Here is a 55,792-nt window from a genome sequence, read left to right on the forward strand (position 1 = left end):
TCCCGGGCCGTGAGGCGGACGGTGCCACGGCCGTGCACGCGCGCGTTGTCCAGCAGGATGCCGAGGATCTCGGCGACCGGGGCACCCGGGACGCGGGCGTCGCCCGGTGTGTCACCCGTCGTGCACAGCAGCCGCCTGCCGTCGCGGGCGAACAGCCCGTGCCAGTGGTCCTCGGTCTCCTCCATCAGCCGTTCGACCGGCACGGAAGGGGCCCGAGTGCCGGGCAGGCCGGGGGAACGGGACAGCCGCAGCACCTCCTCCACCGTGCCGTGCAGGCGGCGGGTGGTGGCCAGCGCCTCCTCCAAGGCGGGGCGCAGCAGGGCGTCGTTGTCCTGGGCGAGGCCCGCCTCCAGGCTGAGCTGCAGTCCGGTCAGCGGGGTGCGCAGCTGGTGGGAGGCGTTGTCGGTGAAGTCCCGTTCGTGGCGAAGGAGTTCGGTGAGGCTGTGCAGCATCTCGTTGTGGGTGCGGGCGACCTGGTCGATCTCGGCGATGCTGCTGGGCGTGGCGCGTGCGCTCAGGTCGCCGGCGGTGACGGCCCGCCTGTGGCGGGAGAGGTCCTCCAACGGGGCGGCCAGCACCCGCGCCTGGCGGCGGGCGACCAGGACCGCCACGGTCAGGGCGAGGGCGCAGGCGCAGGCGAGGGCGGCCCACACGGCGAGGACGCGGGCGCGTACTGCGTCGGTGGGCGAGGAGGCGCGGACGACGCCGATGACCTGCTCGGCGTGCGAGACCGGCACGGTGACGGTGAGGTCACCGCCCGAGTGACCGCGCACCACCGTCGCGCCGAGGGCCCGCCGCACCGCCGCGTCACCGGTCCTGGGGCCGCTGCCCGCCCGCAGCCGCAGGTGGGTGTCGTACAGGCCGAGGTGCCCTCCGGCCGGCGGCGCGGGCAGTTCGACGGGATCGCCGGTCGTGTAGTCCGGGCTGACCCGCACGGCACCCGACAGGGCCGCGCGCTCCAGGGTGTCGCGCTGGTCGGCGTACAGGGACGACCTGATGGCCAGGGCCAGCGGGACGGCGAGGAGGACCACGGCGACCAGGGCGGCGGTGAGGGCGACGCGCACGACACGCTGTCTCATGCCTTCATCCTGCGGGCCGCCGGCCTGCCCGGAGGTGGTGCGCCACGCGCTTTTGCCGTCGTCTAACCGTCGGCGTGCCGGGCGTTAACCGGCCGCCTCCTAGCGTCGGTGCCATGACCGATCCCCGGTCGCAGGCTTTCCGGGAGGGCAGTGGCCATGGCTCCTGTACGCACATCCGCCGCCGTAGGGCTGGTGCTGGTCGCGGCAGTGATCAGCGGGTGTTCGGGCTCCGGCTCGCACTCAGGGTCCGGCTCGCACTCGGGGTCCGCTACGTCCGCCGCCCCGGCCGGCGCGGGCAGCGCCGGGGCGACCCCCGTGCCCACCGAGTCGAATCCGCCCGGCGACATCCCCGACAACCAGGTGTACGTGGCGTACCGGCCCGCCGGCGGTTTCACCGGCTTCCTGGTGAAGGTGCCCGAGGGCTGGGCCCGTACCGGGCAGGGCGCCACGACCGTGTTCACGGACAAGCTGAACACCGTCCGCGTCACCACGGCCACCGCCTCCGCGGCGCCCACGGTCGGGTCCGTCACGAACACCGTCGTGCCCCAACTCAAGGCTCAGGTACCGAAGTTCGCGGGGCCGAAGGTGGCCGAGGTGACCCGGCACGTCGGCCGTGTCGTCCGGCTGACCTACCGGGGCGACTCCGCCAAGGACCCGGTCACCGGCAAGGTGGTGCGGGACGCGTTCGAGCGGTACGCCTTCCACCGGCAGGGCCACGAGGTGGACCTGACGTTGTCCGGTCCGGTCAACGCCGACAACGTCGACCCGTGGCGGATCGTCAGCGACTCCTTCGCGTGGCGGTGACCGTCATGCCCACCCGGTCGCACGACGACGCGCTCACCGCCCGCGAGTTGTACCGCTTCTACCGTGCGGGCGAGGAGGAGACCCTGGCCCTGCGCGGGGTGTCGCTGACGGTGTGGCGCGGCGAGACGGTCGCCGTCGTCGGCCCCTCGGGAGCGGGCAAGTCCACCCTGCTGGCGTGCCTGGCCGGACTCGACGAGCCCTCCGGCGGCGACGTCCATGTGGACGGTGTCCGTATCAGCCACCGGCCGGAGACCGAGCGGGCCCGGCTGCGCGCCCGCCACATCGGCGTCCTGCTCCAGAGCCGCAACCTGCTGCCGCACCTGACCGTGCGGGACAACATCCGCCTGGCCCAGCGGGCCGTGCGCGGCCGTCCCGCTGTCGCGGCCGAGGCGCTGCTGGAGCAGGTGGGGCTCGGCCGGCGGACCCGCGCCCTGCCGCGGCAGCTGTCCGGCGGTGAACTGGCGCGCGCCGGGCTGGCCGTGGCCCTCGCGAACTCCCCCGCCGTGCTGCTGGCCGACGAACCGACCGGTGAACTCGACGGCGGCACCGAGCAGTTGGTGCTGCGGATGGTACGGGAGCGGGCCGCGGACGGCTGCGCGGTACTGATCGTCACGCACAGCGCGGAGGCCGTCCGGATCGCCGACAGGGTGATCACCCTGGAGGACGGGCAGGCCCGGGAAACACGGGAGGCGAGCGATGTCCGGCACTGACGTACTCGTCGCCTGCCACGACGCGGCACTGACCTTCGGACGCGGCACTACAGCGACAGTGGTCATGCACGTGACCGACCGGCTCATCGCCCCGACCTACGGGCAGGCCCGGGAGACACGGGAGGCGAGCGATGTCCGGCACTGACGTACTCGTCGCCTGCCACGACGCGGCACTGACCTTCGGGCGCGGCACGACGGCAGTGGTGGCCGTGCACGGGACCGACCTGAGCATCCGGCCCGGCGACCGGCTGGCGATCGTAGGCCCGTCCGGGTCGGGCAAGTCGTCTCTGCTGCATCTGCTGGCCGGGCTCGAATGCCCCACCAGCGGCGGCGTCTCCTGGCCCGGCCTCGACGGGGGCACCGACATCGGGCTGGTGTTCCAGGCCGACAGCCTCGTCCCCGCCCTCGACGTCGCCGAGAACACCGCTCTCCCGCTCGTCCTCGCTGGCCGGACAGAGACCCAGGCCCGCCTGCCGGTCACCGAGTCCCTCGACCTGGTCGGCGCGGCCGACCTCGCCGACCGGCTGCCCGAGGAGATCTCCGGCGGGCAGGCCCAGCGGGTCGCCGTGGCCCGCGTACTCGCCCAGGAACCACGACTGATCCTCGCCGACGAACCCACCGGCCGCCTCGACCACGCCACCGGCGCCCGCGTCCTGGACGCCCTGCTCACGGCGGCGGACCGCACGGGCGCCGCCCTCGTCGTCACCACCCACGACCCCGCCGTCGCCGCCCGGCTCACCGTCCGGCGGGCCATGCGCGACGGTCGGCTGCTCGCACCGGAGGACACGTCATGATCACCTCGTGGGCCAGGAGTCTGGCGCGCCATCGGGCCGGACGGCTGCTGGCGGCCATGACCGGCATCGCGCTCGCCGTCGCCCTGGTCGCCGCCCTCGGCTCCTTCCTCACCGCCTCGAAGGCGACCATGACCCAGCGCGCCGTCCGCTCGGTCGCCGTGGACTGGCAGGTCGAGGTACAGCCCGGCGCGGACCCCAACTCCGTTCTCCGGCAGGTCCGCACCGACCCCGGTACCCGAGCCGCCCTCCCGGTCGGCTACGCCCGCGCCACCGGCTTCACCGCCCAGGTGCAGGGCAGCACCCAGACCACGGGCCCCGGCATGACCATCGGCCTGCCACCCGGCTACCGCCACCTGTTCCCCGACGCGATCCGAACTCTCTCCGGCTCGCCCGACGGCGTGCTGCTCGCCCAGCAGACCGCCTCCAACCTGCGCGCAGCCCCCGGCGACGCCGTCACGATCCAACTGCCGGGCACCGGACCGCGCCAGGTGCGCGTGGACGGCGTGGTCGACCTGCCCCAGGCCGACTCCCTGTTCCAGAAGGTCGGCGCCCCCACCCAGTCCCAGCCGACCGCACCCCCCGACAACGTCATCCTCCTGCCCGCCGCCCGGTTCACCTCCCTCACCCGCAGCGCCACCGCCCTCACCACCCAAATCCACGTCGCCCGAGACGCCCGCCTGCCCGCCGACCCGGCCGCCGCCTTCAGCACCGTGACCGGCGCCGCCCACCACCTCGAAGGCAAGACCGCCGGCGGCGCCCTGGTCGGCGACAACCTCGGCGCCGCCCTCGACTCCGCCCGCCAGGACGCCCTCTACGCCCAGATCCTCTTCCTCTTCCTCGGCGTGCCCGGAGCAGTCCTGGCCGCCGCACTGACCGCCGCGGTCGCCTCGGCGGGCGGCCAACGGCGCCGCCAGGAACAGGGGTTGCTGCGGCTGCGCGGGCTGCGCCCCCGTCAGATCACCGCGCTCGCGGGCCTGGAAGCCGCACTCGTGGGCGGTGTGGGCGGGTTCGCCGGTCTGGGCATCGCGGCGCTGACCGGGCGCCTCGCCTTCGGCGCCGCCTCCTTCGGCGCGAACGCGGCCAGTTGGGTCATCTGGTACGGCATCGCCTTCGTCCTCGGCGCCGCCGTGGCCGCCTGCGCCGTCCTCGTCCCCGCGCTGCGCGACCTGCGCTCGGTGACCGTCGCGGACACCCGCAAGGAGACCGGCGTCCGCGCCACCCGCTCCCCCTGGTGGCTGCGCTACGGCCTCGACTTCGCGCTGCTCATCGGCTCCTGGCTGATCTTCCGCGCCTCCTCCGGCAACCAGTACGCCCTCGTCCTGGCCCCCGAGGGCGTGCCCACCCTCTCCGTCTCCTACTGGGCCTTCCTCGGCCCGGCCCTGCTGTGGATCGGCGCCGCCCTGCTGCTGTGGCGCATGGTCCTGCTCGCCCTCACCCACGGCCGCCCGGCCCTGGCCCGACTGGCCCGCCCGCTGACCGCCACCCTCGTCGGCACCACGGCCGCCGTACTGTCCCGGCGCCGCCGCCCGCTGGCCCGCTCCGTGGTGCTGCTCGCCCTCGCGCTGTCCTTCGCCCTCTCCACCGCCGTCTTCAACGCCACCTACCACCAGCAGGCCGAGGCCGACGCCCGGCTGACCAACGGCGCCGACGTCACCGTCACCGAACCCCCCGGCGCCCACGTCCCGCCCGGCGCCGCGAGCACGCTGAAGGTCTCCGGCGTACGGCACGTCGAGCCCGTCCAGCACCGCTTCGCCTACGTCGGCTCCGACCTCCAGGACCTCTACGGCGTCCGCCCCGACACCATCGCCCACGCCACCTCGCTCCAGGACGCCTACTTCGCCGGCGGCACCGCCCACCAGCTCATGCGCCGCCTCGCCCAACGCCCCGACAACCTCCTGGTCAGCGTGGAGACCGTCCACGACTTCCAGCTCTCCCCCGGAGACACCGTCAACCTCCGCGTCCAGGACGCCCTCACCAAGGCCCTGCGCACCGTCCCGTTCCACTACGCCGGAATCGTCAAGGAGTTCCCCACCGCCCCCAAGGACAGCTTCTTCGTCGCCAACGCCGCCTACGTGGCGAAGGCGACCGGCAGCGACGCGGTCGGCGCGTTCCTGCTCGACACCGGCGGCACCCACCAGCAGCGGATCGCCGCCCACCTGCGAAAGCAGCTCGGCACCAGCGCCGCTGTCACCGATCTCACCCAGACCCGCGGCACCGTGGGCACCAGCCTCACCTCGGTCGACCTGGCCGGCCTGACCCGCATCGAACTCGCCTTCGCCGTCCTCCTGTCGGCCGGAGCGGGCGGACTCGTCCTCGCCCTCGGCCTGGCCGAACGCCGCCGCACCTTCGCCATTGCCACCGTGCTCGGCGCGAAACCCCGCCAACTGCGCGGCATGGTCCTCACCGAGGCCCTGCTGCTGACCGCCGGCGGACTGGTGGGCGGCGCACTCATCGGCTGGGCGCTGTCCGAGATGCTGGTGAAGGTCCTCACCGGCGTCTTCGACCCACCCCCGGCGAGCCTGTCCGTGCCCTCCGGCTACCTGATCCTGACCACGGGCGCCGCGGTGGCCGCCGTACTGGCCGCCGCCCTCAACGGCATCCGCAGCGCCGGACGCCCGGCCGTCGAGGAACTGCGCGACCTGTGACCGCGCCGTACCGGACCGGCGAGCCGCCTGCTTCTAGGCTGTCGCCCATGCGCATGCCCGCAACCGCCGACCGCGGCCGACCGCGCGTCCTGGTCGTCGAGGACGACGACACCATCGGCCGCCACCTCCACACCGGCCTGCGCGGCAACGGCTACGCCCCCACCTGGAGCCGCACCGGCTCCGCCGCCCTGACCGAGGCGACGCGGTCCTCGTACGACGTCCTGCTCCTCGACCTGGGCCTGCCCGACATGGACGGCCTCGACATCGCCCGCGACCTGCGCGCCCGCCGTCCCGACCTCCTGATCATCGTCCTCACCGCGCGCACCGACGACATCGACGTCATCGCCGGGCTGGACGCCGGAGCCGACGACTACCTCGTCAAACCCTTCAGCCTCTCCGTGCTGCTCGCCCGCCTCCGCGCCCATCTGCGCCGCCGTACCGTCGCCGCGCCACCACCGGAACCCGTCCACCTGGCCGACCTCGTCCTCGACGTCTCCGCCCGCCGCTGCACCCTCCACGACGAGGAAGTCCCGCTCCGCCCCAAGGAGTTCGACCTGCTCGCCGTCCTCGCCCAGCACCCCGGGGAGGCCGTCTCCCGGGAGACCCTGATGGCCGAGGTCTGGGACGAGAACTGGTTCGGCTCCACCAAGACCCTCGACGTCACCATAGCCGCCTTGCGCCGCCACCTCACCGAGGCCGCCGACACCTCGGACCGCCCCAGCGGCCTGCCCCGCATCACCACCCTGCGCGGGCACGGCTACCGGCTCGACCGCTGACCCGCCACGCCACGCCACGCCACGCCACGCCAATAGAAGGCCGCTGGGACCGGGGTGCCGTACTCGTCTAGGTCGAAGTGATGGGCACGAGGAAAACGGCTTGACCAGGTAGCCCACGGCGCCGAGCTTCATGGCGGTCCGTACCGAGGTGATGTCCCGGTCGGCGGTGATCATGATGACGTCGGTGCGGGCGCCGCCCTCGTCCGAGCTGAGCAAGCATGACGCCGCCGAGCCGACGGACAGGTAAGGGCGCACAAGCCCGGGAACGCCTCCCACTCACCGATCGTCTACAGTGCGACGAACGTCTACACCCTTGTAGTCATTCATATCTGCCCGTTCACCTACGTCAGGTGGTCCAAGGGAAAGGGGCGCTGTCAGTGGATGGGCGCTCCTCTTGCGGCACGGCACCACGCTGACTCTGGCGCGCTCCACGCGGAGCGATGCCGCAGCGACTCGTCGCCGGCCGCCTGGCGGCGTGTCTGTCGGCCATGGCTCACTGGCCGCCCGAATCACTCGTCTCGGACACGACCCGCCCGGCGGGAGCACCTAAGGGAGACCATGCGTCACAAGATATTGGTCGTTGAGGACGATCACGTGCTGCTGGACGTGCTGCGCCGTGGGCTGTACGAGGAGGGCTTCGAGCCCGTCCTCGCCGCCGACGGTGCCACCGCCCTGCGGCTGGCCACCGGCGACATCGCGGCGATTGTCCTGGACATCGGGCTGCCCGACGCGGACGGTCGGGACGTGTGCCAGGCGCTGCGCACCAACGGCTTCCTGGCCCCGGTCATCTTCCTGACCGCCCGGCAACAGCTCGCGGACCGGCTGTCGGCGTTCTCGGCAGGCGGTGACGACTACCTGGCCAAGCCCTTCCATCTGGCCGAACTCACCGCCCGGCTGCGTGCGTCCGTGAAGCGGGCTGCGCCGGCCGCGGCGGTCGCGGTCGGGGACCTGATTCTGGACGCGGTCGGCCACCGCGTCACCGTGCACGGCACGGCCGTCGCCCTGTCCCCCACGGAGTTCCGGCTGCTGGCCACACTCGTGGCCGCGGGCGGGAGCGTCGTTCGGCGCCGCGAGCTGGTCGCGGCGGGCTGGCCGGAGGGTGCCCAGGTCAGTGACAACACACTGGACCAGTACCTGACCCGGCTGCGGCGGAAGCTGCGTGAGGCCGGCAGTGCGCTGACCATCGGCACGGCGCGCGGGATCGGACACCGCCTTTCATGAAGCGCCTTGTCCTCGATCAGCTTGGAGGAACAGCGGGCGGCCGAAGCCATTGAGAGGCCGGCTTCGACCGCCCACGTGAGTTCGCGGACATGCCCGGGCTGACACAGGCGGCCACCTGCACTGACCACAGCTCGTCGGCGTGTGCCGAGGCGGCGCGGTTCTCGGCTCGGCCCCGCACACTCACCCCGTCGCCGGGCGCAGGGGGTCTGTCAGCCCATGTCCGTCAGGAGGGCGTTCAGTTCCTTCTCCTGCTGCGCAGGCGGCATCGGCGGATTCGAGTGGTCGATGCCGAAGGTCCCCAGCACCTTGTCCATCTGGGCGTCGATGGAGGTCCAGCCCGTGTTGTCCAGCGGCTGCAGCGATGCCTGGTCGGCATCCCACAGGTCACGCAGCGACTGGGCGGCCGTGTGCGCTCCCTTCGCGTTCCCCGAGCGCGCGTCCTTGAGCGAGGTGGAGGCGAGGTTCTTCAGCGCGGCGACCTTGGCGGGCGGGAACTTCTTCACCGCCTGGCCGGGAGCCATCTGGACGGCGGAGGTGTTGTCGGCCTCCGGCGCCGGGCCGGTGTGCGGCTGGCTGTGGGCCCAGATCAGCAGGCCCATGGTGGCGACGGCGAGCAGTCCGAAGCCGGCCAGACCGACGCGCTCCTTTCGCAGGTCGCCGGTGGCGTGGGCGGCGTGGGCGGCCTCGTAGGTCTCGGTCACGTCCGGGCGTGTCACCGTCAGGTAGGCCACGGTGGCCAGGATCAGGCCGAGGAAGATCAGGCTGGTGGTGAAGGTGCCCAGCGCGAGGCCGGTCGGCTCGCCCGGCTGAGCGACCTTCGGGGAGGCGAGCCAGTCGCCGATGTTCGCGCCCAGCGGGCGGGTCAGGATGTAGGCGAGCCAGAAGGACAGCACCGGGTTCGCGCCGAACTTCCACAGCAGCGTGATCGCCGCGATGAGGCCGAGCGGCAGCATCACCGAGGCGCCCGGGCTCCAGCCGGTGAGTTCCAGGGTCCAGTCCCCGGTCGCGGTGCCGAGCGCGAAGGTGACGAGAACCGCGAGCCAGTAGAACGACTCACGCGGAAGCGTCGTGACCGAGTGGATCGAGAGGGTGCGCTCGCGCAGCCACCACACGCCGAAGACCACAGCGAGCAGAACGGAGAACACGGCGGTGCTGATCCACAGCGGCACATTGAGCTGGTCGGTGAGGATGTCGGTGTACAGGGTGCCCGTGACACTGACAACGACCACGGTCAGCCAGTACGGGAACGGTACGTACCGCTTGAGCCGCATCTGGACGGCCAGGACCACGACGAACACCGCGGTGAAGATCCAGGCCGTGTTCACCAGGCCGACGCCCAGCTTCATGTTGATCCAGTCGGCGAAGCTCTCCCCGACGGTGGTGCACAAGATCTTGATCACCCAGAACCAGATGGTGACCTCGGGGACCTTGTTGAGCATGAGGCGCCCGCTGCGTGGGCGTGCTTCCGTTGTCGTTGTCATGCAGGGAGGTTTACGGAGGGAACCTGCAAGCAACCTGACTACGTGGCCGCCTTCGCGGCCGGGAGTGTCACCTGGACGTGACCGCGGCCGTCCGCGATCGCCCGGACCTCCACACCGGCCGAGGCAGCGATACGCCGGACCACCGGCAGCCCCAGCCCGTACCCGCCGCCGCCGGTCACGCCCGCTTCGAAGACCCGGTCGACCTCAGCGGGATCGAACCCTGGGCCGTCGTCCAGGACATCCACCACGATGGTCTCGCCCTGGCTGCGCGCGGTGATCCACACACGGGACTTCGCATGCCGCAGGCTGTTCTCCAGCAGGGGTGACAGCAGCGACACAGCGACGTCGGGCGCCAAAGCCACCTCGACCTTCGCCGGGAAGGCGACCTCGACCGCGCGGCTGCCGATCGCCTGCCGCGCGGCGGAGCGCAGATCACACCGGGTCCCCTCCTCCGTCCGTGCGCGCGCTGCGCGCAATATCGTCGTGATCGCCGCATTGAGGCGGTCGACCTCGCTCAGCACCACCTCCGGCACCACTGGCTCGCCGGACAGCTGCGCCAGCTGCGCCTCGCCTCGCAGGACCGTGAGCGGTGTCCGCAGCTCGTGGGCGATCTCGTCGGTGAGCCGACGCTCGTCCGCCAGCGCGTTGTCAACCCGCTCCAGGAGGCGATCCAGGGTCTGTCCCAGTTCCCCGAACTCGTCACGGGGGGCTCCGAGGTTGAAACGGCGCCCGGGCTCGTGATGGCCCCAGTCGTCGGCGAGGGCGGCCATCTCGTGCACGACGCGCAGCGCGCGGTGCACCACGAGGTGCGCGACACCGCCGGCGAGGAGGATCGTAAGGCCGCCCAGAATCAGCGACAGGGTCAGGCTGCGCTGCTCGGACGTCTCGTAGGGCGTGAGGTCCACCCGGACGATCACCATGACGTGGTGGCCGCCGGTCGGAACCGGCCGCGCGAACAGGAGGTAGTCGCCGACGGTCGCGGTCTGCGATCGCCCCGAGTCCGCCAGCTCCTCGACGCGCCCGACCACGCTCGGCGGCACGTCCCCGTCGATAAGACGGCCATCGGCATACACCCAGGCGACCTCGTCCAGCGCCTCGCTGCTGTTCTCCGTGAGCACGACACGGCCGCCCTTGGCGCTGACGTTCACCGCGACCGCCTCGGCGCGCGTACGGGCCAGATCGTGCGCGTCGGCATCCGTCACCCTGCTCAGCAGCACGTGCGAAACCACCACCAGGATCGCGACCACTGCGGTGGCGATCAGCACGGTGAGCGCGACGACGCTTCGGCGGAAACCCGTCACTGCCATCGGTAGCCCACGCCGCGGACGGTCGCCAGCCGCTCGGCCACACCCAGCGGACCGAGCTTGGTCCGCAGCCGGCGCACATAGGAGTCGAGGGTGTTGTCGCTGACCTGGGCCCCGTGCGGCCAGCCGGCGGCGACGAGGGCGTGGCGGCGTACCGCGTCGCCCTGCGAGGCGATCAGGCGGCCCAGTAGCCGGAACTCGGTCGGGGTCAGGCTCATGCTCACCGCATCGTAGGTCACCACGTGCTTCGCCGGATCGAGGACGACCTCGTGCGGTGCGGACGCCACGGTGGCCCGGCGCAGCAGCGCCCGGACACGAACCAGCAGTTCCGGGATGTCGAAGGGTTTGGTCATGTAGTCGTCGGCGCCGGCCTCGAAGCCGCCCACCTTGTGATGCAGGCCGTCCAAGGCGGTGAGCATCAACACCGGCACGTCGACGCCGCGAGCCCGCAGGGCCAGGCAGACATCGCGACCGTCGGCGTCCGGCAACCCGAGATCCAGGACGACCAGTTGGGGCGCCGGTGCGAGCTGCCGCAGCAGGCTGTCGGCCGTGGCGGCGACGGAGACGGTGTGGCCGTCGTGCTCCAGGGCGCGCTTGAGGATGCCGCGGACCGCCGCGTCGTCTTCGCACACCATGATGAAAGCCATGTGCTGACCCTAGATACTCGCGTTCCAGTTCTCCATCTGCCCCGATCAGCCACGCGACGCTCAGGCACGACCGGCCGAGCCGCAGCGGGGGCTGCGGGAGGACCACCATGGGACATGGACCTTATGCAGGAGTACATCGACGCGATTCCGCCGGGTCACCGCCCGCTCTTCGCCCGGGTGAGCGGGCTGATCCTCAAGGAATTCCCGCAGGCGAGCGTGGCACTGAGCTTTTCCAACCTCACGCTGATGGGTGGTGAAGGACGAGGACGGCCTTCACTACGTTGGTGATTCGGTTGGTGCTGGAGCGGAGCTTCCGCGGGAGGCGCCAGCCCTTGAGGGTGGCGATGGTCCGCTCGCCGAGGCAGCGGATCTTGGGGTGGGTGGTGTTGTGGCGGCGCTTCCATCGCTTGAGGCGGCTGCCTCGAAACGGTACGCGGACGGGTCCGCCGGCGCCTTGATATGCCTTGTCCGCCCAGCATTTGAGTCCGGCATCGGCGAGGGCTTCGATGATGCCGTGCTGCCGGGCGGCGGTGAGGTCGTGGGTCGCGCCGGGCAGAGCCGGGGAGGTCCAGAGCAGTCGTCCGAACGGATCGGTGAGGACCTGGACGTTCATGCCGTGGCGTTTGTGTTTCCCGGAGTAGTACGGGGTGTCGGCGGCTATGCGGGCGATCGGCAGCAGGGTGCCGTCGAGGATGACGAATGCCTTCGTCCGGATCGTTTTCATGGCCTCGGCCAGGGACGGGGCGAGGGCGGTCAGGGCCTCGACGGCTTCACGTATGTAGCGGTAGACGGTCGCGATCCCGATGCCGAACCCGGCAGCGAGCTGGGCGTAGGTGTCACCGCACCGCAGGTGGGCCAGGGCGAGCAGTGCCTGACGTGCGGCGGGAAGGCGCCGCCACCGCGTTCCGATCTCCTGCCGCCGGGCTGTCAGTTGTCCGGTCAGGAACCGCAGGGTGCGGCTGGACAGGTCGATCGAGGACGGGTAGACGAGCACGCGAAGCTCCTGGCGGACACGGGTGATCTTGGTCGAGAAACCGTCTACCAGGAGCTTCGTCGTTGCGCAGGACAGTCCAACTCGCGGTCAGGCACCGCAGCTTGAAAAGGGCTCACTGCTGGAACTGCCCGCTCCGCAGCCGCCCTCGCCCCCGGCACCGAAACTGCCGGACCATCCGGCCTACCAGCAGATCATGGCGGTGTTCGCCGCCGCTGACCATCCGCTGCGGGCGCGGCAGGTCTGCGGGGCGATGGACCTGACGATCGCGCCGAACAACGTCAACAACATTCGCCTGAAGCTCAAGCGGCTGATCGACCGCGGGGTCCTCGTCGAGATCGAGCAGGGCTTGTTCACCCAGCCCCGGCCATAGCCGTCCGCCACCGCCGCGGCCCGCCCGCTCACCTCAGACGCAACGAAGAATCGAGCATCAATTCTCATACCGCCCTCTGAAGGATCTTGGAGCCTCGCCGTTCGGTTCCTTGTCGCCTTCGAGTGGTCTTGGGTGATTTCTACTGGGCGGCCAGTCGCTTGTTCATCGTGTCGAGTGTCGGCCAGGGAGGTCCGTCGTGCAGTGCGCGCAGGAACGCTTCTCCGTTGAGCCTCCCGTTCGGAAACTCGTCGCCCAGCTCCCAACGCCAGGCTGCGACCATCGCGAGGACGAGCTGGCGGCACTCGTCCAGCAGCCCTTGGTCGAGGTTCGGATAGTGCCCGCAGACCATCTCGGGAGCATGGGCGAGGTCGAACTCGACGGGTCCACGGCAGCACGTCTCAAAGTCGATGAACAACGGGCCGTTTGCCGTGCTGAGCACATTGCCTGGATGCGGCTCGCCGTGGAGCAGTTGCTCCACGGCGCCGCGCTCCTCGATCGTCTTGCGCAGGCTTGCGAGTCTGCCGCTGAGGAAGACGCGCTCTGTGGCGGCGAGCTCCGGCGAACGTTCCGGGTCGGCAACGACGTCTTCTGCCTCCGTGATGCGGCCGGTGAACCGTTGGCTGGGCACCTCGGCCTCGCGCATGCCGGCGTGCAGCCGCTCCAGCGCCTGGGCGTAGTCGACTGGTGAGAGGTGAGGTGTCACGGGCTCGTAGTAGATCCACAGCGTCACGGCGAAGCCATCGCGGGTGTACACGACCGGGTCCGCCCGGGGCTCCAGGGGACACACCGGGCTTCCGACCTCGGTGAGCCGCCGAGCGAGCTCGACTTCGAACTGTGCAACCTCTCGTCCCACAGGGGCGACCCGGGCAAAGACGTCGCATGGCGTCAGCCGCAGGGCCAGCTTGTTCGAGTTGTGGAGCACGACTGCGTCGCTGACGGGCAGGCCGAGCGATACGGCGACCGCAGTCGCAGCCGCCTTCGCACGCGTAACGTGGGACATCTCCATTCCCAGATCCTGGCGTACCGGCCGCCGGTAGTCTCCTCGATTTCTGCGTCAGGCGCGGATCGCCTTGCGCGACGATGCGCGGAGGCCGCACACGTTCCGGTGACACCCACAGTGACATCGCGTCACATACCGCCCTCTGATGCCGCAGAAGGACTCGGACTCGATGCTGACGGTGCCGCCGATCACTGTGACCCAGAATGCCGCCAGCGCGCGGGGGACGTCACAATCCAGGGCCACTGCCCCCAGTCGTCCGACCGGCTCGGTCATACCGACTCCGTTCGGAAGAGTCCCGATGCTGGGTCTTGGTGCCGGGACAAGGCTGCGGATCGTGTTGGGCTGGGAGGCTTCGGCCTCGGGGTGAAGGTCAGGCCGCTTGACCGGTGTTGAGGGCGAGCAGGCTCTCGGCTGTCTCGGTGATGGTGTCTTCGACGGGGCGCGGCTGCCAGCCGAGAACGCGCTGGGCCTTCTCGGAGGTGGCGTCGAGGTTCTTGCCCAGGATCGAGCGGAGCGTGCGGAGTTGGGGGTTGACCAGGGAAATGCCGCGGGTCGCCCAGATGGGCATTTCCCTCGTGGGCACGTTGTGGGCGCGCTCTCCGAGGCGTTCGCGGAGGATGGCGGCGACGTCGCGCACCCACAGGCTGCGGCCCGACGTGGCGATGAATCGTTCGCCCGCGGCTGCCGGGTCGGTCATGGCGCGCAGGTGCAGATCGGCTACGTCCCGTACGTCGACGTAGCCGCTGGCGAACTTCAGGCTTGCCGGCATCGAGCCGTCCAGCATGCGCCGGATCACTCCCAGGGATGGCGAGTAGTCAGGTCCCAGTACCGGGCCGAGGACGCCGGTGGGGTTCACGGTGGACAGCTCCAGCCCCCGGCCCTGCGTCGTGATGAAATCCCAGGCCGCGCGTTCCGCGAGCGTCTTGGACTTCTGGTACGGCTGGATACCGGCGTCGACGTTCGTCCAGTCGTCCTCGGTGAACGGGGTCGTGCGCTCGGGGTGGCCGTATGCGATGGCGCCGATCGCCGAGGTGAGCACCACGCGCCGCACGCCGGTGTCCCGGGCGGCCCGCAGTACCCGCAGTACGCCGTCACGAGCCGGCGTGACCATCTCGTCGTCCGATCGCGGAGCGCTCGTCAGAGTCGGCGATGCGACGTGCAGGACGGCGTCGCATCCCGCCACCGCCTCGGACCAGCCCGCGTCCTGGGTGAGGTCGGCGGCCATGACGCGCAGAGGTGCCTCGGGTGCGGCTCCGCCGCGCTGCAGCATTGCGCGCTTATCTGCACTTCACTCGGACGGGTGCGTAATCGGTGTGGTCATGGGTCGGGGCTTCGGCGTTGTCGCATGACGCCCGGTTCGTGATGGTCCGTCAGGTCAGTGGGGGGTCGGGGACGCGACAGATACGGCTTCCAAGATCATGGAGTCCTCTACGTCCCGTGATCCGAGCGGAAGACCGTGCCTGTCGACGCGTCATCGCTGATCCCGCCTGCCCTTGACCACCTGCGAGAGCAGCCCGAGGTCGTATCCGAGGATGTCCCGGGTCGGACCCGCGTGATCTACGCGGAGTGCGCCACTGCTTGGCCGTCGTCCTCGCACTCGCCGCGTGTGCGCTGGCCGCCGGAGTCGCTTCGCGGCCGGCGGTCGGCGAGTGGATCGCCGACGCTCCGGAGCATGTGCTGGAGGGAGTCGGCGCCCGCCCCGGTGCGCTGCTGCCTGGGCGGGTCCTACTGAACCTCGCGCGGGGGGTCCGGAGGACCTCCACTACGGCTCGGACTCAGGGCGCTCCTCCGGCAGACGACGGCATAGATCTGCACCTTCGGTGTTGTGTCAGGTCTGACGGCCTGTTCAGACAGATTCCTGTAGGCGCAAAAGACCAGTCAGCTGCTCGAAGCTCTCCGCGATCTGCACCCACGTCAAACCTCTCGGGTACAGAACTCGTGGAAATGTGAGTGATTCCCGGTAGTCCAACACGATGGGCATCGAGGGACCGAGATCTGCGATCACTAGCGACATCTCAACTAGTATTCCCAGATTTTCTTCTGTGATTGGCCGGGATGGTCCAGCATTCTCCGGTTCCGCGTGCCATATGCGGTTTTCACCGATGAGCATGCGCTCTCCGTAGAAGCACGGCTGCTCCGGATCCTCCCCGAAGATATCGCGGAGAATGTCATCCCCCGGAGGCGCCCATCTCCCTGCCCTGATCAGCGCGATCAGCTGCGGAGGGACAGGTAGCCCACCAATGACGACCTCGTCCTCCATGGTCACCCCCTCGCTCCAAGCCCTGTGAGGCTCTCCAGCAGGTCAAGAATCGGCTGGCGGTACTCGTTCGGCGCCTCAAGTTCTCCGTGATTCATGGCGTTGACTCCCATGGATTTCCACGTCACCCTCAGCCCGTCCGCTGTGATGATGGCGGTGAAGGCGACAGTGTCGTCGGCGCGCCCGAAGACTTCTTTGTTGATCATGTTGTGTCCACCGTTACGAACCACCAGAGCGGGTGGGACCTCGCCACTCAGCTTAGCCACGAGTTTGCCGGTGGACGGGCTGTAAATGCCACTGAACGCTTCACCCACGTCCCTTGCCCCGACAGAGGCCGCATTCTGTTGGAGCGTCTGTTCCGTGCTGATGATGCGGTTTCCGGCTACGTCGGGCGTCGACCCATCGACCACGGCACGCGGTTCGCCCAGTCCACCGCGGCCAAGTCCGCTGAGGGCGCCGCCGAGTGCTCCGAGGAGCAGGTCGCCGGGTGTGGTGGGTTCGCAGAGGGCGTTGTCGAAGGCCCAGGTGTAGGCCGCGCCTACACCCGCGTTGACGGTGGCCGAGGTCACCGTGGCGGCGGTGCTGCCTTCCTCCAGCCCCAGCAAGTCTACGGCTCCCGCGCCGGCCGCGGGCATGAGGAGCCCGGCGCCGAAGCCGTACAGCGCGCCCTTGCCGGCAGCGGTGCCGAAGCCGCTCCAGCTGAAGTCGTGGGGATGGCTGAGGGAGTAGCTGATGCCGCCGAAGACTCCGCCGACGATGCCGCCGATCGCGGCGCTGACGCATTCGGGGCAGGCGCCGGAGGGATCGGTGAGGGTGGTCGGGTCGTCGTCGGTATAGGCGTATGACGACGTGGAGGGGTCGGCGACGGAGCTCGGTGCGGGGTCGGTGCTGGTGAAGCGGCCGGTGCTCGGGTCGTAGGTGCGGGCGCGGAGTTGGTAGCCGAGGGCGGTGCCGGCGGGGTCCTGGTACTGGCCGGTGTAGGCGAAGGGGTTGGCGGGCGCGCCGGTGACGAGAGCCGTGGCTGTCGTGTTGCCGAAGGCGTCGTAGCTGTACTTGGTCTGGTCGACTCCGGCCGAGCTCGTGAGGTCGGTGATGGAGCCGGACAGGTCGTGGTGGTCGTAGTAGGTGCCGGCGCTGGTACGCAAGGTCTGCGGTTCGCCCAGGGGGTCGTAGCGGTAGTCGCTGATCAGGGTGGCGGAGCCGTTGGTTTCGTCCGCGACCTGGGGCAGCGGGTTGTTCACACGATCGACCCGGCCAAGGAACAACGCCTGCACCGGGCGATGGATCCCCTCTTCGAAGCCGCCGATACCGAACAGGTCGAGTACACCATGCCCTTGACCAGGCAGGAGACCCTCGATCTGGTCGGGATGACACCGAGCGCACGCCACTTGAGCCGTGCGGACCCGAACGACGACGGCCTCTTGCCCGACCACGTCACCGTCTCCGTGCTGGCCACCGCATACCGGCCTCGGTGACCAGGGACCGGCGAAGGCGACCACCTCGTCGAGCTTCTGGCGGGTGGTCAGCCCGGAACTAGGTCACATTGCCGATGCCACCGCAAAAGCGCTCCTCATAGGGTCCATGTCATACACCGATCGAGCCGCCCGTGCGCGGCTGAGCCCGCCGACCGAGACGAACTCCTGACGGCCACCTGTTCAGACGGCGCCCTCCGCCCTCGCGCAGCAGCTCAGCGGCGAGCTCACCTTCAGGCCCACTCCCCCAACCCAAATACGTTAGGACTCCCATGAGTACCGATGTTTCCCGCCGTCATGTCCTGGCCGCCGGAGCGGCGCTGGCCGGGTCGGCTGCGCTGATAGCAGGTTCAGAAGGAACGGCCGGCGCGGCGACGGCCACAGCCGGTACCGGTGAGGAGAAGTCGAGGGTGAAGCCCACGATCGTGTTGGTGCATGGCGGCTACGCGGATTCGTCCTGCTGGAACGCCACCATCGGGGAGTTGCAGGACAAGGGCTACAGCACGGTCTGTGGGTCGAACCCGCTGCGGGGTATTCCGACCGACGCCCCGTATATCGCGAGTCTGCTGGACTCCATCAGCGGACCGGTCGTGCTGGTCGCGCACTCCATGGGTGGAACGGTCATCACGAATGCCGCTGCCGGGAAGGCCAACGTCAAGGCCTTGGTCTACGTCGCAGCGTTCGTGCCCGATGTGGGCGAGACACAGGGGGAGCTCATCACCAAGTTCCCCGGCAGCGAGGTCGGGCCGGTGAGCGTGCCGGTCCCGTACACGAAGGCCGACGGCACGACGGGAACCGATCTGTACCTGAGCAAGGACGGCCAGGCGGCCTTCGCCGCTGACATTCCTGCCGCTGACTTCCGGGTCCTGCAGGCCACGCAGCGGCCGTTCGATGCCGATTCCTTCGTCTTCCCGACCACGGCCGCGGCCTGGAAAACGATCCCGGTGTGGGGACTGGTCGCCGCCCAGGACAAGGCGATCCCGCCGGCGTGCGAGCGCTGGATGTACAGCCGTGCGAACGCCCGCAAGGTCGTCGAAGTGCCGGGCTCCTCCCACGTCGTGATGATCAGTCACCCCAGGATCGTCGCCGAACTCATCGTGGACGCCGCCAAGTCGGTCAGTTGACGCTCGCGACGAGTGCCCTGGTCCACCACCATGGACCGGGGCGCTCTGTTCACCGAGCCGAAGTCGCGGACTCGTTCGGCGGCGCTCCAGGACGTGTCCGAGCCGTGTCAGGTGAGGCGGTGGCCCAGCGTCGCGGTATCAGGCCGGGCCACCCGGCTTTGCCGCTGCTGCCAAGCTGGGCTGGAGGCGGCGGGTGGCGTTGAGGTGGTCGGCGGTCCAGATGATGCGGACGGCTGTGGCTGTGGCGTGTCCGTCGTCGTCGCGGAGGTCGCGGCGCAGGGAGTCGACGAGGCGCGCGTCGTCCTCCGGGTGGCGTGACAGCGGGTCCGGTACGGCGGTGTGTTGGCCGAGGCCGACGGCCAGGTCGCGGTACCAGTCGGACAGCCGGACGACGGTGTCGAGCAGGATGAGCCGGGCCTCGGAGCGGTCGGGTTCCATCTGTGCCTCGCCGCCGTTGCGTTGCCACAGTTCCAGCACCGCGTCCGAGGCAAGGCGCAGTCCTACGATCCCGGTGACCAGGGTGGTCATGTCGGAGAGCGGCACCGGCTTGGCGCCGCGTTCGGCGAGGTAGCTGCGGAAGGCGTCGTCGAGTCGACGGGCCGAGGCGGCTGCCTGTCGGCTCGCCTCCAGCGGGGCATCGGTCGGTATGCAGCCGATGCTGCAGCGACTGGCCGCGTACTCCACCGCATCGGCGAGGTAGCGAGCACTGTCGGCGTACGCGGCCGAAAGCGCCCGGTCCACGGCAGCCGCGGCGCCCCGCGGCCAGAAGAACAGGCCGACCAGCACGCTCACCGCGCAGCCGAGGGCGATGTCCTGGATCCGCAGCAGCACGATGTGCCAGTCGGGATCCTGGCCGATGTTGAACAGGATCACCAGGGCGACGGTGAAGGCCGCCTGGCCTGCCGCGAACGAGATGGCGGCGGGGGCGATGCCGGCGACGAACACGGCGACAGGGAGCAGGAACCAGAGCAGGGTGCCGTGGTGGCCGATGAGCTGGAGCAGTCCGGTCCCGATGAGTGAACCGGCAAGCGTGCCGCCCAGGGCCCGCAGCGCGTTCTGGCCGGTGTTGAGCGCGTTGGAGCGCAGCACCGACAGGGTTCCGAGCAGGACCCAGAACGAGTGCTGGACACTTGTCAGGTTCGCCAGGGCCACCGCGATGCCGAGGCCGAGCGCGCCCCGGAGGCTGTTGTGCAGCCACACCGAGCGCGGTTCCAGGTGTGCGGCGGCGCGCTCGACAGCGGATTTCAGGGGCTGGGCCAGTGCGCCGGGTTCCCCGCCGAGCAGCCGCTCGGGCCAGCTGCGGCGTTCGGCGGCTGCGGCCAGGTCCACGTTGCCGGCGATCTGGAGGGTGGCGAACCCCAACTCCTGTGCGCGGAACGACAGGTCGAGGGTCTCGATGAAGGCGCGGACTTCCGGCTCCGTACCGGGCTTCGGTTGTTCCACGGGCAGTCGCTGGGTCGCGCTGTTCTCCATCCCGTCCATGGCCGTACGCAGGCTGACCAGGGCGGCGCGGAGGGCGTCGGGCGCGCTGCGCGGGGCGTCGAGGATGTGGGCCGCCTCGTCGAGGGCGTCGGCCGCGGCACGCCGCACGAGGTGCGCGTCGGCGTCACAGGCCCCGTAGTTGTCGGACGGGGGGCCGCTGTCGGCCACGATGGCGCTGAGCCAGGTGAGTTCGTCGACCAGGCGGACCAGTGCGCGGGAGCCGGCGGACAGGCCTGTGGGCCGGTAGGGAGTGGCGTCGAAGGCGGTGCGCAGGTCTGCCGCCGCGGCGGCGGCCTGATCGGCGGCAGCCGCGCACTGCCGGGTGGTCGGCGCGTCCGGCCCGCCGGCCAGCCAGGAGGCGTCGCTGCGCAGCTGCGCCGCGGCGGCGCGGCAGACTCGGGCGGCGGGTGCGCTGAGCGGGTCCGCGGCGGGACGGGGCCACAGCAGGGAGATCGCAAGCATCGCGGCGGCTGCGGCGATGCCCGCTCCGGCGAGCCGGTCGGGTAGCTGTGACAGCGAGGCGGGCGAGGTCACGGGGAGGATGAAGGCCAGTAGCAGCGCGGTCGTCGCACCCGCGAGGACGGAGCTGACGACCCCCGAGAAGAGCACGAGGAAGCCCACGACGACCGTGCCGGTGACCGCGAGCCAGGTCATTCGTGCCACCAGCGTGCCGACGCAGATGAGGACTGCCCACGCGAGCGCCAGACCCACGTGAGCCCGCAGCCGCTGCACCATCGGGCCGGTGAACTCCACGAGCAGGAGCATCGAGAACGAGCCGAAAGCCGCGAAGGTCGCCATCGTCGAGGAATGCAGCACCTGACTGCAGAGGGCGAACAGCGCGGGCATCACCAGTGCGGTGCGGGCGGCCCGACGAGTCGCCGCGAGTCCCGGATCATGGTCGCGCAACCACGTGGGGATCCGTCTGGGCAGGAAGCGCCAAGGTATCGACATAGGTGTCTTCATACGCCAGCGCCCCTCCTGCCGACATAGCGCCCACGTACCCCGCCGTACACGAGTATCCGGCATCCGCGGTGTTCGTCCCTGTTCGGCGCTGCGCAGCACTGGGCGGGGAGGCGGGATTCCTCGTGGTGGGCGCGGGTATGGCCGGGAGCTGGCGGCCCGGTGTTGTGCGGGAATGCGCGTGGTAGCGTCGGTATACAAACTGTATGCGATGTCTGGGGGTTGCCGTGGCGTCCGGTCGGGAGAAGGCGTACGCGTATCTCAAGGACACGGTGCTCACGGATCCTGAGATGCAGGGGGCTTTCCTGTCGGAGCAGGAGCTCGCCGATCGTATCGGTGTCTCCCGCACTCCCATCCGGGAGGCGCTGCTGATGCTCGCCGCGGAGGATCTGGTCGAGCTCGTGCCCAAGCGCGGTGCCCGGGTGGCACCTCTGACGGGGCGTGAGGTCCGGGAGTTGATGGAGCTGCGCGGCATGGTCGAGCGGTACGCGGCCGAGCGGCTCGTCGCGGCCGGGCGGGTGCCTCTGGAGGAGCTGCGCTCCCTGCTGGAACAGCAGCGCGCGCTCACCGGCGCCGAGGAGACCCGGGAGTTCATCGCCGTCGACCACCGCTTCCACGCGTCCCTGGTGTCGGCCGTCGGCAACACCCTTCTGGACCGGCACTACGACGGCCTGCGCAGTCGCCAGGTCCGCGCCGGAGTGGTCGCGGTCTTCAACCAGCAGGGCCGGCAGAAGGCGGTGCTCGACGAGCACGAGGCCATCGTGGACGCCCTGGCCGCCGGTGACGCGCAGGCGGCGTGCGCGGCCATCGACCACCATCTGCAGTCGACCCTCAAGGTGCTGCTCGACGCCTGAGGCGGCGGTGGAGGGGCAGGGCTCTGGCGCGCGTCCCCCGCCACCGAGGGACACTCCCCTGCCCGCCGGGATCAGGGGTAGGTGATCACGAGCATGGTCACGCCGTCCGGCGAGATCCAGGGCCCGTGCGGCATGCCCGGCGGACGGCAGGCGTACATGCCCGCGGTGAAGGTGCGCTCCAGCGTCAGGTCGTGCAGCGCTCCCTCGATGAGGTAGACCTCCTCCCATACGTCGTGCCGGGCCACGCCCGCGTCCGAGGTGTCGGTGCCCGGCGCCCAGCGGACCAGCGCGGTGCGCCGGCCGCTGTCGGGGTCCTCGGCCAGGACGCACTCCTCGACGCCGGGTCCGGCGCCGGCCGGGGTGCGCCAGGGCCCGTCGGGGTGGTGGAACTCCAGCTCGGGCCCGCTCATCGCCACACCTCCGGCCGCCGGTTCGCCAGTACGGACGTCTTCTCGCGGACCGCGCCGACCTCGTCGACGTCCAGGTCCGTCACGAGCAGCTCCGGCTCGGCGCCGAGGGATGCTCGTACGGTCCCGTCGGGGCCGACCACCAGGCTGTGTCCGATGCCGGTCGGCACCGGGCCCGGGCCGGTGCCGGGATCGGCCTGGCCGACGGCGGCGACCCAGACGGTGGCGTCCAACGCGCGGGCCCGCACCAGCAGTTGCCACTGGTCGAGCTTGCCGGGGCCCGCGCCCCAGGAGGCCGCCAGCAGGGTGCCCACCGCCCCCGCGTCGGCATGCGCCCGGAACAACTCCGGGAAGCGGACGTCGTAGCAGGTGGCCAGGCCCAGCCGGACGCCGTCCACGTCGATCACGGCGGTACGGGAACCTGGGGCCACGGTCTCGGACTCGCGGAAGCCGAAGGCGTCGTAGAGATGGATTTTGTCGTACGACTCCTCGACGCCGGGTCCGGTCGCCAGCAGGGTGTTGACCACCCGTCCCTTGTCGGCCGGGGTGAACATGCCGGCCACGACGACCGTGCCGGTCTCCCGGGCGATCTCGCGGACGCCGTCGGCCCACGGTCCGTCGAGGGGTTGGGCGAGCGGGGCCAGTGGCGTGCCGAAGCAGGCCATCGATGCTTCCGGGAAGACGACGGCACGGGCTCCGGAGTCGGCGGCGCGGCGTGTCCACTCCTCGATGAGGCGCAGGTTCTTCTCGGGGTCCGGGCCTGTGGTGAGTTGGCTGAGGGCGATCCGCATGGGTGGTGCCTCCTTCTTCTCGGCGTCGGGGTTCTGCGGCTGTTGTTGTCAGTGCGACAGGGGGAGGTCTGCCGTGGCCGGGGTCTTCGGCGCGGCGAGTTGTTCGTCCTCGTCGACGGCGGCCTCGGGGTTGCGGCCCAGGAGGACGCCGACCAGGGAGATCGCGGAGGCGAGGGCGATGTAGAGGGCCAGCGGTACCCAGCTGTCGTAGGCGCTCAGGAGGGTGGTGAACAGGAGCGGGGCGATGGCGCCGCCGATGATCCCGGCCAGGGTGTAGGCCAGTGAGGAGCCGGTGTAGCGCAGCCGGGGCGAGAACTGTTCGGCGATGAAGGCGGCCTGCGGGCCGTAGAGGCAGCAGTGGATTACCAGGGCGACGAGGACTCCGGCGGCGAGCGGCAGCCAGGAGCCGCCGGCGGCCATCGGGAAGAAGACGAACGGCCACACCGCGGCGGCGACCGCTGAAATGCCGTAGAGCAGGCGGCGGTTGACGCGGTCGGAGAGGGCGCCGGCGAGGGGCATCAGGAAGACCTGGACCGAGGAGCCGATGAGGACGGCGGCGAGGGCGGAGCCACGGGACATGTCGAGTTCCTGGGTGGCGTAGGTCAGTACGAAGACGGTGAACATCGCGTAGAGGACGTCGGGGCCGACGCGGCACAGGATCGCGGCGGTGAGGGCGCGGGGCTGGGTGGTGAAGACCTCGCGGACGGGGGTCTGGGGGCGGGGCTGTTCGGCTTGCATCGCCTTGAAGACCGGGGTCTCCTCCAGCTTGGCCCGGATCCACAGCCCGAAGGCGACCAGGACGCCGGACAGCAGGAACGCCACCCGCCAGCCCCACGACTCGAACTGCGCCTCGGTCAGCAGGGCGCCGAGGGCGGCGAGCACACCGTTGGCGAGCAGGTTGCCCGCGGGCGGGCCCACCTGTGCGGCGGAGGCGTAGAAGCCCCGGCGGCGCGGATCGCCGAACTCGCTGGACAGCAGTACGGCGCCGCCCCACTCGCCGCCGACGCCGACGCCCTGGGCGAAGCGCAGCACGACCAGGGCGATCGGCGCGGCCACGCCGATCGTGCCGTAGGCGGGCAGCAGGCCGATCAGGAAGGTGGCCACGCCGATCAGGACGAGGGTGGCGATCAGTACCTTCTTGCGGCCGATCACGTCACCGAGCCGGCCGAAGACGAAGCCGCCGAGGGGGCGGGAGAGGTAGCCGACCGCGTAGGTGGAGAACGCGAGGAGTGTGCCGGTGAGCGGGTCCTCGGAGGGGAAGAAGAGATCGCCGAAGACCAGGGCCGCGGCGGCGGAGTAGACGGCGAAGTCGTACCACTCCAGGGCCGTGCCGGTGAGGCTCGCGACGAAGGCGCGGCGGACGCCGGAGCGCTTGTCCGCGGTGTCACTTCGCGCGGCGTCGGTGTCGCTCCGCGGGGCGACGGCGTCGCTCTTCGGGGTGTCGTGCATGGGACCCATCCTTGCTCGGGGACATCGACCTTCCGGCATACTTCTTGTATACAGGTCGTATGCGCAAGCCCTGCGCCGGAAGTTAACCGCGGAGAAATCAGGTTCCGCGGGCCTGCTTCCCCCTTGCCCGTTGACTGTTCCCCGATCCCTGGAGTGACCTCATGGCCGTGCTGACCTTCGAACTGCCCGACGGATCGACGCGCGAGGTCGATGTCGTCCAGGTCCTCAACGCCGGGTACGCCGGGCGCAGCCAGGACGATGTCGCCGCGCACGTCGCGGAGCTCGCCGAGCTGGGCGTGCCGGGCCCGTCCGTGACGCCGGCGCTCTACCCCGTCTCCCCCTACCTCGCCCAGCAGACCGCCCGGGTCGCGGTCCAGCACGGCCGCACCTCCGGCGAGGCCGAGTGGGCGCTGGTCGTCGCGGAGGGCGGGGAGCTGCTGCTCACTGCCGCCTGCGACCACACCGACCGCGACCTGGAGGTGCACGGGGTGGCGTGGAGCAAGAACGCGGGACCCGACGTCCTCGCTCGCCGCGCCTGGCGCCTGGCCGACGTGGAGGCCCGGCTCGACGAACTCACCCTGCGCGCCTGGGTCAGCCACTCCGGCACCGAGACCGAGATCCAGGCAGGCACACTCGCCGAACTCCTCACCCCTGCCTACTGGGTTGACGTCCTGCGTTCCCGCGGCGAGCTGATCCCCGGGACTGTCTTGATCTCCGGGACCATCCCCATGGCCCCGGGCGTCGACCAGTTCGCGGACGGCTGGCGCGTCGAACTGGCCGACCCGGCGGGCGGCGACACCATCAGCCTCGCCTACGACGTCCGGCCCATGTCGGAGCCCATCGGCTGACACTCCTGCGCCGACTGTTCAACTGATTCGTCGGCGTGGTCTCCGGTCGCTGCAGCGCGGAGGCGGCATGAGCGCGGCTCGTCTGCGTGCCTCGTCCGCGCGCTTCGTCCTGCGCTACGGGGCGGTGAGCCGTGGAGAAGTGGCGGACGGTCCCGGGCACGTTGGCCTGGGACCGTCACGGTCCCCTTCTCGGGATGGGTACCGTTGTTCGCCCACTCCAGCGGGGACCAGCCGGTGCCGTGATCTTCCCGCAGGTCCGGATCGGCGCCGTGTGCCAACAGCTCGCGGACTGTCTCGCTGTGCCCCCGGCATGCGGCTGCGCACAACGGCATGCCCTCTGTACCGATTCCGCTGCTCTCGGCGTTCGGTGTTGGGAGCAGCGCCGGCCGCCAGGAGCAGGCGGGCGATGGCGGCTTCCCCGTTCATGGAGGCCGCGTAGAGCGGCGTGGCGCCCTCACTGTCTGCTCACCCCGGGGCGACTCCGGTCCGCAGTACCGCCTTCACGACGGCGGTGTCACCCACCGCTGTTCACGGAGCCACTGACATCCACTCGTTGAGAGCCTGCGACGACCAGCTCGACCGAGTCCACAACGACGCGTTCTGCGTGGTCAGTTGTGGTCCCCGCACGCAAGCAATGGCGATGATGGGGGCTATGGCCTTGTCGACAGCGTTCACGAAGCTATTCGGAGTGCAACACCCGATCGCATTGGCACCGATGGGCGGGTCGGCCGGAGGTGCGCTGACCGCAGCCGTCTCCCGCGGGGGTGGACTCGGGCTGCTGGGCAGTGCCAACGGGGACCGCGAGTGGCTGGCCCGGGAGTTGGCAATCGTCACCGCGAACACCACGAAGCCATGGGGAATCGGCTTCCTCACCTGGCAGATCGATGTCGACGCGATTGAGCACGCGCTGGAGCAGAAACCCGGCGCGGTGATGCTGTCCTTCGGGGATCCGAGCCCGTTCGCCGAACGAATTCGCCGGTCGGGTACGGCACTGATCATTCAGGTCACCGATCTGGAGGAAGCCAGGCGAGCGGTGGACCTGGGCGCCGACGTCATCGTGGCCCAGGGATCGGAGAGCGGCGGGCACGGCGCACGGCATGGTCGCTCCACGCTGCCGTTCGTGCCGGTCGTCGTGGATCTGGCCGCTCCGGTGCCCGTGCTCGCCGCCGGAGGCATCGCCGACGGTCGCGGCCTGGCCGCCGCTCTCGCCCTGGGAGCCGCCGGAGCAGTCATCGGCACCCGCTTCCAGGCCACCACCGAAGCGCTGGTCAGCCCCTCGACCACCACAGCCATCATCGAGGGACACGGCGGAGACACCGAGCGCAACAGGATCCTCGACATCGCCCGAAGCTCCCCCTGGCCGTCGAAATACACCGCGCGCACCCTCGGCCACCCGTTCCTCGACGAATGGCGCGGCCGCGAGTCCGAACTCGCCGCCGACCCCCACGCCCGACAGGCCTACCAAGTCGCCCTGTCACAGGGCGAGATACCGCCTCTGCCTGTATGGGCAGGCGAAGCCGTCGACCTCATCAATGACCTGCCGTCCGCAACGGACCTCGTCAACTCCCTCGTCACGCAGGCCGAAGAGGCACTCGCCCGAGCCGGGAAAGAGTGAGCCGACCCACCATCCGTCCGGCGTGGGGCGTGAGCGAGGTGTTCGTGCGCGGACCCGGTGTCACGTCAGGCAGTGCGGCAGGACCGAAGTAGCCGCATGGGCCGTTCAGTTCACCGCTTCGCCTGACGCTATGTCAGATACTGCGGATGTCGGGAATGTACCGGCCGTCACGTTCGTAGGCGTGGCCCGTTGGCCGGTCGTCGGTTGATTTCGCGGACGGCAGTACGGCTGGAAGACTCCGGACTCCGCCGGCCCCATCGCACCGGCGGCCTCGGTCAGCGGGAAGCAGGCGGCGATCTTGACGGTCAGTACGCCGTCGCACAGCAGGCCGAAGGCATGGGTGCGGCCGGTCCGGATCCGGGCGCGGGACACCTCACGCTTGGCCGCGGCCGACCTGCCGGCGCCCGCCCAGACGTGGTAGAGGATCTTGACGGCCCTTGCCGATTCAGCCGTTCTTGCAGGTCAGGCGTGCTGATCAGTGTCAGCCCTGTGCAGTGCTCCGCCACGGGGACGGAACCTTCGCACAGCGGATTTCCTTTCCCACGTGCAGCGGCTCACCCCAAAGGCTCACCGAGCGATCCGGTAGCGGTGTTCGGGACGGCCGGTTGCCCCGTAGCGGAGTTCGAGCCGGACCATGCCCTCCCGTACGAGGTAGGAGAGATACCGCTGGGCCGTGGCGCGGGAGACGCCGGTGAGTTCGGCTGCCTGGGCTGCGGACAGGGGGTCGTGGGCAGTGCGCAGGACCTGGTGCAGGAGGGCGAGGGTCGGTGCGGAGTGCCCCTTGGCGGGGACGCGGGGGACGGCCGGTGGCCGGGCGGCGCTGAAGAGGGCGTCCACGTCGGCCTGGTCGGTGCGTGGGGCGAGGCCCAACGCGGCTACGCGGTGCTGGAGTTCGCGGTAGGCGGTGAGCCGTTCGGCCAGGTCGGCGGAGCCGAACGGCTTGACCAGGTAGCCCACGGCGCCGAGCTTCATGGCGGTCCGTACCGAGGTGATGTCCCGGTCGGCGGTGATCATGATGACGTCGGGGCGGGCGCCGCCCTCGTCCGAGCTGAGCCGCCGCAGCACGTCGAGTCCGCTGCCGTCGGGCAGGAAGACGTCGAGCAGCAGCAGGTCGGGGTGGAGGGTGCGCACCGCGTCCAGCGTCTCGGCCACAGTCGCCGCCCGGCCGACCACCTCGAAGTCCTCGATGCGGGACGCGTAGTCGCAGTGGATGTGGCTGACGCGGAAGTCGTCGTCCACCACCAGGGTCCGGATCATCCGCGGTCACCTCTTGTCGGCGAGGCCGTTGTGAACTGTGCGTCGCGTGGTACGGGAGTGGCGTCCGGCAGGGGCAGTACGACGGTGAAGACCGCGCCCGGCCCCTCGCTGACCGTGATCGTCCCGCCGTGCCGCTGGGTCAGCCGGTGGACGAGGGCCAGGCCCAGCCCACGCCGGGCGGTGCCCCGGTCGGGCCGGGTCGACCAGCCGTCCTCGAAGATCGACTCGGTGGCGCCCGGCGGAATCCCCGGACCGCTGTCGGCGACCCGCACCATCACCAGGTCGACGGCCTCGACCAGCGAGAGCAGCACCTCCCGGCCACCCGCCGGGTGCGGTCCCCCGGAGGCCGCGTCGATCGCGTTGTCCAGCAGGTTGCCGACGATGGTCAGCAGCCGGCGCAGATGCGGCGGGTCCTCGCCGAGCGCGGAGTCCTCACTGAGCACCATCCGTACCCCGCGTTCCGCGGCCACCGTGGTCTTGGCGACGATCAGCCCCACGAGCAGCGCGTTGCCGATCCGTTCGCGCACGGACTCGGTCAGCGCCTGGTCGGCGCCGGCCGACTCCACGGCGTACTCGAAGGCGGCGTCGTGGTCACCGATGTCCAGCAGCCCGGCCACGGTGTGCATGCGGTTGGTGAACTCGTGCTGCTGGGCGCGCAGGGCGTCGGTCAGCCCGCGCACCGAGTCCAGTTCGCGCAGCAGCCCGATCAGCTCGGTGCGGTCGCGCACGGTGACCACCGCGCCCAGTTCGCGGCCGTGCAGCGTCACCGGCATCCGGTTGACCACCAGGCAGTGGTCGTCGGTCAGCACGCTGAGGTCGGTGCCGGTCAGGGTGCCGTCCAGGGCGCGGCGCAGCCGCCCGTCGGGCAACACCTCGTCGAGCCGGCTACCGAGCGCCGTACCCAGGCCGAGCAGAGTGCGGGCCTCGTCGTTGACCACGGTGATCCGGCCGTCGGGAGCGAAGGCGATCACGCCCTCCCGGATGCCGTGGAGCATGGCCTCGCGATCCTGGAACAGTCCGGCGATCTCCTCCAGTTCCAGCCCGAAGGTGGACCGCTTCAGCCGTCTGGCCAGCAGGAACGCGGCAGCCGAGCCGAGCGCGACGGCGATCGCGCTGTACAGGCCGAAGGTGGGCAGCTCCCGCCACAGCTCGCCGAGCACATCGCGTTCCGGGATGCCGGCCGACACTTCGCCGACCAGTTTGCCCGTGGGCCCCTTCAGCGGAGCCTTGCCGTTGGCGGACCGCCCGGTCGCACCCTGGTCGGAGCCGACATGGGAACGGCCGTCCAGGACCACGATCGGATCGCCCACCGGTTCGCCGATCAGCGCCGGGTCGGGGTGCGAGTGGCGGACGCCGTGCAGGTCGATCACGACCACGTACGACGCCCCGGACGCCTTCCGCATCCGTTCGGCGACGGTCTGCACGATGGCGTCGCCGCCCCCGTGTGCCATGGCCTGCCGGATCTGCGGATCGGCGGCCGTGGTCTGCGCGATGTCCAGTGCCCGCTGCTCGTAGGCACGGTCGATCTCGGCCCGCTGGGCGAATGCGAACAGTACGAAGCCGATGGCTCCGGTGAGGGCCAGGATGGCCAGCTGGTTGGCCAGGATCCGCGCGGAGAGCCTCCCCGTCCCGCCGCGGCCGATCCGGATACGGATGGGCGTCACAGGTGTCTTTGCCTTTGTCGTGCTGCCGGGCCCGGCCCCTTCGCCGTACCCGTGGTGGCGTGATTGTGTCCCACCGAGGACGTTCTGCCCACCCCTCGGCCTGCTGAGCAGAACGAGCAGAACCCCTGTTAACACGACTAACGCGAGATACGTCTGAAACAGCGACGTAATACCGGGCGGCCTTTAGCGTCTGCCTTCCTCGACCTCCGAGGTTAGGAAGGGAGACCGCCTCAGATGGCTTCGCGCAACGATGTCGCGACGAGTCCCGGCGCCGAGAAGATCGGCCGGGACAGCGCGCGAGTCGAGATTTCAGGACTCACCAAACGATTTCTGACTCCTGCGGGTGAGGTGTTCACGGCACTGCAGGACGTTTCGTTCACCGTGGAGCCGGGCCAGTTCTGTGCGGTGGTGGGCCCGACCGGCTGCGGCAAGTCGACGACGCTGAGCATGGTGTCCGGGCTCGACCGGCCCAGCGAGGGCTCGGTCAAAGTCGGCGGCCGTGAGGTGGACGGCGTCACCGACGGCGTCAGCTTCATGTTCCAGACCGATGCGCTGCTGCCCTGGAAGACGGTCCTCGGCAACGTCCTGATGGGCCCCGTCTTCCGCCGGGTGCCCAAGCAGAAGGCCCAGGCCTCGGCACGCGACTGGTTGCGCCGGGTGGGCCTGACGGGGTTCGAGGACCGCTACCCGCACCAGCTCTCCGGCGGCATGCGCAAGCGCGTGGCGATGGCCGCGGCGCTGATCAACGAACCCAAGATCCTGATCATGGACGAGCCGTTCGGCGCCCTGGACGTGCAGACCAAGGCGATCATGTCGACCGAGCTCCTCGGCTTGTGGGAGCAGATCCGTCCGTCGGTCATCTTCATCACCCACGACCTCGACGAGGCCGTGGCGCTCGCCGACCGGGTCGTTGTCATGACGTCCAGCCCCGGCTCGGTCAAGGCGGTCTTCGACATCGACCTGCCGCGCCCGCGCGGCGCGGTCCAGGAGATCCGCTTCCAGCCCCGCTTCATCGAACTCCAGCACCAGATCTGGGACTGCCTGCGCGAGGAGGTGGAGCGCGCCTACGCACGCACCGCAGGAGGTACGGCATGAGTACGACGTCCACTGTTTCCACCGCCCCGGCCGCGAACGGCTCCCAGGTCTCGGCCGCGGCCACCGCCAGGAGCGCCGTCCGGCGGCGCACCGCGCTGGTGTGGGCCGGTCGCGTCGGGCTCGCGGTCTTCGTCCTCGGTGGCTGGCAGGCCTTCACCGCCTGGGGGATCGTCGACCCGTTCTTCTTCGGGCAGCCGTCCGGCATCGCCAAGCGGCTGGTCGACCTCTTCCGGCACGGCACCGAGTTCGGGTCCTTCTACTCGAACATCTGGACAACGATTCAGGAGGCGCTCGTCGGCTTCGCTCTCGGGGCCGTCACCGGAGTGATCTTCGGCGTCGCGCTCGGCCAGAGCCGCTTCCTCGCCGACGTTCTCGGTCCCTACATCAAGATGGTCAACGCGATCCCGCGTATCGTCCTCGGCTCGATCTTCATCGTCGCGTTCGGCATCGGCGTACTGCCGAAGATCCTGCTCGCCGCGGTGCTGGTGTTCTTCATCGTCTTCTTCAACGCCTTCCAGGGCGTCCGCGAGGTCGACCGCAACATCCTCGCCAACACCAGGGTCCTCGGCGCCTCGCAGCTGCAGATCATCCGGCACGTCACCGTGCCGTCCGCACTCACCTGGATCATCGCCAGCCTGCACAGCGCCTTCGGCTTCGCCATCGTCGGCGCGCTGGTCGGCGAGGTGCTCGGCGCGCAGAGCGGCCTCGGCCTGGTCATCAAGACCGCACAGAACAACTTCGACCCCAACGGCGTGTTCGCCACGATGCTCGTCATCTCGGTCATCGTCCTCGGCGCCGAGTGGCTGATCGGCAAGCTCGAACACCGGCTGCTGTCCTGGCGCCCGCCGGCGCCTACCGAGGCCAACTCCCTCTGACGTTCCCGCACTTCCCCTCCTTCCTCTCAGAAACCCTCAGCAAAGGAATGTGGTCAGCCATGTCCAGACGACCCGTCGCCGTCGCCGCGTCCGTCCTCACCGTTCTCGCCCTCGGCGCCGTCAGCGCCTGTTCCGGCAACTCCTCGGCCTCAACCGGCGGTTCGGGCTCCACACCGACCATCAAGCTCATGGCCGGCGGCCTCGACAAGCAGATCTACCTGCCCTACCAGCTCGCCCAGCAACTCGGCTTCTACAAGAAGTACGGCGTCAACGTCCAGTTGAGCACCGAGCAGGACGGCGGCGTGGGCGCCGAGGAAGCCATGGCCTCGGGCCAGGTGGACATGGCGGGCGCCTGGTACAACCACACGATCGAGTTCCAGGCCAAGGGCAAGGCCGTCGAGGACGTCATCCAGCTCTCCGGCGCACCGGGCGAGCGCGAGATGTGCACCACCAAGTCGAAAGTCCACTCGGCCGCCGACTTCAAGGGAAAGACCCTCGGCGTCACCGACCTGGGGTCGGGCACCGACACCCTCACCCAGTTCCTGGCCGCCAAGAAGGGCATAAAGACCAGCCAGTTCCACCGGATCGGAGTCGGCTCGGGATCCACCGCCATCGCCGCGCTGCAGAACGGCAAGGTCGACTGCGTGATGACGACGCAGCCGACGGTGGCCGCGATCCAGAAGAAGGGCGTCGGCGCCTCCGCGATCGACCTGGCCACCACCAACGGCGCCACGGCGGCGATGGGCGGCGCCTATCCCGCCGCCAGTGTGCTCGCCCGCACCGACTGGGTGGACTCGCACAAGGCCACGGTGCAGAAGGTCGTCGACGCGCTCGTCGCCACCATGCACTGGATCAACACCCACAGCGCGGCCGACATCGCGAACAAGCTCCCGGCGTCGTTCGTGTCGAACCAACTGGTGACCAAGGCCGACTACATCGCGGCCCTGAACGAGGACAAGGGACAGTTCCTCCCGGACGGCCTCATGCCGGCCGGCGGTCCCAAGACCTCCCTGGCGACGGAGAAGCTGGTCGGCAACGTGAAGGGGTCGGTGGACCTCGGCAAGACGTTCACCAATGACTTCGCCGTCCAGGCCAACAAGACCGAGGGCTTCAAGACGACCACGACCCCGGCCGGGCCGAACGGCTGAGCCCGCGCCACGCGGGAGGCCGCCCGCCACCCGGGCGGCCTCTCGGAGGACGGAGGCGCCGGACATGACGAGGGGTACGGCTGGAAGACTCCGCCGGCCCCATTGCATCGGCGGCCTCGCTCAGCGGGAAGCAGGCTGCGATCTTCGCGGCGAGTACGCCGTCGCGCCCCTACGTGTGGGCAACTGAGCTGCATTCATGTCCCGGTGGGCTTGCGGGCAAGAATCTGGATGCCCGTTGACTCATGGCCGTTCATCGTGGCAACTGTCATGGTCCGGGTGCTGATGTTCTCGAAGCTGGTGAGCAGGGTGGTGAGCCACTCGCGGGAGTGGTGGCGGCATACGGCACCGTCGTCGGTGTCGAACACGCCGTAGCTGTCGTAGAGGGTGGCGTAGCGGTCGTAGCGACTACGGCTGCGTTCGTCGTTCTGTAGTAGAACGTCGCTGATGTAGAGGAGTCCGCCGGGCTTGAGGATGCGGTGCAGCTCGGCGATCAACCGGTGTTGGGCTTCGTCGCCGGGGACGCAGGTCAGCACGGCGAAGAGCAGGACCGCGTCGAAGTCGGCGTTCGGGGAGGGCCAGGACGCTGGTGTGTTCAGGGTGATGAAGGGCATGGTGGGTTGCCGCTGTCGGGCTCGTTTGATCATTTCCGGTGAGGTGTCGGCGCCCGTCAGGTTGTCGAAACCGTGCTGGGCGAGTTCTTCCATCGTGCGGCCGTAGCCGCATCCGTAGTCGAGAATCGCGGCTGCCCTGCTGATCCCGTCCAGCCAGGGCATATGGAGCGGGTGGGTGAATGTCTTCGTGGCCGCGGCCACGTCCCAGTAGGGAACTTGGCTGTCGAGATCGGACACGGCGGCTACCTTTCCGGGGACCGGCTCAGGGTGGTCATGCTGCCAACGGGGCGGGGTACTTGGCGAGTTCGCTCCGATCCAAGTGGATCCAGTGCTCGTCCGGGAGGTCGCGGAACGTTGGATAGTTGCCCCTGATCGACGGCGATCCGCTTCGCAGCACTGGGGCTCTGCGGCGCCCTCGAACTCCCCTCGGGGTGGCACCTGGAGCGGTAGGTCTTCTCGCGTGACGCGAGTCCAACTGACCGACAAGAAAGGGGGCGTGCGGGTCAGTTGGGGGATTTGGCCATGTTCAGGAGCTGTTGGTGGAGGCCTGGTCCAGCGAATAGTGCTGCGCCTGTGTCGGTTCGCCGCTGGCCGGAGAGGTCGCTGAAGGTGCCACCGGCTTCCTCGACGATGGGGATCACCGCGGCAATGTCCCAGGGGCCGGCGCCGAGCAGGAGGAAGGCGTCGACCTTTCCTGTCGCGACCAGGAGGGCTCCGTGGCAGCTGCCGGATCCGGTAGATGGCTTGCGGGGTGGCGGAGCGGTGGGGTCCGCTGTCGACCAGTCGAGCGCGGGGAGCACGGTTGCGGTGCCGGCTGCCAGCCGCGCGGCAATCGCGCGTTCGGTTTCGCTCAGGCGGGGCGGTGGAGGCCAGATTCCGATGGCAGCATCCTTGGCGTTGCCTCCTGCCACGAGAATCAGACGACGCGGCAGCACTGAGGGATCAAACGGGCATGGCCCCATCCAGGCTCCCGTCCCTGGCATTGCCCACCAGCGACGCCCGAGTGCGGGGGCGGAGACCATGCCCAGGGTCACGACACCGTGTTCTTCCAGGGCGATGAGGGTGCTCCATTCCGGCTCGCCCGCGATGAAGCTCGCAGTGCCGTCGATGGCATCCATGATCCATCGGCGACTGCTGCGCCCGTGGGCACCGAACTCCTCACCAACGAACGCGTCGCTGGGATGTTCCGTACGGATCGACGCGCGCAGGGCACGTTCAATCGCGCGGTCCGCCTCGGTGACCGGGCTTCCGTCGTCCTTGTCCTCGGTGCCCAGGTGAGGTGCACGGAAGTAGCGCCGGGCGATCTCGTCTGCCTGATCGGCCAGGCGGTGTGCCAGCGCCAGGTCTGCTGAGTCCGTCATACCGCTCACTCTTCCCACCGGTACCCCATGACCAAATCCTGGTCCAGCGAACGGACTCGGGTTGTCCGCGCGCCCAACGAGGAGGTTGTCCGTCTCGGTCCAGTAGGAGAACTCGGACAGACTGGTCTTGGCCAGGACAAGGCCGCCGGCCGCTCGCATGCGCGCGACCGTGGTCGCGTCGTGTGCCACCGCCGCCACCGCCTCATCGGCCGCGCCTGCGGCAGCGAGCGCCTGATCGGCCAGGACCGTGACGACGGAGTTGAGCCGGGGGTCGATCCCGTCGATGCGCTCCAGACGCTGCTGTACGACTTCCACCGCGGAGACCTGGCGCGTGCGGATCAGCTCCGCCGGCGCGGTCGCGTCGAGCCAGCCGATCTCGGCGGCACCCATCTGCTTCCCCTCCGCCCAAGTCACGATCATGGCAGCCGCCGGGCCGTCTCGGCCGTCTCAGGAAGTGCCGCTCGGGATCACGCAGTTCTTCGGCTGTTCCTTGCCGGTGGGCCACCCCAGGCCGACGAACTTCAGGGTCCCGCCCGCGCTCCGGCCCGGGTTCAGTTCGACCACCGCGACCGGCTTGTCGTACGGATTTCCGCCGCTCGTCAGGCAGATCAGGCCGCTCGTGCCCCTCACCCGGTGCACCGACTGGAGTTTCGACCACTCCTGACGGACGTCCGCGAGGCCGGGCGCCTGTTTGGCGTCGTTGCCCTGTACCTCGTGCAGGGCCGTGCCGATGGTGACGAGGCCGTCGTAGACGAGCATGGTGCGGGAGTCCTCCAGGTTCGGGGTGGAGCCGAGGTCCGTGCCCGCCTTGCTCGTGCTCCTGATCAGGTCGCCGAGGGCGTCCAGGGCCGCTTTGGGCTCCGTGAGGTACTGGGGGAGTTCGTTCGCGGTGGGCTCGCGGTCGTGGGTCGCCTTCCACCGCTTGGTCCAGGCGGCCAGTTCGGTGTCCCAGGCGGCCGGGTGCGCGGGGGCCGCGTACTGGACCGTCACCTTCGCCACGCCGCCCTCGCCGCGCAGCTGCGCCCAGTCCTTCTCGGACATGGCCTGCCGCAGCGAGGCGGCGTCGGAGCCGCTGACCAGGGTGAAGTGCCGGTTCGCGCACGTCTGCCTGGCGAGTGTGAGCGCGAAGATCCGCAGGTGCAGCGTGCGCCCCGCGAAGTAGACGGTGTCGGCCGCAGAACCGCAGATGTTGTTGGCGATCTGCTCGAACTGGCTGCCGGTCGAGCCGGCCTCGTCGATCCCCGGGGATTCGAAGGTCATATCGGCGGGACCGGCCGGACCCGTCTCCTTGATCCCCCGGAACGCGTTCGCCAGCGACTCGTCGTAGGCGTCCGGGCGGGTGTCGTAGACCAGCACCGTCCTGGCGTTCCGCCGGCCCCGCTCGCCGTTGAAGTTGGCCAGGGCCTCGGCCGCGTTGCCGTTGGTGGGGATGATCCGGGCCAGGCCGGGGAATCGTTGCTTCTTCCCGTCGACGTTCGCGATCCCGTCTCCGCTGATCCGGGAGGCGAGCACCGGGACACCGTTCTCCGTCAGACGTTCTACGGCCTTCTCGGTGGCGTCGAGGGTGAGGTTGAAGCCGGTGACGGCTCGCAGCTTGTCCTTGTCGGACTGGGCCATGTCGAGCAGGGTGCTGACGACCTTGTCCTGATGCCCGTAGTTCTGCCCGGGGTTGGCCAACACCAGCCGGATCTTGGGCACTTGGCCCTCACCGGAGTTGGCCTGGCGCTGTCCCAGATACGCGCCCTGGAGGTCGCTGCGCATCTGCCGCCGCAGCCCCGCCGTGTCCGACTGGAGGGGCAGCATCATCGCCACGGTGACATGGGGCTGGTTCGCGATCCTCTTGTTCTCGACCGAGATGGCCTTCGCCACTGCGCTGATCTCCGGTGTGCCGAAGTCGTAGCCCGCGCCGTCGACGCCGATGCACTCGCCGCCGACCTTCTCGATGCCGTGGTGGCAGGTGTCCGGCTTCCCGATGGTGCGCATGCCGTACACGCCGACGGTCACGAGCACGGCCACGCCCGCCAGCGCGTAGAGGATCTTTCCCCATCTGGGCAGTCTGTTCCACCTGGGTATCCAGCTGGGCATCCCCGTTACCTCCTTCGGCCGAGCTGATCGGTGCAGTCGCAGCGGAGCAACGGCTGCTCGTTCGCGGCCAGTTGGCTCCACTCGGTGGCTGTCGGGCCGAGTTCTCCGGCGCCGTCGAAGTCCATGGTCGACAGCTGCCTCAGCAACTGCTCCAGCGTGCGGGCCATTTCGCCCCCGGTCGGCCTGGTGCGCTCCTCGCACAGCCATACGGCGTGCAGCAGTTGGTCGACGGTGCGGCGCAGCGGCTGCCCGTCCACCCGTACCAGACCCTGGGCGCGCTTGCGGCGCTCGTCCGCCCCACCCGGATAGGGCGCCTGGGCGATCTCCAGCAGTTCCTCGCACCACTGACGGGGGCGGCCGGGGAGGGTGGCGGCGAGGTGGCGGACCACGTCGTCGACGCCGCCGGAGACGAGGTGGTGGTTCATCTGGTGGGTCGTCGCCGAGTGGAACGCACCGCCGCTCGGCTCGCTCCCGGCGTAGTGGTCGCGCAGCAGATGGTGGTCGGCGTACCAGGCGGCACCGTCGCGCTCCAGCCCGTACAGCCGATGCACCAGCAGCTGGCGCAGGCCGAAGTCCCCGATGAAGTGCCGCTTGCAACTGGGCCACCCGGTGTCGTTGAGCAGCCGCGCGACCTCATCTGCCGTCAGGCGCAGGACACGGCCTGCCTGGTGATGGCGCAGCAGGACGTCCGCGCACTCCGGGTCGTGGGCCACGGACAGATGGGTGAGGAGATCCAGCCACTGGTCATGATGTTCGTCCGGAAGCCGCACCGGCAGCTGGTCGAGGATCAGCTCCTGAAGCAGTACGTCCGTCACCGGTTGCTCGGGGGTGCCGTCCGGGTGGTGCAGCGTGGCGTCCAGGATGGCCCGGTCGTTGGCGTCCGTGTCCATCCGGTGGTCGGCGGCGGCGGTGGCCAGCCGGATCACCGTGTGCGGCCGTCCGCCGCTCAGTTGGGCCACGGCGGCGGTGATACGGCGGCGATGCGCACCGCCCTCCCGCTCCGCGTCCAGCTGTATCTGCTCGGTCGCCCGGCGGAGCTGGTCGCCGCTGAGGAAGGGCATCCGCAGGATGAGCACCCCGGCGGACAGCGGGCCCCGGTCCCCCTCCCGGTCCCTGCGGCGGGACCAGGTGGCCGGCACCCCGTCGGCGGGCCGGAACGCCGCCACCTCCCTCGGTGGCAGACCCCCGTGCAGGAAGGCGCCGCCGTCCGCCCGGCGTGCCGTGCCCACGATCACCACGCGGTCGCGCTGCCCGTCCCGGCGGTCGGTGAGCACGGCGCGCAACAGCCGCTCGCCCAGCGGTTCTTCGGCGTGGTCCAGCAGCAGTCCCGGGCGGCCGACCCGGCCCAGCCAGCCTCCCAGACCCACGTACGCCGCCTCCAGATCCTCGCGCAGCGCCCGGAACAGGAAGCGCTCCGCGTCCTCCCGCCGCTCGCCGCCGGTCCGGAAGTCGGCGGCGAGCCTGCGCAGCCCGTGCTTGGGCTGGCCGGCCGCGCCGGGATACTCGCCGTAGATCCGCGTCAGTTCCGCCTCGCCCCGGGGTGTCAGGCGCTCGAAGAGGGCGTCGAGCAGCGCGGTGAGCGCGGCGGCCCCGTACGGGCCGAGCGTCTGTCCGGCCAGGACCTCCAGCATTTTCCGTACGGCCCCGAGGAGCGCGCCGCGCCAGAAGTCGCGCGCCCCCAGACCGCGCAGGCGCGGCTGCTGGATCAGCTCCTCGTACCGCTCGACCTCTGTCCTGATCGCCTCACCGGTGCCGCCCGCGACGCCGGTCGCGATCACCGCCAGGCCCGCGAAGAACCGCGGGAAGGTGAACGCGCCGCCCGTTCCCCGCCAGGTGTGCAGCAGCAGGGCGGCCTCGACCAGGGCCTCGGTCACCGCCGAGCGGGCACCGGGCTCCGGCCCGGCGCGGTCCGCGTACACCGGTGAGGCGCAGTCCAGACGGATCACGGGAACGTGGCGGGCGAAACGGTCGTGCACCGCCCGCAGCAGCCGTCCCTTGCCCATCCCCGGGCCGCCGGTGAGCAGCACCACGGGCAGGTCAGGGCCGTACAACGGCTTGCGGTCGGCACCCGACGGCGACCGCCCTAACAGGCGTGCGAAGAATCCGTCCGCGTCGAGGAGTTTCTCAAAACCCAGGGCCTCATACACGCATCTCCCCCGATGATGCCCGCCCGCCCGATAGCGGGTGATGGATGTGGTGAATGGAGATTAGTGGAACACGAGCCCTTCAGTCAGGACAACGGCTGTTGTGTGAAAGGACGTTGGAGGTGGGGATCCTTGGTGCCGAAGGGATCCTCGACCTCCGCGCCGTATACGGCAACGGCGATTTCACCGCCGGTTTCGGACCGCCGGATCACACCAGCGAGGGTGCCGTTCGCGGCGTGGCCGGTCTCTTCACTGTCCGATACCGAGGTGCCCTAGAGTCGCCGCATGCGACGAAGGACAGCCGTTGTCATAGCGGGGGCGGCAGCTCTGGCCTGGGGCGAGTGGTTGAACTGGTGCTGGTCCCGGGCTCTCGTGGGGAATCGTGCGGGCTCCTCCGAGGCTGTGGTCGTGCTGGGATACCGGAATCCCGAGGCTCCGGCGAACTTCATCAACCGCTGGCGAGTCCGTGCCGGAATTCGCTCCGTCAGCGCCGGCAGTGTGCATGGCACTCGCGTGATCTTCAGCGGCGGTTCGACCACCGGTGGCGTCACGGAGGCTCAGTTGATGGCCGACTACGCGCAGTTGGTGCTCGGGTTCGACGGCACCGTACTCCTCGAAGACGAGAGCGTGACGACATGGGAGAACATCACCAATGTGATCCCGCTCCTTGAGGACGTCGACCGCATCAAGATCGCCTCCCAACCGGCCCATGCCCTGAAGGCCCGCGCGTACTTGCAGCGACAGCGGCCCGATCTTGCCGAGCGGCTCGTGCGGGCGGATGACTACCGCCCTGGTGAGTGGATGCCCGTCAAACCTCTGCTGGCTCTCTACGGACTTTGGACGCTCCGCGCTCTCAAGACCGACGAACGGAAGACGTCGCTGTAGTTGGCCGTTGTGGTGCCGGTGTCACGGACGGCTGCTCTTGAGCCGGCGTCAGCAGATCATGCTTCCGCCGAGGGTGAGAGAGGCTTGGTGGATGCCATCGGATCTCACGGCGAATCCGGAGGGTGAAGAACACGTCTCCCCCGCGCAATTCGCCCTGAGTGAGGTGGCGTTGGAGACCCAGGCGTGAGGCCGACGGGCGGGGCGATACTGAACATTGCCGATGCCCTTGCGGACTGGATCGAGTATGAGGACAAGCAACTCCCCTGCATCCTCGACCACTTCACTCGGATGATCACGGACACGCTTGCCCCGAGCCTGGTTCGCCACCTCGACGACGCAGGGGCCCAGCTGATGGCCACTCGACCGGGATATCTACTACCGCCCGGGCGGACAGACAGCAACGGCGTCCCACGTTCCGGCATGCCCGACCCGTCGCACGAACTGGGGAGCCCACCCGAAACGGGCGTCAATTACAGATTGACGATCGAGGATCGTCAACTTAAGATTGACGCATGAGCCCACTCGACATCAGCCTCGCCGACCTGATCGCCCGCCTCGACGAGGAGCTCCCCGACACCAACGCACTGGCCCGCATCAGCGAAGCACGACTGCGCGCCCAGACCCTGTCCGACCTCGGTGACCAGCTCATCGACCACTACGTCAGCAAGGCCAAGCAGACCGGCGCGTCGTGGACCGAGATCGGCGACGCCATCGGGGTGTCCAAACAGGCCGCTCAACAACGCCACGCACCCGGTCCCTTCGAGCGGTACACGAACCTGAACCGGCACAGCATCGTGCTCGCGCAGGAGGCCGCCCGGACGCACAGGCACGACTCCATCGGCACCGAACACCTCCTGCTCGGCCTGCTCGGCGAACCGCAGGGGCTGGCGTACGAGGTGCTGGTGGCGAAAACCGAGTCGGAGCAGCGTGTCCGCGACGCGATCGAGGAAGCGTTGCCGCCGACCGGGGAGAAGGTGCTGCGGGGGCACATCGCGTTCCGACCGGAGAGCAAGGAGTCCATCGAGCAGGCGCGCCGCGCGGCGGCCGATCTCGGCCACGACTGGGTCGGCACGGAACACACGCTTCTCGGCCTGATCCGCGTCGAGGAGAGCCCGGCCGCGCGGATCCTGCGCAACCTCGGCTTCACGTCGGACGAACTGCACGAGACGGTCAAGACCGAGATCACCAACCGGCTCGCCGCGCGCGACATGCGGTAAGGAAACGAAACGATCGGTCGTCGTGGAGGGGCTGCCGGCACAGCCTGCCTGTCGATTCAGCCTCCCCACCCGACGCGCGTGGTGAAGAGAAGCTGCATCTCCTTGCGGGTCAGCGGAATCAGGACACCTGAAGCATGTTGCCGGGCATGTTCGTCGGCGGTGCCCGCGCTACCAAAAAGCAACGCGTCCGGCGATGCCGGTGTCTTGACCCGGTCTCGTTCATGGGACCCGTCAGGTTGTCGACGGAGACCAACTAACAGGGCATAGCGGCTAATAGCGCATAGCGGTGAAATCGATAGGCCTGGGCTGAAGCCTCTGGACGCGGTCCGTAAGCCGCTTCATTCGGCTGCTCATCTCCGGGGCGGGGAGCCGCTTGCGGTCGCCGTGTCCCGGCAGGAGCCACTCGAAGTGGAGTCGGTCGGCACTTCGTGCCAAGGAAGCGCCCAACTCCGCGATGGAGTACCAAGTGACGCTCTCGGCCACTTCCAGATCGGCTGTTGTACGCGACCAGTACAGGCTGTCGCCGCTGAAGCAGTACCGCTCGTCGGCGACATAGAGCACGCTGCCCCGGGTGTGGCCCGGGAACGGGTGCGCTGTCACACCCTCACCGATCTCCACCGGGTCCGTGCCGCGCAGGACTTGGTCGGCATCCGGCTCGGCGTCGAGGTCACCCGCGTGAATCCACAGCCGGGCGCCGAAGCGTTCGGCGTAGCGCAGGCCGTGAGCGGCATGATCCCGATGAGTGAGCAGGACATCGCTGACGGGACCCAGTTCCTCGTACCGCGCAGCCAGCGTGCTGCTCCAGCGTGGCGTATCGATCATCATCATGGTGCCGGAAGGGCGACGCAGCAGGTAGGAGTTGGCTCCAGCCGTGCGAGGAGAGTTGTGCCCGCACAGGTGAACATCGTCGTCCAGGGCCAAAGGGAAGGGATCCAGGGCACTGTCGAGCGGACCGGCGGAATGGCGGATCGACCGGACAGGGCAGGCGAACGCGGCGGCGTGCAGTCGCCGAGCCTCCGCCCTGTTCCGCGGCTGCCGGATCATCTCGGAGCGGCCGGCAACCTCGCGTATCAGTTCAGGGGCAAGCTGACGCGCGACGTCGCAGTTCGTACAGCGCGTGTCGACATACCAGCCGCCGTCCGCCGCGCTCAGCTCTTCCCCTCCTACGGCAGCGCCCTCATCTCCCGTGGATGTGGGTAACAGACCATCGTTCATGGTGACTCCGTCCCGGATTATGCAGGCCGAACGCCTCCTCAAGGGATATCTCGCCCCGAAGGAAAAGAGGAAGGGGGGCCGGTGCTTGTGCTTCCCGGAGTGGCCCGCTCTGTCCTTCCTGGGGCTTGGCCGAGTGCCGACGCATCGGCTCCGGCAGGAACGGCCAGATTGATTCCACTGGCACATGGCACTCGTCGGCGAGAACACGATCTACAGCTGGAGTAGAGGCACTGTTCGCGGACATACCCGCGCCCCTGACGACATTTCACGGCCTACGTCGACGCCCGGCGACCTGGGCTGCCTTCAAACAGGTCGATTCGACCGGCCCCCCCCCGGGGGGTGGGCGGCCAGCGCAAGGGCGGCACCGCCGCGGATGCCCAAGCAGTCGTCAACTGCGGCCAGACGTAGGCAGGTTGCGCTTGTCGGAAGCGTGTAATGTCCCGTTGCGTGCTGGCTGAACGACGACATCAACTCATCTTGCAGGCCCTGCGTTCCGGCGGCACCGTCTCCGTGGCCGACCTCGCCGAGCAGCTTGAGTCCAGCGCGGCGACCATCCGTCGTGACCTCCTCAAGCTGGAGGCAGGCGGGCTGCTCACCCGTGTCCATGGTGGAGCGATCATCGACGAGGAGCGAGCTCCCTTCAACGATGCCGCCGGGCTTCTGGTGGCAGAGAAAGACGCCATTGCCGCGCAAGCGGCCACGATGATCGAGGACGGCCAGTCGGTCATTCTCGACAGTGGCACGACGGTCCACCGGCTGGCACTTCAACTGCACGGTCGCCGACTCACCATCATCACCAACAACCTCGCCGTGTATGACGAGCTCATCGGCGACGAGAACATCGACCTGATGCTGCTCGGGGGCATGGTCATCCGGGAGTCACGCATGCTGGACGGTTTCATGGCGGAGGACAACCTTCGTCAAGTTCGCGCCGACTGGTTGTTCATGGGTGCTTGCGGCCTCCGCCCCGGGGGCCAGGTCATGGACACCACCGTGGCCGAGGTGCCCGCCCGCCGCGCCATGATTGCCGCCGGCGACAAGGTGGTGCTCCTGGCCGACAAGAGCAAATTCCCAGGAACCGGCATGGTGAAGATATGTGGCCCCGAGGACCTGGACGCGGTGATCACCAACGCATCGGAAGACGACGCGACCTGTATGGCCCTGCACGAGGCCGGCGTGAAAGTAATACCGGCAGCTCCAGCCGAAGTCGACGGCTGACAAAGCGACTTGTACTGCCGGTAAACCATGAGGCAGCAGGCGACTTCGAGGAACGCTTCGTGGATATCGGCTCGACGTTCCCATCGGATCCTCACGCGGTGAGGTACATCCTCTACGGCGCGATGAAGCGCATGCGGACACGCAACCGTGCCCACGCCGTCTCCTACGTCATACGCGCCGGACCGATCTGAGCCACCGTCACACCACACCTGGGCGCTACCCCCAGCCCTCCGGCCGATTCACCGATCCAGGGGCAAAGCCGCATAGTGAACAGACGGCGAGGACCTGCCATCCGGATCTGCGGACTCCACGATCGAGCAGCGCGTTTCGCACCCTGCGCGGCGGCGCCCTCCGCACTCGACTCCCCCTCGCTCGCGCGTCGTCTCCCCACCCGTCACGGCAAGTGACGCGCCGCGGTCACGCCGAGGCGTGTCGAATGCGTCGGCTCCCGATCGACGTGAGAGTGAAGACAGCACCCCCACGAATCAGGAGCACCCCATCGTGACCGTGACCGTGACCGCGGATATGGCCATCTCCCTCGACGGCTTCATCGCCGGCACCGGCGTGACCGTCGACAACCCGGGCGGCCACGGCGCCGAGCCGCTCTTCGAGTGGATCCACAACCTGGCGAGCTGGCGGGAGCGCCAGGGCCTGACCGGCGGGGCGGAGAACCGTGACTCCGAGCTGATGCGCGAGTGGTTCGACGCCACCGGAGCGGTGGTCATGGGCCGGATGATGTACGACACCGGCGAGGAGTTCTGGGGCGACAACCCACCGTTCCGGGCCCCGGTCTTCGTCCTCACCCACCACCCCCGGCCGACCCTCGTCAAGCAGGGCGGAACCACCTTCACCTTCGTCACCGACGGCATCCACAGCGCCCTGCACCGGGCGAAGGCCGCCGCCGGCCAGAGGAACGTCGACATCGCGGGCGGCGCGAGCACGGTTCAGCAGTACCTCGGGGAGGGACTCATCGACGAACTCCAGCTGCATGTGGTGCCCGCCCTCCTCGGAGCGGGACTACGGCTCTTCGAAGGACCGGGCACCGGGCCGCAGCGCGTCGAGCAGGTCAGGGTGGTCGAGACGCCCCTCGCCACCCACCTGAAGTACCGCTTCGTGAAGTGACCGGACTCCGAGATCACGACGTCGGGGCCGTGGTCGAACTCCGTACCACCAGCCGGGAGCCGACGCGGATGAGCCGGCCGACGTCCTCCGGGCCGGGGTCGCCGTTGTCGGGGCGGCTGTCCATGCGGCGCAGCAGTTGCTCCGCGGCGAGTTCGCCGAGGTCGCGGGCTCCGTTGTCGACGACGGTGATCGGCGGGTGCCAGTACGGGAACCAGGGCGCCTCCTCGTGGCACACGAGAGAGAGCTGTTCCGGCACCCGGACCCCGAGCTGCACCAGGGCTCCGAGCACCCCGAACGTCGCTTCGTGGTTGGCGCTGTACAGCGCGGTGGGCGGGCTGTCCGCGGCCATCAGCCGCATGGCCGCCTCCGCGCCGAACGGCACGGTGTACGGACCACGCGCGCACAGGGCGGGATCGGGTTCGAGTCCGACGGTGGCCAGGGCCGCGGCGAATCCGGCGTAACGGTCGCGTCCGGAGTCGACGCGGGGCGGGCCGCCGATGAAGGCGATGTTCCGGTGCCCGAGGTCGAGCAGATGACGGACGGCCAGTTCGGCACCGTCCCGGTCGCTGGCCATCACGGAGTCGCCGGGGGCGCTGTCGGGTGTGCGCATCAGGTTGACCACGGGGATGCCGGCCGCGCTCACCTCCCGGACCGTCGCGGTGTTCTCGCCGGTTCCCACGATGATCAGGCCGTCGACGCGATGGTCCAACAGCACGTCCAGGTAACGGCGTTCACGCTCCGGGTCCGAGTCGGTGACACACAGCAGCACCTGGTAGCCGCGCTCGTCCAGCCGTTGCTGGAGCACCTCGGTGATGAGGTGGAACGAGGCGTTCACCAGGTTGGTTATCACCAGCCCGACGAGGTTGCTGCGCCTGGTGCGCAGTCCGCTGGCGATCCGGTTGGGGCGATAGCCGAGGCGTTCCGCGGCGGACTGCACCGCGCGCTTCGTCTGCGCACTGACCCGGCTGGAGCCGCTGAGCACCCGCGAGGCCGTGCTCTTGGAGACCCCTGCCGCCTCGGCCACCTGGTCCAAGGTGACGGCCACCGGCCCACCCCCGATCATGAAATCGATCCCATACGACTCTTCTCACGCGCCGAGCCGTGATCGCCATCATGTCAGACGTGGTCGAGTCGGTGGCGTAAACAATGCGTTTCGCCAGCAGTTTCCGGCCAGAACGAGGTTGACCGTCCCCTCCGGCCGATGTCACGGTGCTGTGCAATCGATCCCACAGAGTGGTCCCACCAGGTGACGTCCTGACGGGACTGACACTCGATCGGAGCTCACCATGAACACCTCGGTCGCCGTCCCCTGGCGCGGCTACTGGCCGGCCGCACCCACTCCCTTCGCCGCCGACGGCTCCCTCGACGAGGACGCCTGGCGCGCACTGCTCGGGCTGTACGCGGAGCACGGAGTGCACGGAGTCCTGGTGAACGGCACGACCGGCGAGTGGTTCAGCCAGACCCCCGAGGAGCGCCGCCGGGTCGCGGAGATCGCAGTCGCCGAACTCTCCGGACAGATACCGGTGGTGATCGGCTGCGGCGCGTACACCGCCGCCGAGTCCGCACGGTACGGCGAGCACGCCCGCTCGATCGGCGCGGACGGCATCCTCACCACCCCTCCGCCCTACGTCCACCCCAGCCAGGACGAGATCCACGCCTTCTACGCCACCCTCGCCGGGGCGGTCGACCTGCCCCTCATGGTCTACAACTGGCCGCGCGGCACCGCCGTGGACATCACGGTCGACACCCTCGTCAGGCTGGCCGAGTTGGACACGGTGGTAGCCGTCAAGGACAGCTCCGGCGACGAGTTGAAGGTCGCGGACACCTGCGCCGCCCTGGCCGGGAAGGTCCAGGTCTTCGGCCGCTTCATCCACCGCCGGGGCATGGCCGTAATGGCCGAGTTCGGCGGCGCCGGAAACATCGACGGCGGCGGCCTCGGCGCCCGCTTCGCCGTCCCCTTCTACGAGGCCTACTGGGCCGGTGACCTCGACCGGGCCCGGGAATGGTCCGCACGCTACGAACGACTGGTGAACCTGCTCGTCAACGACGACTACAGCTCACGGTTCGCCTCACCCACCTCGCAGCTCAAAGCCGCCATGCGGCTGCTCGGGCAGCCCGGAGGGCACGTACGCCCCCCGCTGCTCCCCCTGGAGGACCCGTCCGCGCTGCTCGGCCTGTCCGAGGCGCTCGACGAGGCCGGGCTGCACTCCTGTTCCACCAGCACCGGAAAAAGGTGAACCGACCGTGCGCAGACTTCTCATCGCGGCCTCCTCCGCCGCCGCCCTGCTTCTGACCGTGGCGGCCTGCGGCAGCGAGGACTCGTCGTCCGCCGCCGCGGCCCCGACCGGCTGTACGCCCAAGGTGGGCAAGGCGGACCTGGTCAAGGCGGGCGCGTTGACGATCTCGACCAACGCGACCCTGCCGCCCATGCAGTACCTGGACTCCTCCAGCAAGATCGTCGGCATGCGGGTGGACCTCGGCGACGAGATAGCCAAACTCCTGTGCCTCACCCCGAAGTTCGTCAACATCCCCTTCGACGCGCAGATCCCCGGTGTGCAGTCCGGCCGCTGGGACATGATCGACACCGGCATGTTCTACACACCGGAGCGCGCCAAGACCGTCAAGCTCGTCCCCTACGAGGTCCAGGGCGTCTCGATCTCCGTCGCCAAGGGCAACCCGAAGAAGATCACCTCCGAGGACGACCTGTCCGGAAAGACCATCGCCGTAGAGGCTCCCGGTTACGAGTTCGACACCCTCACCGCGCTCAACAAGGAGCTGAAGGCCGCCGGCAAGAAGCAGGTCACCGTCCGCACCTTCACCACCACCGCCGACGCCTACCAGGCACTGTCCGCGGGCCAGGTCGAGGGCGTCGCCATCGTCGAGGCGGTCACCAGCTACTACCAGAAGGACGGCCGCTTCGAGACGGCGGTCAAGGGCATGAACCCCGCCCCGCTCGCCCTCGGTTTCGGTAAGCAGAAGCCCGCCGACGCGGTCGCGGACGCGCTCAACACCCTTCGTAGCAACGGCTACTTGACCAAGTTGTTCAAGAAGTACGGCGTCACGGCCTACACCGGCGACCTCAAGGTGACCACCGGCGCGATCAGCGCGAAGTAACCCGACCAGCGCCAAGTAACCAGCGAAGGGCGAGAGCCATGTGGTCCTGGGATGCCTTCTTCGACTTCCTCACCAATCCCCAGCTCATCCAGGGAGCCTGGACGACGATCTGGCTGACCACGGTCAGCATGGCGCTCGCCCTTCCGCTCGCCGTGCTCGTGGCACTCGGCCGGGCGTCCCGCATCGCACCGGTCCGGGCGGTCACGGGCTTCTACGTGTGGCTGATGCGGGGCACCCCTCTCCTGGTCCAACTGGTCATCATCTACACCGGGTTGCCCCAGCTGGGCCTGCGCCTCGGCGTGATCAGCGCGGCCCTGACCGGCCTGGTCCTCAACGAGGCGGCGTACCTCTCGGAGATCGTCCGCGCCGGGGTCCTTTCGGTCCCGCGCGGCCAGTCCGAGGCGGCCCGCGCGCTGGGCATGCCGCCCTGGAAGGTGTTCCGGGTGGTGGTCATGCCGCAGGCGCTACGGGTGATGGTCCCGCCGCTCGGCAACAGCTTCAACGGACTGCTCAAGACGACCACGCTCGTCTCGGTCATCTCCGTCGAAGAGCTGCTGCGCCGCACGCAGTTCGCCGTCCAGACCAACTTCCGTGTCCTGGAGGGCCTCACAGTAGCTGCCCTTTACTACCTGGCGATGACCACCCTGTGGGGCCTGGTCCAGCGGTGGCTGGAAGCCCGGGTGGGCCGCGGTCACGAGAACAGGCCGACAAGTGGCCGCCGCATGAAGAGCGCGGTCCTCGAATTGGAGACCCGATGAGCACCGAGACGGTCGTCGAAGCGCGCCAGGTCCGTAAGTCGTACGGCCATGTCGAGGTGCTCAAGGGCATCGACCTGACGGTTCACCGCGGCGAGGTGGTCCTCGTCCTGGGCCCTTCGGGCGGCGGCAAGAGCACGTTCCTGCGCACCCTCAACCACCTGGAGACCCCCGACTCGGGCACCGTCAGCATCTGCGGCGAGCGGATCGGCTACGGCGAGCGCGGCGCCCTGCGGGAGAGCCGGATCGCCGTCCAGCGGCGGCGTACCGGCATGGTGTTCCAGCAGTTCAATCTGTTCCCGAACATGACGGCGCTGGACAACGTGGCGTCCGGTCCGGTGCACGTGAACGGTGTCTCGAAGTCCGAAGCACGCGGCGCGGCAGGCGAGTTGCTGGCCATGGTGGGACTCGCCGACAAGACCGGCTCCTACCCCGCCCAGCTCTCCGGTGGCCAGCAGCAGCGGGTGGCCATCGCCCGTGCCCTGGCGATGCGCCCGGAGTTGCTGCTCTTCGACGAACCCACCTCGGCGCTCGACCCGGAGATGGTCGGCGAGGTCCTCGACGTCATGGTCCGGCTCCGCGAGGAGGGTATGACCATGATCGTCGTCAGCCATGAGATGGGCTTCGCCCGGGCGGCGGCCGACCGGGTGGTGTTCATCGCCGACGGGTTGGTGGTGGAGGACAAGCCCCCGGAGTTGTTCTTCTCCGCGCCGGAACACGCACGCACCCGCCAGTTCCTGGACCGGATCCTGTGAGCCCTTCACTTCCCTCGATCCCTGTGAGCACAGCCATGAGCACCAACTCCCCGCCAGAAACGGTCACCGTGACCATCGACGGCTCCCCCGGCCAGGCCTGGGCGGGCCAGTCCGTGACCGCCGTCCTGGTCGCGGCCGGCATCTGGCCGCTGCGCCGCAACCCGGTCAACGGCCAGCTGCGCGGCCCGTTCTGCGGAATGGGCGTCTGCCTGGAGTGCGAGGTGACCATCAACGACCGTCCCGGCACCCGCAGTTGCACTGCGCACGTCACCGACGGCATGGACATACGCACCCACACCGAGCCCCTGCCGACGGCCGCGCATGGCTGACGTCATGGCGGAGTCGGAGGCAGAGGTAGACGTCGCTGTGGTCGGTGGCGGGCCCGCCGGACTGCATGCGGCGCTGGTCCTGGCCCGGGGCGGCCTGAGCGTCGTACTCCTCGACGAGTCCGACACCCTCGGCGGCCAGTACTACAAGCGCCGCGCCGAGCAACTGGCCGCCGCCTTCGGCGACTTCCGCCCACGCGGCACCGAACTGATCCGTCAGGTGCGGGCCGCCGGGGTCGTCTGTCGCACCGGCACCCTGGTCTGGGGTGCCGAGGACGCCGGCCGTACTCTCTTCACCTCCGACGTCCACACGGGTGCCCTCGGTCGCGTCAACGCCCGGGCCACCCTCGTCGCCACCGGCGCGTACGAACGCTCCCTGCCCTTCCCGGGCTGGACGCTGCCGGGCGTGGTCACCCCCGGGTTCGCTCTGCACCTGGCCACCATGGACCGGGTTCCCGTGGGCCAACGGGTGGTGCTGGCCGGGACCGGCCCGTTCCTCCTCCCGGTCGCCTGCGCGCTGCTGGAAGTGGGCGCCCGCATCGAGGCACTGGTCGAGCTGAACCACCCGTACCGGCCCGGGGTTTCCTCGATCGGCGGCGCACTGCGACAACCCGCCCGGCTCGCGGAAGCGGCCCGCTATCTGCTCACCCTCGCCCGGCACGGCGTCCGCGTCGAGCAGGGCTCCCGAGTGCTGGCCGCGCATGGCGACAGCCAAGTCACCGCGGTGGACATCGGCCACGAGGACGGCAGCGTACGGCAGTTGGGGATCGACGCACTGTGCGTGGGTTTCGGCTTCCGCCCCAGCACCGAGCTCCCCCGGCTGCTGGGCTGTGACACCGAGCCGGACCCGACCGGCACGGAGCTACTCCCGGTCGTGGACGCGGACGGCGCGACCTCGGTCGACGGCCTGTACGTCGCCGGGGACTGTGCCGGTATCGCGGGCGTGCACGCGGCGGGTATACGGGGGCAGTTGGCCGCCCACGCGATCCTGCGCCGCCTGGCACCCGAACGCGCCCCCGTGCGGGTGGCCGGTCTCCGTTGCCGTGCCCGTGCCCTGGATCGTTTCGTTGAACTGGCCGATCGCCTCTACCCGTTGCCGACCATGGCCGACATCCCCGACGCCACCCAGGTCTGCCGCTGCGAGGGCGTCAGCGCGGGTGAGATCCGGCAGGCCGCCGCGACCGGCTGGAACGACCTGCACGGCACCAAGGCCGCCACCCGCGCCGGCATGGGCCCCTGCCAGGGTCGCGAATGCGGCCACATCGTCGCGGCGTTGGCCGGACGGAGTGAGAGCGGGGCGGAGTGCTTCGCGGCCCGGATGCCGATACGGCCGCTGCCGATGGCCGCGACGGTCGAAGGGCAGGACGTCCCGTGAACCAGCCCGACGTCGTCGTCATCGGCGCCGGCATCCTCGGCGCCAGTGCCGCCTTCCATCTCGCCGAACGCGGTTACCGTGTCGTGGTGTTGGAGCGTGGCGTGCCCAATCGCGAGGGTTCCGGCACCACCGCGGGCAACCTTCACATCCAGGCCATCCACACCCGTCGCCCGGGCCAGGACGTGCCGGTCGACAGCGCCCGCCTGCTGCCCCTGCAACGCCGGGCGTCCGACCACTGGGCGCAGATCGAGGAACGGCTCGGCGCGGACGTGGAGTTGCGGCGCGGCGGCGGCTTCATGGTCGCCGAAACCGCAGAGCAGGAAGAGGAGTTGAGGGAGAAGCACGAGTGGGAGCGGCGGGCGGGCATCCCCACCGAGGTGGTCACGGGCGACGAGGCCCGCAAGCAGTTGCCGTTGCTCTCCGACCGGGTGCGCGCCGCCAGTTGGTGCTCGCTCGACGGCTACGCCAATCCGCTCCTGATCACCCCCGCCTATCTCACCGCGGCCCGCCGCCTCGGCGTGGAACTGCACGCCTTCACCCCGGTGACCGGCATCCGGCGGGTCGGTGAGGACTACAAGGTGCTCTCGGGCGACCGGAGTTGGACGGCTCCCGTGGTCGTCAACACGGCCGGGCCGTGGATCACGGAGACCTCCGCACTGGCTGGAGTCCACATACAGATGTCACCCGTCGCGATCCAGATGCACGTGACCGTGCGGGTCCCGCCGGTCATGCATCATCTGGTCCAGCACATCGGCGAGGGCATGTCGGTCAAGCAGGTCAGCGCCGGCAACCTGCTGATCGGCGGCGGCTGGCCCGCGGCCGAGCTCGACATGGAAGGGCGCAGCACCGTCAGCGTGCCCAGCATGGCTGGCAACCTCGCCCAGGCCGGGCGCATCCTGCCGTTCCTCGGCGACCTGCGGCTGCTGCGCATGTGGGCCGGGCCGCTGGCCGCGACCCCGGACGAGATGCCGGTGGTCGGTGAAGTCCCGGGCCACCCCGGGTTCTTCGTCGCGGGCGGTACCTACGCCTTCACCCTCGCCCCGGTGTGGGGCGACACGCTGGCCCGCCAGATCGCCGGGGAACCCCCGGCCGACCCGGTGGACGACCTCGGGCCCGGCCGCCTGCTGCACGACGACGCCACCACTGCCGTATCACCCTGAAAGGCACTCCCCCATGACCCTGAAGATGTTCGTCAACGGCCAGGCCATGTCCGGAGGCACGCTCAACCACGCACTCAGCGACGCCCGTCTGCTCGGCCCCGCCCGCACGGCACCCGTGTACCGCTTCTTTTCCGTACGCGACGAGTTCCCCGGCCTGCACCCGGTCGCGGAGGGCGGCGCGTCGATCAACGGGGAGGTGTACGAGGTCAGTTACGAGGTGCTGCGCGAACGACTCCTCCCCGAGGAACCCGCGGAACTCGAACTCGGCGTGATCGCCCTGGCGGACGGCTCGGGCTCCTTCTCGATGCGGATGCGCGCCTCCGCGCTGACGGCCCCTGGAGTCGTCGACATCACGGCTCACGGCGGCTGGCACGCCTACCTCGCCTCTCTCTGACACTTCGCCCTCGCTGGAGGTTCGCCATGTCCCACCCCTCATCGATCGAAGCCGTCGAATCCGTCCGGCCCGTCGACCTCGTGGTCCGAGGCGGCACCGTGGTCAACGCCGACTGGCAGGGCGCCGCGGACGTCCTGGTGGGCGGCGGCAAGGTGCTCGGGGTGGTGGAGCCGGGCACGTACCGCGCCGTACAAGCCCCCGGTACCACCGAGATCGACGCCTCCGGACGCCTCGTGCTGCCCGGCGGCGTGGACCCGCACTGCCATGTCGGCTTCACCTCGGGGGACTTCACCTCTCTCGACGACTACCGCCAGGCCACCACGGCGGCTGTCTTCGGCGGTACGACCACGATCGTGGACTTCGCCATCCCGCGCCCCGGCGAGAACCCGGCCGACGTCGCCGCGGTCCAACGCGCCAAGGCGGCACAGGGGTTGTGCGACAGCGCACTGCACGGGTGTGTGGTCGAGTGGGACGACACCGTGCCGGAACAGCTGCGGTCGCTGGCCTCCGACGGCATCGTCACGGTGAAGATGTTCACCACCTACCGCGGCGAGACCATGGCCGACGAGAAGACCATCCTCAACGTGATGACCACGCTGCGGGACCTCGGCGGCATGGTGGTCATCCACTGCGAAGCCGACCACATCATCGCGGACACGCAGGAGCGCGGCGAGGCGGCAGGGTCGATCAGCGCGTCCCATCACGCCGGTACGCGACCGGAGTTGGCCGAGAACGCGTCGGTCGCCGAGATCCTCGCCATCGCGGAGTCGGTGTCTGCGCCGGTGTATTTCGTCCACCAGTCGACACCCGAGGCGGTCGACCTGGTGGCCCGCGCCCGCGGCCGGGGTGTGCGGGCGTTCACGGAGACGGTGGCCCACCACCTGGTCCTGGACGACACGGCATACGCGGGCCCGCACCCCGAACGCTTCGTGTGCTGCCCGCCGTTGCGGGACTCCGGCACGGTCGCGGGGCTGCGCTCACGGCTGCTGATGGGCCAGGTGGCGACGATCGGCAGCGATCACTGCTGCTACGATACGGCCCAGAAGGAGTCGGTGAGCCACGACGTACGGGCGATGCCCAACGGGCTGCCGGGAGTGGAGACCCGTATGCCGGTGATCTTCAGCGAGTTGGTGGTCAAGGGCGGTCTGCCGGTGGGCCGGTTCGTCGAGTTGATGTGCGCCAACCCGGCCCGGCTCAACGGCCTTTATCCCCGTAAGGGAGTCATCGCGCCCGGCTCGGACGCGGACCTGGTGATCTGGGACGCCACGGCCACCCGGACCGTCCGCAGCACCGGCCTGCACATGGCCACGGACTACACGCCGTACGAGGGCATGCCGGTCACCGGCTGGCCGGAGACCGTCGTGGTGGGCGGCCGTCCCGTCGTCGCGGGCGGCCGGCTGACGGATCCCGAACCCCGGGGCCGCCACCTGCGCTCAGGTCCACTGAGCCGGTCCCTGGTCTGCTGATCCCGCTTCTCCCCTGGCCGCGACGCCGGGATACCCCAGCGGTACGGCACGGACACCGAAATGCCGCATGGAGTGACGCGCGTCGGCACCGTCGGCGGAGCATGCTGGTACGGGTACGAGCGGGCCGGGAGGTACTGGCATGCGGTGGTGGGCCAAGGCGTGGATGGTCGCCGGGGTGTTCGTTCTTGTGGCCTGTAGTTCTTCGGGGGGCGACGGATCCGCGGGACCCCCGTCCGGCAGCCAGTCGACGGAGCCGTCGCCCACCGCACCGACGCCCACCCCGACGAGGCCGCCCAGCCCGAGTGGGCCGGGCCCGTCGGTGTCGACCACTGCTTCTGGGGGCGACTGCGTCACCGGTCAGGCGAAGGTCACCGTCGGCCCCGGTGATGCGGACACACAGCGGCTCTGCGTACGGCCCGGGACCGTGGTCTCCCTCAGCCTCAAGCCAAGGACGGACGACAAGCGGTGGACGGCGGTGCTGAGTTCCAGGCCGGTTTTCGTGCTGGCGTCCGGATGGCTGGTGGACGCGGACGGTACGGCGCATGCCTCGTTGCGGTGCGCGGGCACCAGGGGTGGTACGTCCGACGTCACCGCGCTCGCTAAGGCCCCGGACGTGGCGGGCGCGGCGCGCGTCGCCTTCACGCTGCACGTGAGCGTGGTGCCGTACACGACGCAGGGGTGACCCCGGAACCCGGGATCACCCCTGCGACCTTGCTACGTCACTTACAGTCGCTCACCTTGATCGTGTAGATGCCGCGGCCGTGGGTGGCCGCGTACAGCGTCTTTCCGTCCGGGCTCAGCTTCAGCTGGAGTACGGCGACGGCCGGGAGGTTCCCGATGCGCTTCCAGGTCGTGCGGCCCGGTGCGCGGTAGACGACGCCCAGGTCGGTGGCGACGGCGAGGCCGCCGTTCGGTGTGACGACCGCGGAGTCGGTCGGCACGTCCGGGAGGTTGTTCGAGATGTCCTTCCAGGTGGTGCCGCCGTCGGTGGACTCGAAGACGTGGCCGACACCGGCGCCGGGGCCTTCGGTCCAGTGCCGGGAGAAGCCGTTGACCGCGAGGTAGACGTGGTCGGCGTTCTTGGGGTCGATGGCGAAACCGCTGAGGTAGCGGTTGGGTACGGTGCCGTCCGTGCCGGTGGCCGGGAGGGTGATGTCGTGCCAGCCGGTGCCGTCCGTGTTGCCGACGGAGATGCCGCGGGCGAAGCCCTGGTTGTTGCAGGGGCCGCACCAGGCCGCGTAGACCTTGCCTCCGGAGGCCGCGACGGCGGTCGCGGTGCGGCCGGCGCCGAGGTCGTAGACGCTCTTCCACTCCGAACCGCTGCGGATGGCGTAGCCGTTCGTCTGGACCCAGATGTGGCGGCCGCCGGCGATCCAGGTCGAGCTGTTCTTGGCGTCGGCCGTGATGGGGGCGATGAAGCGGGCCTCGCCGGTGGCGTTGTCGGCGGGGGCGACGTTGTACGACGT

At 69.7% G+C, this 55,792-nt stretch carries 52 protein-coding genes and 4 pseudogenes (2 of these 56 only partly in view); 31 read left to right on the plus strand and 25 right to left on the minus strand.

The window, feature by feature from the left end:
* Window positions 1–1,079, minus strand: partial view of a HAMP domain-containing sensor histidine kinase gene (locus tag AB0I69_RS36260; RefSeq protein ID WP_363099980.1) — the 5' portion only. The gene continues 244 nt to the left of window position 1, outside the view; the window shows 1,079 of its 1,323 coding nt (coding positions 1–1,079); the start codon lies at window positions 1,077–1,079; its stop codon lies beyond the left edge, outside the window.
* 156 nt (window positions 1,080–1,235) lie between these two features.
* On the opposite strand from AB0I69_RS36260, the gene AB0I69_RS36265 reads away from it, so the two are divergent.
* From AB0I69_RS36265 to AB0I69_RS36290, 6 genes are read left to right on the plus strand one after another with little or no spacing between them, the layout of a single operon-like run.
* Complete coding sequence (locus AB0I69_RS36265) at window positions 1,236–1,883, plus strand: hypothetical protein (RefSeq protein ID WP_363099981.1); 648 nt, start codon at window positions 1,236–1,238, stop codon at window positions 1,881–1,883.
* 5 nt (window positions 1,884–1,888) lie between these two features.
* Window positions 1,889–2,593, plus strand: a complete 705-nt coding sequence (locus tag AB0I69_RS36270; protein WP_363100147.1) for an ABC transporter ATP-binding protein — start codon at window positions 1,889–1,891, stop codon at window positions 2,591–2,593.
* Window positions 2,580–2,738 (plus strand): hypothetical protein, encoded by a 159-nt coding sequence (locus AB0I69_RS36275; RefSeq protein ID WP_363099982.1) that lies wholly within the window; start codon window positions 2,580–2,582, stop codon window positions 2,736–2,738. The genes AB0I69_RS36270 and AB0I69_RS36275 overlap by 14 nt, the downstream gene beginning before the upstream one ends.
* Complete coding sequence (locus tag AB0I69_RS36280; RefSeq protein WP_363099983.1) at window positions 2,725–3,387, plus strand: ATP-binding cassette domain-containing protein; 663 nt, start codon at window positions 2,725–2,727, stop codon at window positions 3,385–3,387. Before AB0I69_RS36275 ends, AB0I69_RS36280 begins: the two co-directional genes overlap by 14 nt.
* The gene (locus AB0I69_RS36285) at window positions 3,384–6,032 is read left to right on the plus strand and encodes an ABC transporter permease (protein ID WP_363099984.1); all 2,649 of its coding nucleotides are present in this window, start codon (window positions 3,384–3,386) and stop codon (window positions 6,030–6,032) included. The genes AB0I69_RS36280 and AB0I69_RS36285 overlap by 4 nt, the downstream gene beginning before the upstream one ends.
* A 47-nt stretch (window positions 6,033–6,079) precedes the next feature.
* Complete coding sequence (locus AB0I69_RS36290; protein ID WP_363099985.1) at window positions 6,080–6,808, plus strand: response regulator transcription factor; 729 nt, start codon at window positions 6,080–6,082, stop codon at window positions 6,806–6,808.
* 66 nt (window positions 6,809–6,874) lie between these two features.
* Here the strand turns inward: AB0I69_RS36290 and AB0I69_RS36295 are convergent.
* Window positions 6,875–6,994 (minus strand): annotated as a pseudogene (locus AB0I69_RS36295) (two-component system response regulator); the annotation flags it as partial.
* A 372-nt stretch (window positions 6,995–7,366) separates the two neighbouring features.
* Between AB0I69_RS36295 and AB0I69_RS36300 the strand changes: the two are divergent.
* Entirely contained in the window at window positions 7,367–8,029 is a 663-nt protein-coding gene (locus AB0I69_RS36300) for a response regulator transcription factor (RefSeq protein WP_363099986.1), read from the plus strand.
* 209 nt (window positions 8,030–8,238) lie between these two features.
* Here AB0I69_RS36300 and AB0I69_RS36305 read toward each other — a convergent pair whose 3' ends face one another.
* The 4 genes from AB0I69_RS36305 to AB0I69_RS36320 all read right to left on the minus strand — a co-directional run bounded on the left by AB0I69_RS36305 (window position 8,239) and on the right by AB0I69_RS36320 (window position 12,455).
* Window positions 8,239–9,510, minus strand: coding sequence for a hypothetical protein (locus AB0I69_RS36305; protein WP_363099987.1), 1,272 nt, complete (start codon window positions 9,508–9,510; stop codon window positions 8,239–8,241).
* A 38-nt stretch (window positions 9,511–9,548) separates the two neighbouring features.
* Entirely contained in the window at window positions 9,549–10,817 is a 1,269-nt protein-coding gene (locus AB0I69_RS36310) for a HAMP domain-containing sensor histidine kinase (RefSeq protein WP_363099988.1), read from the minus strand.
* On the minus strand, window positions 10,808–11,461 hold the full coding sequence (locus AB0I69_RS36315) for a response regulator transcription factor (protein ID WP_019065258.1): 654 nt from the start codon (window positions 11,459–11,461) through the stop codon (window positions 10,808–10,810). The genes AB0I69_RS36310 and AB0I69_RS36315 overlap by 10 nt, the downstream gene beginning before the upstream one ends.
* A gap of 238 nt (window positions 11,462–11,699) precedes the next feature.
* The gene (locus AB0I69_RS36320) at window positions 11,700–12,455 is read right to left on the minus strand and encodes a transposase family protein (protein ID WP_363099989.1); all 756 of its coding nucleotides are present in this window, start codon (window positions 12,453–12,455) and stop codon (window positions 11,700–11,702) included.
* Between the two features lie 22 nt (window positions 12,456–12,477).
* Here AB0I69_RS36320 and AB0I69_RS36325 point away from each other — a divergent pair, with 22 nt between their 5' ends.
* The gene (locus AB0I69_RS36325; protein ID WP_363099990.1) at window positions 12,478–12,825 is read left to right on the plus strand and encodes a hypothetical protein; all 348 of its coding nucleotides are present in this window, start codon (window positions 12,478–12,480) and stop codon (window positions 12,823–12,825) included.
* 139 nt (window positions 12,826–12,964) lie between these two features.
* Here the strand turns inward: AB0I69_RS36325 and AB0I69_RS36330 are convergent, their stop codons facing one another.
* Window positions 12,965–13,831 (minus strand): aminoglycoside phosphotransferase family protein, encoded by an 867-nt coding sequence (locus AB0I69_RS36330; protein ID WP_363099991.1) that lies wholly within the window; start codon window positions 13,829–13,831, stop codon window positions 12,965–12,967.
* Between the two features lie 364 nt (window positions 13,832–14,195).
* Complete coding sequence (locus tag AB0I69_RS36335) at window positions 14,196–15,095, minus strand: NAD-dependent epimerase/dehydratase family protein (RefSeq protein ID WP_363099992.1); 900 nt, start codon at window positions 15,093–15,095, stop codon at window positions 14,196–14,198.
* Between the two features lie 296 nt (window positions 15,096–15,391).
* Here AB0I69_RS36335 and AB0I69_RS36340 point away from each other — a divergent pair, with 296 nt between their 5' ends.
* Window positions 15,392–15,775: a hypothetical protein gene (locus AB0I69_RS36340; protein WP_363099993.1), complete on the plus strand. Its 384-nt coding sequence runs from the start codon at window positions 15,392–15,394 to the stop codon at window positions 15,773–15,775.
* On the opposite strand, the gene AB0I69_RS36345 is transcribed toward AB0I69_RS36340, so the two are convergent.
* Window positions 15,672–16,085, minus strand: a complete 414-nt coding sequence (locus tag AB0I69_RS36345) for a hypothetical protein (protein ID WP_363100156.1) — start codon at window positions 16,083–16,085, stop codon at window positions 15,672–15,674. The two genes, AB0I69_RS36340 and AB0I69_RS36345, sit on opposite strands and share 104 nt — an antisense overlap.
* A 2-nt stretch (window positions 16,086–16,087) precedes the next feature.
* Window positions 16,088–17,323 carry an RHS repeat-associated core domain-containing protein gene (locus tag AB0I69_RS36350; protein ID WP_363099994.1) on the minus strand — a complete coding sequence of 412 codons (1,236 nt, stop codon included), beginning with the start codon at window positions 17,321–17,323 and terminating at the stop codon, window positions 16,088–16,090.
* Here AB0I69_RS36350 and AB0I69_RS36355 point away from each other — a divergent pair.
* A pseudogene (locus tag AB0I69_RS36355) lies at window positions 17,324–17,557 on the plus strand (methyltransferase type 11); the annotation flags it as partial.
* Between the two features lie 269 nt (window positions 17,558–17,826).
* Window positions 17,827–18,678: an alpha/beta hydrolase gene (locus AB0I69_RS36360; RefSeq protein WP_363099995.1), complete on the plus strand. Its 852-nt coding sequence runs from the start codon at window positions 17,827–17,829 to the stop codon at window positions 18,676–18,678.
* A 138-nt stretch (window positions 18,679–18,816) separates the two neighbouring features.
* Here AB0I69_RS36360 and AB0I69_RS36365 read toward each other — a convergent pair whose 3' ends face one another.
* Complete coding sequence (locus AB0I69_RS36365; protein ID WP_363099996.1) at window positions 18,817–21,111, minus strand: FUSC family protein; 2,295 nt, start codon at window positions 21,109–21,111, stop codon at window positions 18,817–18,819.
* 236 nt (window positions 21,112–21,347) lie between these two features.
* On the opposite strand from AB0I69_RS36365, the gene AB0I69_RS36370 reads away from it, so the two are divergent.
* On the plus strand, window positions 21,348–21,974 hold the full coding sequence (locus tag AB0I69_RS36370) for a GntR family transcriptional regulator (RefSeq protein ID WP_363099997.1): 627 nt from the start codon (window positions 21,348–21,350) through the stop codon (window positions 21,972–21,974).
* A gap of 71 nt (window positions 21,975–22,045) precedes the next feature.
* On the opposite strand, the gene AB0I69_RS36375 is transcribed toward AB0I69_RS36370, so the two are convergent.
* From AB0I69_RS36375 to AB0I69_RS36385, 3 genes are read right to left on the minus strand one after another with little or no spacing between them, the layout of a single operon-like run.
* Window positions 22,046–22,384 carry a cupin domain-containing protein gene (locus AB0I69_RS36375; RefSeq protein ID WP_363099998.1) on the minus strand — a complete coding sequence of 113 codons (339 nt, stop codon included), beginning with the start codon at window positions 22,382–22,384 and terminating at the stop codon, window positions 22,046–22,048.
* Window positions 22,381–23,172: a carbon-nitrogen hydrolase family protein gene (locus tag AB0I69_RS36380; protein ID WP_363099999.1), complete on the minus strand. Its 792-nt coding sequence runs from the start codon at window positions 23,170–23,172 to the stop codon at window positions 22,381–22,383. Before AB0I69_RS36380 ends, AB0I69_RS36375 begins: the two co-directional genes overlap by 4 nt.
* A gap of 48 nt (window positions 23,173–23,220) precedes the next feature.
* Complete coding sequence (locus AB0I69_RS36385) at window positions 23,221–24,621, minus strand: MFS transporter (RefSeq protein ID WP_363100000.1); 1,401 nt, start codon at window positions 24,619–24,621, stop codon at window positions 23,221–23,223.
* A gap of 161 nt (window positions 24,622–24,782) precedes the next feature.
* On the opposite strand from AB0I69_RS36385, the gene AB0I69_RS36390 reads away from it, so the two are divergent.
* A complete protein-coding gene (locus tag AB0I69_RS36390) occupies window positions 24,783–25,469 on the plus strand; it encodes a DUF2848 domain-containing protein (protein ID WP_363100001.1) in 687 nt (228 codons plus the stop codon).
* 188 nt (window positions 25,470–25,657) lie between these two features.
* Here AB0I69_RS36390 and AB0I69_RS36395 read toward each other — a convergent pair.
* Window positions 25,658–25,991: pseudogene (locus tag AB0I69_RS36395) on the minus strand (ankyrin repeat domain-containing protein); the annotation flags it as partial.
* A 130-nt stretch (window positions 25,992–26,121) separates the two neighbouring features.
* On the opposite strand from AB0I69_RS36395, the gene AB0I69_RS36400 reads away from it, so the two are divergent.
* On the plus strand, window positions 26,122–27,084 hold the full coding sequence (locus AB0I69_RS36400; RefSeq protein ID WP_363100002.1) for a nitronate monooxygenase: 963 nt from the start codon (window positions 26,122–26,124) through the stop codon (window positions 27,082–27,084).
* 567 nt (window positions 27,085–27,651) lie between these two features.
* On the opposite strand, the gene AB0I69_RS36405 is transcribed toward AB0I69_RS36400, so the two are convergent.
* Together AB0I69_RS36405 and AB0I69_RS36410 are read right to left on the minus strand one after the other, a co-directional pair.
* On the minus strand, window positions 27,652–28,341 hold the full coding sequence (locus AB0I69_RS36405; RefSeq protein ID WP_359616436.1) for a response regulator: 690 nt from the start codon (window positions 28,339–28,341) through the stop codon (window positions 27,652–27,654).
* Entirely contained in the window at window positions 28,338–30,005 is a 1,668-nt protein-coding gene (locus tag AB0I69_RS36410) for a sensor histidine kinase (RefSeq protein WP_363100003.1), read from the minus strand. Before AB0I69_RS36410 ends, AB0I69_RS36405 begins: the two co-directional genes overlap by 4 nt.
* A gap of 234 nt (window positions 30,006–30,239) precedes the next feature.
* Between AB0I69_RS36410 and AB0I69_RS36415 the strand changes: the two genes are divergently transcribed.
* The 3 genes from AB0I69_RS36415 to AB0I69_RS36425 are packed head-to-tail and all read left to right on the plus strand — an operon-like array spanning window position 30,240 to window position 33,123.
* The gene (locus AB0I69_RS36415) at window positions 30,240–31,100 is read left to right on the plus strand and encodes an ABC transporter ATP-binding protein (protein ID WP_363100004.1); all 861 of its coding nucleotides are present in this window, start codon (window positions 30,240–30,242) and stop codon (window positions 31,098–31,100) included.
* The gene (locus tag AB0I69_RS36420) at window positions 31,097–31,975 is read left to right on the plus strand and encodes an ABC transporter permease (protein ID WP_363100005.1); all 879 of its coding nucleotides are present in this window, start codon (window positions 31,097–31,099) and stop codon (window positions 31,973–31,975) included. Before AB0I69_RS36415 ends, AB0I69_RS36420 begins: the two co-directional genes overlap by 4 nt.
* Before the next feature lie 59 nt (window positions 31,976–32,034).
* Window positions 32,035–33,123, plus strand: a complete 1,089-nt coding sequence (locus AB0I69_RS36425) for an ABC transporter substrate-binding protein (protein ID WP_363100006.1) — start codon at window positions 32,035–32,037, stop codon at window positions 33,121–33,123.
* Window positions 33,124–33,317: 194 nt separating this feature from the next.
* Here the strand turns inward: AB0I69_RS36425 and AB0I69_RS36430 are convergent, their stop codons facing one another.
* The 4 genes from AB0I69_RS36430 to AB0I69_RS36445 form a co-directional block, all read right to left on the minus strand.
* On the minus strand, window positions 33,318–33,971 hold the full coding sequence (locus AB0I69_RS36430; protein ID WP_363100007.1) for a class I SAM-dependent methyltransferase: 654 nt from the start codon (window positions 33,969–33,971) through the stop codon (window positions 33,318–33,320).
* A gap of 266 nt (window positions 33,972–34,237) precedes the next feature.
* Window positions 34,238–35,485 (minus strand): inositol monophosphatase family protein, encoded by a 1,248-nt coding sequence (locus AB0I69_RS36435; RefSeq protein ID WP_363100008.1) that lies wholly within the window; start codon window positions 35,483–35,485, stop codon window positions 34,238–34,240.
* Window positions 35,486–35,542: 57 nt separating this feature from the next.
* Window positions 35,543–37,180, minus strand: a complete 1,638-nt coding sequence (locus AB0I69_RS36440; protein WP_363100009.1) for an ABC transporter substrate-binding protein — start codon at window positions 37,178–37,180, stop codon at window positions 35,543–35,545.
* 5 nt (window positions 37,181–37,185) lie between these two features.
* Window positions 37,186–39,327 carry a hypothetical protein gene (locus tag AB0I69_RS36445; protein WP_363100010.1) on the minus strand — a complete coding sequence of 714 codons (2,142 nt, stop codon included), beginning with the start codon at window positions 39,325–39,327 and terminating at the stop codon, window positions 37,186–37,188.
* Between the two features lie 282 nt (window positions 39,328–39,609).
* Between AB0I69_RS36445 and AB0I69_RS36450 the strand changes: the two genes are divergently transcribed.
* Together AB0I69_RS36450 and AB0I69_RS36455 are read left to right on the plus strand one after the other, a co-directional pair.
* A complete protein-coding gene (locus tag AB0I69_RS36450) occupies window positions 39,610–40,209 on the plus strand; it encodes a YdcF family protein (RefSeq protein ID WP_363100011.1) in 600 nt (199 codons plus the stop codon).
* A gap of 512 nt (window positions 40,210–40,721) precedes the next feature.
* On the plus strand, window positions 40,722–41,426 hold the full coding sequence (locus tag AB0I69_RS36455; protein ID WP_363100012.1) for a Clp protease N-terminal domain-containing protein: 705 nt from the start codon (window positions 40,722–40,724) through the stop codon (window positions 41,424–41,426).
* A 270-nt stretch (window positions 41,427–41,696) separates the two neighbouring features.
* Here AB0I69_RS36455 and AB0I69_RS36460 read toward each other — a convergent pair whose 3' ends face one another.
* The gene (locus tag AB0I69_RS36460; protein ID WP_363100013.1) at window positions 41,697–42,641 is read right to left on the minus strand and encodes an MBL fold metallo-hydrolase; all 945 of its coding nucleotides are present in this window, start codon (window positions 42,639–42,641) and stop codon (window positions 41,697–41,699) included.
* Window positions 42,642–43,088: 447 nt separating this feature from the next.
* Here AB0I69_RS36460 and AB0I69_RS36465 point away from each other — a divergent pair, with 447 nt between their 5' ends.
* Window positions 43,089–43,859, plus strand: coding sequence for a DeoR/GlpR family DNA-binding transcription regulator (locus AB0I69_RS36465; protein WP_363100014.1), 771 nt, complete (start codon window positions 43,089–43,091; stop codon window positions 43,857–43,859).
* 2 nt (window positions 43,860–43,861) lie between these two features.
* Here AB0I69_RS36465 and AB0I69_RS36470 read toward each other — a convergent pair.
* Window positions 43,862–43,957, minus strand: a pseudogene (locus AB0I69_RS36470) (IS5/IS1182 family transposase); the annotation flags it as partial.
* 409 nt (window positions 43,958–44,366) lie between these two features.
* On the opposite strand from AB0I69_RS36470, the gene AB0I69_RS36475 reads away from it, so the two are divergent.
* The gene (locus AB0I69_RS36475) at window positions 44,367–44,981 is read left to right on the plus strand and encodes a dihydrofolate reductase family protein (protein ID WP_363100148.1); all 615 of its coding nucleotides are present in this window, start codon (window positions 44,367–44,369) and stop codon (window positions 44,979–44,981) included.
* Between the two features lie 13 nt (window positions 44,982–44,994).
* Here AB0I69_RS36475 and AB0I69_RS36480 read toward each other — a convergent pair whose 3' ends face one another.
* Window positions 44,995–46,026, minus strand: a complete 1,032-nt coding sequence (locus AB0I69_RS36480; protein WP_363100015.1) for a LacI family DNA-binding transcriptional regulator — start codon at window positions 46,024–46,026, stop codon at window positions 44,995–44,997.
* 241 nt (window positions 46,027–46,267) lie between these two features.
* Here AB0I69_RS36480 and AB0I69_RS36485 point away from each other — a divergent pair, with 241 nt between their 5' ends.
* From AB0I69_RS36485 to AB0I69_RS36530, 10 genes are all read left to right on the plus strand, one after another.
* Window positions 46,268–47,218, plus strand: a complete 951-nt coding sequence (locus tag AB0I69_RS36485) for a dihydrodipicolinate synthase family protein (protein ID WP_363100016.1) — start codon at window positions 46,268–46,270, stop codon at window positions 47,216–47,218.
* 7 nt (window positions 47,219–47,225) lie between these two features.
* A complete protein-coding gene (locus tag AB0I69_RS36490; protein WP_363100017.1) occupies window positions 47,226–48,095 on the plus strand; it encodes an ABC transporter substrate-binding protein in 870 nt (289 codons plus the stop codon).
* Between the two features lie 38 nt (window positions 48,096–48,133).
* A complete protein-coding gene (locus tag AB0I69_RS36495) occupies window positions 48,134–48,853 on the plus strand; it encodes an amino acid ABC transporter permease (RefSeq protein ID WP_363100018.1) in 720 nt (239 codons plus the stop codon).
* Entirely contained in the window at window positions 48,850–49,605 is a 756-nt protein-coding gene (locus tag AB0I69_RS36500; protein WP_363100019.1) for an amino acid ABC transporter ATP-binding protein, read from the plus strand. Before AB0I69_RS36495 ends, AB0I69_RS36500 begins: the two co-directional genes overlap by 4 nt.
* Window positions 49,606–49,640: 35 nt before the next feature.
* Window positions 49,641–49,934, plus strand: a complete 294-nt coding sequence (locus AB0I69_RS36505) for a (2Fe-2S)-binding protein (protein ID WP_363100020.1) — start codon at window positions 49,641–49,643, stop codon at window positions 49,932–49,934.
* Window positions 49,935–49,938: 4 nt separating this feature from the next.
* On the plus strand, window positions 49,939–51,306 hold the full coding sequence (locus AB0I69_RS36510; protein WP_363100021.1) for an FAD-dependent oxidoreductase: 1,368 nt from the start codon (window positions 49,939–49,941) through the stop codon (window positions 51,304–51,306).
* Window positions 51,303–52,466: an FAD-dependent oxidoreductase gene (locus tag AB0I69_RS36515; protein WP_363100022.1), complete on the plus strand. Its 1,164-nt coding sequence runs from the start codon at window positions 51,303–51,305 to the stop codon at window positions 52,464–52,466. The genes AB0I69_RS36510 and AB0I69_RS36515 overlap by 4 nt, the downstream gene beginning before the upstream one ends.
* A gap of 13 nt (window positions 52,467–52,479) precedes the next feature.
* Entirely contained in the window at window positions 52,480–52,860 is a 381-nt protein-coding gene (locus AB0I69_RS36520) for a gamma-glutamylcyclotransferase (RefSeq protein WP_363100023.1), read from the plus strand.
* 26 nt (window positions 52,861–52,886) lie between these two features.
* Window positions 52,887–54,326: a dihydropyrimidinase gene (gene hydA, locus AB0I69_RS36525; RefSeq protein ID WP_363100024.1), complete on the plus strand. Its 1,440-nt coding sequence runs from the start codon at window positions 52,887–52,889 to the stop codon at window positions 54,324–54,326.
* A gap of 319 nt (window positions 54,327–54,645) precedes the next feature.
* The gene (locus tag AB0I69_RS36530; protein ID WP_363100025.1) at window positions 54,646–55,008 is read left to right on the plus strand and encodes an acetyl-CoA synthetase; all 363 of its coding nucleotides are present in this window, start codon (window positions 54,646–54,648) and stop codon (window positions 55,006–55,008) included.
* Window positions 55,009–55,045: 37 nt separating this feature from the next.
* Here AB0I69_RS36530 and AB0I69_RS36535 read toward each other — a convergent pair whose 3' ends face one another.
* Window positions 55,046–55,792, minus strand: the 3' end of a protein-coding gene (locus AB0I69_RS36535; RefSeq protein ID WP_363100026.1) for a glycosyl hydrolase. It continues 1,911 nt past the right edge of the window; only the last 747 of its 2,658 coding nucleotides appear in the window; its start codon lies beyond the right edge, outside the window; its stop codon occupies window positions 55,046–55,048.

It is taken from the genome of Streptomyces sp. NPDC050508 (genome assembly GCF_040655155.1).
Lineage (GTDB): Bacteria > Actinomycetota > Actinomycetes > Streptomycetales > Streptomycetaceae > Streptomyces.

What these genes read in the sequence shown, in the direction of transcription:
- AB0I69_RS36375 (WP_363099998.1), bottom strand. Translation starts at nt 22,384, where the DNA reads ATGAGCGGGCCCGAGCTGGAGTTCCACCACCCCGACGGGCCCTGGCGC.
- AB0I69_RS36290 (WP_363099985.1), top strand. Translation starts at nt 6,080, where the DNA reads ATGCGCATGCCCGCAACCGCCGACCGCGGCCGACCGCGCGTCCTGGTC.
- AB0I69_RS36310 (WP_363099988.1), bottom strand. Translation starts at nt 10,817, where the DNA reads ATGGCAGTGACGGGTTTCCGCCGAAGCGTCGTCGCGCTCACCGTGCTG.
- AB0I69_RS36305 (WP_363099987.1), bottom strand. Translation starts at nt 9,510, where the DNA reads ATGACAACGACAACGGAAGCACGCCCACGCAGCGGGCGCCTCATGCTC.
- AB0I69_RS36385 (WP_363100000.1), bottom strand. Translation starts at nt 24,621, where the DNA reads ATGCACGACACCCCGAAGAGCGACGCCGTCGCCCCGCGGAGCGACACC.
- AB0I69_RS36435 (WP_363100008.1), bottom strand. Translation starts at nt 35,485, where the DNA reads ATGGGTGCCGCCGAGATCGGCTGGCTCGACGCGACCGCGCCGGCGGAG.
- AB0I69_RS36300 (WP_363099986.1), top strand. Translation starts at nt 7,367, where the DNA reads ATGCGTCACAAGATATTGGTCGTTGAGGACGATCACGTGCTGCTGGAC.
- AB0I69_RS36505 (WP_363100020.1), top strand. Translation starts at nt 49,641, where the DNA reads ATGAGCACCAACTCCCCGCCAGAAACGGTCACCGTGACCATCGACGGC.
- AB0I69_RS36500 (WP_363100019.1), top strand. Translation starts at nt 48,850, where the DNA reads ATGAGCACCGAGACGGTCGTCGAAGCGCGCCAGGTCCGTAAGTCGTAC.
- AB0I69_RS36330 (WP_363099991.1), bottom strand. Translation starts at nt 13,831, where the DNA reads ATGGAGATGTCCCACGTTACGCGTGCGAAGGCGGCTGCGACTGCGGTC.
- AB0I69_RS36265 (WP_363099981.1), top strand. Translation starts at nt 1,236, where the DNA reads ATGGCTCCTGTACGCACATCCGCCGCCGTAGGGCTGGTGCTGGTCGCG.
- AB0I69_RS36365 (WP_363099996.1), bottom strand. Translation starts at nt 21,111, where the DNA reads ATGTCGATACCTTGGCGCTTCCTGCCCAGACGGATCCCCACGTGGTTG.
- AB0I69_RS36380 (WP_363099999.1), bottom strand. Translation starts at nt 23,172, where the DNA reads ATGCGGATCGCCCTCAGCCAACTCACCACAGGCCCGGACCCCGAGAAG.
- AB0I69_RS36335 (WP_363099992.1), bottom strand. Translation starts at nt 15,095, where the DNA reads ATGCTGCAGCGCGGCGGAGCCGCACCCGAGGCACCTCTGCGCGTCATG.
- AB0I69_RS36520 (WP_363100023.1), top strand. Translation starts at nt 52,480, where the DNA reads ATGACCCTGAAGATGTTCGTCAACGGCCAGGCCATGTCCGGAGGCACG.
- AB0I69_RS36425 (WP_363100006.1), top strand. Translation starts at nt 32,035, where the DNA reads ATGTCCAGACGACCCGTCGCCGTCGCCGCGTCCGTCCTCACCGTTCTC.
- hydA (WP_363100024.1), top strand. Translation starts at nt 52,887, where the DNA reads ATGTCCCACCCCTCATCGATCGAAGCCGTCGAATCCGTCCGGCCCGTC.
- AB0I69_RS36315 (WP_019065258.1), bottom strand. Translation starts at nt 11,461, where the DNA reads ATGGCTTTCATCATGGTGTGCGAAGACGACGCGGCGGTCCGCGGCATC.
- AB0I69_RS36420 (WP_363100005.1), top strand. Translation starts at nt 31,097, where the DNA reads ATGAGTACGACGTCCACTGTTTCCACCGCCCCGGCCGCGAACGGCTCC.
- AB0I69_RS36415 (WP_363100004.1), top strand. Translation starts at nt 30,240, where the DNA reads ATGGCTTCGCGCAACGATGTCGCGACGAGTCCCGGCGCCGAGAAGATC.
- AB0I69_RS36485 (WP_363100016.1), top strand. Translation starts at nt 46,268, where the DNA reads ATGAACACCTCGGTCGCCGTCCCCTGGCGCGGCTACTGGCCGGCCGCA.
- AB0I69_RS36390 (WP_363100001.1), top strand. Translation starts at nt 24,783, where the DNA reads ATGGCCGTGCTGACCTTCGAACTGCCCGACGGATCGACGCGCGAGGTC.
- AB0I69_RS36275 (WP_363099982.1), top strand. Translation starts at nt 2,580, where the DNA reads ATGTCCGGCACTGACGTACTCGTCGCCTGCCACGACGCGGCACTGACC.
- AB0I69_RS36345 (WP_363100156.1), bottom strand. Translation starts at nt 16,085, where the DNA reads ATGGAGGACGAGGTCGTCATTGGTGGGCTACCTGTCCCTCCGCAGCTG.
- AB0I69_RS36285 (WP_363099984.1), top strand. Translation starts at nt 3,384, where the DNA reads ATGATCACCTCGTGGGCCAGGAGTCTGGCGCGCCATCGGGCCGGACGG.
- AB0I69_RS36440 (WP_363100009.1), bottom strand. Translation starts at nt 37,180, where the DNA reads ATGCCCAGCTGGATACCCAGGTGGAACAGACTGCCCAGATGGGGAAAG.
- AB0I69_RS36510 (WP_363100021.1), top strand. Translation starts at nt 49,939, where the DNA reads ATGGCGGAGTCGGAGGCAGAGGTAGACGTCGCTGTGGTCGGTGGCGGG.
- AB0I69_RS36400 (WP_363100002.1), top strand. Translation starts at nt 26,122, where the DNA reads ATGGCCTTGTCGACAGCGTTCACGAAGCTATTCGGAGTGCAACACCCG.
- AB0I69_RS36270 (WP_363100147.1), top strand. Translation starts at nt 1,889, where the DNA reads ATGCCCACCCGGTCGCACGACGACGCGCTCACCGCCCGCGAGTTGTAC.
- AB0I69_RS36360 (WP_363099995.1), top strand. Translation starts at nt 17,827, where the DNA reads ATGAGTACCGATGTTTCCCGCCGTCATGTCCTGGCCGCCGGAGCGGCG.
- AB0I69_RS36460 (WP_363100013.1), bottom strand. Translation starts at nt 42,641, where the DNA reads ATGAACGATGGTCTGTTACCCACATCCACGGGAGATGAGGGCGCTGCC.
- AB0I69_RS36495 (WP_363100018.1), top strand. Translation starts at nt 48,134, where the DNA reads ATGTGGTCCTGGGATGCCTTCTTCGACTTCCTCACCAATCCCCAGCTC.
- AB0I69_RS36280 (WP_363099983.1), top strand. Translation starts at nt 2,725, where the DNA reads ATGTCCGGCACTGACGTACTCGTCGCCTGCCACGACGCGGCACTGACC.
- AB0I69_RS36450 (WP_363100011.1), top strand. Translation starts at nt 39,610, where the DNA reads ATGCGACGAAGGACAGCCGTTGTCATAGCGGGGGCGGCAGCTCTGGCC.
- AB0I69_RS36405 (WP_359616436.1), bottom strand. Translation starts at nt 28,341, where the DNA reads ATGATCCGGACCCTGGTGGTGGACGACGACTTCCGCGTCAGCCACATC.
- AB0I69_RS36455 (WP_363100012.1), top strand. Translation starts at nt 40,722, where the DNA reads ATGAGCCCACTCGACATCAGCCTCGCCGACCTGATCGCCCGCCTCGAC.